Source organism: Haliscomenobacter sp. (genome assembly GCF_040403615.1).
GTDB lineage: Bacteria > Bacteroidota > Bacteroidia > Chitinophagales > Saprospiraceae > Haliscomenobacter.
On the sequence record NZ_JBBAKG010000045.1, the window covers coordinates 1 to 47,701 of the forward strand.

The following is a 47,701-nucleotide window of genomic DNA, read 5'->3' on the forward strand; positions in this document are numbered from 1 at the left end:
CCGTCTGAGTTTTACAAGTCGTAATGTTGACATTGTCCGCACAATTCAAGGTGATGCTTGGATTGACCGTGCGGATGATCGACTTGGTGCAGGTCTTGGTATCACAATCGCTTGTCACTGTATAGGTAAGGCTCACCGTGCCGCCTGTACAAGGGTTGGGTAAAACAACTGCTGAGAAACTAGGAACAGCATTGCAACCGCCGGTGAAGGAGAACTGCGCTTTGTAGTTGTCCAACAGGGTTTGAGCTGCCGCATTCGTAGTACAAGCCGGAATGGTCAAATTGTTTGCTGGGCAATTGATTACCACCGGTGGAGGGGTAACCGTATACGTTTCCGCACAAGTTCCAGCAATGAAAGGCTCACCCGTGTCAAAAATATTATTGTCAATTACATCATCGTACAGTACATAAGTATAGGTGCGGGTTAAACCGCCACCGCATAAGGAACCCCCATCGGTAGTGGTCACCTTGATTCTGGCTTCTGTACAAAAAGTCACCCCACTGAATACATCAGTTGGGTTGGTTTTGGCAGCCGGAATGCCACTGCGATCACAACCTGTCAATGGAGCGGGTACAGTCAATTTACAAACGCCTGCCAACATACAGCAGGTGGTGTTGATCACTTTTGACGCTGGATCACAACCCGTGTTTACACCCTGTTCCCGGAGGTAGATGGTGTAATTGCCACTATTGACGGGAAGAAAGATAATTGGATTGCCCAAGATCAGGTTAATCCAGGTACCAGCAGTACCATTTACCTGGTATTCATACCCAATAGGCGCAGTGGCACCACCCGTTATATTGGTCAAATTAACGACTACGTTGCCAGCTACTTGATTGCTACAATCTAAAGTAAGTGTGAAGTCCAAGGGATTGGTAACGGCGAGGATTTGTACCGATGGATCAGAAGAACAACCTTTATTGTCAGTTACAGTAATGTAGTAGGTTCCTTCTGCCAAGCCATTATAAGTCAGGCCTGTAGTGGTTAGATTGGTAATGATTGGCGTAATGACGGGGCCATTGGCGGCACCCTGACGGATCACAAACACATAAGGTCCAGTACCCCCACTGGCCACAGCGGTAATTTTGCCAGTAGGTGGATTCCGGCAAACGGGTTGCTCTGGTGTCAACACTACACTTGGCAATGGGTCAACAGTAAGTGTATATTCACAAGTAACCGGACATCCATTTTGCCTGGCAGTGAAAGTGATGGTATAAGGTCCCGCGGCTGTTTTGGCTACATTAAACCTCACTTTGTGCGTACCCTGACCAGACGCAATGCTGATTTGGGAGTTACTGGTAGACCAAACGATATTGGTATAACCGCTTACTGCATCGTACTCCACATTTTGAGTACCCGCGCAAACGGTTTTTGGCGCAATTACCGGACAAGTTGGTACGGTTACATTCACCGTTTTGGTACACTCGCCACTTTCACAAAGGGTAGTATTGTCAACGGAACTGATCTTTTTAGTAGTCAATTTCACCTCAAAACTTCCGCTAGCAGGTGCAGTAACTTCAATGCTAGAAGTACCCTGACCAGTGAAAGTTGCACCTACTACAGTCCATACATAATTTGTCATTCCAGCGGGGCCGCTAAAGCTGATTTTTGCATTAGGACATACGGTGCTATTACCTGTTATGGTGCAGGACAACTGGGCAGGTTCAACGATGATATTTCCTGTACAAGCCACTGAGCAACCTACATTACCAGTTTTGGTTGCGGTTACGGTATACGTTCCTGCACTGAGTCCGGTAAATATGCCCGTATTATTGCTTGCCGAAGCGGAACCAGAAAGTACATAGTCAAAAGTACTGACTACTGGATTGCCATCAGCATCTTTGCCACTTGCTGTAGCTGTGATGGTACCCTTGCCGCCAAAGCAGGCAATTTGAGTTACTACACAATTAATTGCAGGAGTGAAACCATCTTTTACGATGGTGGTACAACGCGCAATACAGTCGTTTTTGTCTTTGACTGTAATGACGTAAGTCCCTGTACCCACCGTAGCTTCATAAGGAATGGATTGCACGGACTCGGCAATGTCGTTGTTCCCGCCGGCAATTTGATCCACACTTACTTTATAAGGCCCACCCACATCGCTGGTCACACCCGTTACCCTGATTTTGCCCTCGGACAAACCTTTGCAGGAGGTGTTCACACTGGCACAGGTGATGGAAACGGGATTGGGTTGGGTGATCGTAACCATTTTTTGGGTTGAACAACCGTTAGCATCCGTCACCGTAATGGTGTAATCGCCAGGCGCTAAGTTATTATAGGTTACTGCAGCACCATTACTGGGTTTATTGGTCTGCCCCGTTACACTAATGGTATAATTGGCCGTTCCAGAAGTTGGATCGACCACAATGGTTCCATTGTTTGCTCCGTTACACACGACGTTGGTGGGCGTGACGGTAAAATCTACGCCGGGAGCAGCCACAACCGTACAAGTAGTCGTTTTGCTACATTTGCCGTTAGGGCCATAGGTTACCGTTACCGTATAATTACCAGGCAACAAATTGCTGAGTGTGGCATTGGTATTGCCACCGCCCCAGTTGTAAGTAACGGTACCGGGATTTCCTCCTACAGCTACCGTTACCGAACCATCGGCAGAACCACCAGGACAATCAGGATCGGATGAACAGCTGAGGGTAGCGGTAGCTGAAGCAATGGTGACACTTGCTTTGCAATATCCGCAAGTTGCATCATTACTAGGAATAACACTATTGGCGAGCGGCTTGTAGACCACTGCAACGGTATAACTTCCCGCTGGCAAGCCGCTGATGGTATTGGCACCACTTACTGCTGCTTGACTTACGGTCCATGCTCCGCCGTTGCCTACGCGAATTTCGTAGTCGCTGGCCACTGTTCCTGGTGCAGGGGTAAAATTCACAAAAACTTTTCCATCCGAACTCGTTTCGCAGGCTGCTTCGGTTCCGGTAACGTTCCAGTCAAAAGAACGGTAAGTAACGCAGGCTTTAAGTGAACCGGTTACACTGGTGATGGCTTGTAAGTTTCCGCTGCTAATGGTCAGTGATGTGAACCCATCCGCCAATCCTTCAAAACACACATTTCCGCTACAAGTAGCCGCAAATAAATCTGTGTAATTTCCTCCAAACTCCACAGTAGAAGTTTGAGGGACAAAAGTTCCACTTTGTTCTTGACCTGGAGCCAGAGAGATTAACCCTGTAAATACGTTAGGCGTAAGCGGGGTGAAAGCAATATTGTTCACCCAAGTTTTGATGCAACCTTCTAGCCTTACACGGGTATTTTGAGTGCCTGAACCGATATTTTTTACGGTCCAAGTGCCCTCAAGCCCCTGAGTCACTAAAATCTTATCAAAGCCAACGGCATTGCAAGCCGGTTTGGGAATACAGTAGTTTTTTTGATCCAGGAGCAGCCAGTTTGAGCTGCCAGTATTGTTGCATAAGGGACCATTGGTGAAATCGCACTCTTCAACGGTTCGAGCGCAATTGGTTGTCCAATCGGTCTTCTCTCTGATGTCAATTGGAGTGACCGTGCAACTTTGAGTTGATCCAATTTGAGGCATAGCTAGCGCAATAAGCAGCCAGATCCCCAATTGGAGGTAGGTGTAAAATTTTTTCATAAAGTGATTATGATGTGTTCAGTACTAGAAATAAAAAATTATAAATCAAGTATTATTCATAGATATACTTGAGGCAAACCTTCACTTTTAAATTTGAAGAAATCTTGGATTTGGCATCCTGGTAATTGACCAATCCATCTACAATCAAAGGAATAGCTACATTCCCCGACCCAACTAATGCATTCAGATTGGAAGTGATGATTTCATTAACCTGCTTGATTGCTTCAAATTTTTCTTGAAAACTACTTGCTTGTATAGAGGTCTCCCTAATTTTCTTGCGGTAATTTTTGCTGATGGTGCCGATCGTATGCGCTTGGCCGGGAAGTTGGCTGCGCAAATTGATGTTGAGTAGCAGTTGATATTCACTATCGGTTACTTCATTTTCCCCAACTTCACCCATCATGGTACAGTCAGTGGTCACCTCAACTTTGGTCAAAGTACCCAAGTTAGGATCGAATTTGGGAAGCTCCAGCTGAACGGTTTCATTGTTGACCTTAATCATTGTTTCATTACAAACTTCACTTGTTTGAAATGATGCAATTGATTGTCTACGTTGAGCTTTTGCAGGTAAATGATTAGTAGATAAGGTGTTGGGAGAGGTAGATGTAAGAAAGAAAATGGCAAAGATTGGAAGCAAATACTTCAACCCCTTGCTTGGATTTCTCTTTCGGCACATCACGGTTAGATTTAGGCAATAGTCTAACCATTCGCTTCCATGAAGGAGCGAGCCGTTGGTTGTTTTCATGAGAAAAGATTTGTTAGTTAACTGATTACCAAATTTTTACTTAAAAAATAACTACAATAGCTATTATGAAGGGCTGCCTTCATACAGTTATATCTTTTTACCCATAAAAAGCCATAGGCTTTAAAGAGAAATTGTCTTGTTGATTACAGCATTCCAAGTAGAAAACACAATACTTTGAAATAATAAACTATGCTAAAGAAGTTACAACACTTCAATAGAAAAAAAATATTGATAACACACCATGTAAATACTAGTGCATAAATCAATCAATGCCAATCAATGTTTTACAGTGTAGATTTAAATTGTAATCAAGGTGTTCATCAAGATAGATAGGGGGAAATTTGTACAAAGGGAGAAAAAAATATTAAACAATGTACTTCGTCTCAATATTCCACACAACAAAGGTAGAAACAATTTTTTAAAAATAAAGCACAAATATAAAAAAAAGTCAAGATTTAGAAATTGACTGCTATTAAAAATCCGTCCCTAACTCGGGTTAACTTGTAGAAATAGACAAAAGACAGAAAATTGTTGGTTCTCAATTGTTTTCCAAAAAATCCAAATCTTTCCCATAGGTCTCTTCCATGAACCAGGCTGCCCAAATGGCCAGTCCAAAAAGAATCGCTCCGGTGATCCAGGCTCCGGTCAGGTAATCGCCGGAGCTGGTGCGCAAGGATTTGAACAACCAAAGGATCAATGGAAGAGATCCTCTTACCATATTGGGTATACTGATGGCCGCCGAAGCCCGCAAATTGGTACCAAACTGCTCTACGCCCATGGTGATGTACACTACATTGAAACCAGCTCCAAAACCCATTCCTGCGCAAATCAGGTAAAAGGTGTTGGCTGTGCCGCCATTTTGTAAAAAATACAACACACAAAACACGATGGCGATGCTCACAAAGATGAAAAAGGTCTTTTTGCGGCTTTTCAGGTATTCGCTCAGCCATCCCACCGAAAAATCGCCAAAGGCCACAGCGGTGTATAGAAACAGAATGGCTTTGGCAGGATCGATGTCTTTGATGCCCATGGCCTGCCCAAATTGGTCGGAGAAAGTAACCAGAATCCCGATGATGTACCAAACGGGCAAGCCGATCAGTACGCATTGCAGGTATTTAAGGAAGCGCTGCCGATTGGTGAAAAACATCAGGAAGTTGCCCCGTTGGACGGAACTTTGCTTGATTTGGGCAAACAGATGGCTTTCGCTTACGCTTACCCGCATGATCAGTAAGCCAATGCCCAATACACCACCAATGAAATAGCATGTCCGCCAATCAAAAAAACGACTGAGTATAAAGGCAAACACTACACCGAAAATGCCAAATCCAGCGATGAATCCGGTGGCTACGCTGCGTTTTTCTTTGGGCAAAAGTTCGCTTACCAACGTCACTCCAGCGCCCAATTCACCCGCTAAACCAATGCCCGCTATGAAACGCAAAATCGCGTATTGATTGACATTCACCACCATACCATTGAGGATATTGGCGATGGAATACATCAAAATCGACCCGAACAACACGCTCAAACGGCCTCGTTTGTCGCCGATGATGCCGAATAAAATGCCTCCCAACAACAAACCAATCATTTGCACGCTGATCAGGTATTCGCCTTGAGATAGGATTTCGGCGGGGCTCAAGCCCAGGTCGGTCAAACTGGGTTTGCGGATAATGGCAAACAGTAACAAGTCGTATACATCTACAAAGAAGCCCAATGCGCTAACCACAACGGCAAGCTGGAAAAGGCTGGTGGAATTTTTGCTCATCTGACGAGGATAATGTATATTTTTAGGCAATCCATGAGATTAAGTGGTTGAATCACTTAACACACATCGCAAGCACAAATAAAAATAAAATTATGTTCATGTACCGTACCTACCTCCAGATGTTTTTCATTCTTTGTTGCAGTTTGACTTTTGGTCAGACCTCTTTTGCGCAAGGCAAGCCTGTCAAAACCGAAAATGGCCTAATTGCTGGTCTCCAAAAAGGAAGCGTGCGCTCCTTTCTGGGTGTTCCCTTTGCTGCACCACCCATTGGCGATCTGCGCTGGAAAGCACCGCAGCCTGTGCAAAATTGGCAAGGCATTAAAGCTTGCACTACCTTTCCGGCCAGTGCCATGCAGGCCGACCCAGTACCCTTCATGATGTGGACAGAGGAATTTATTGCGCCACCCAAGCCGCTTAGTGAAGATTGTTTATACCTCAATGTCTGGACTTCGGCCAAATCCAGCAAAGAAAAACGCCCGGTTTTCGTGTGGATTCACGGGGGCGGCTTTACTTCCGGGGCCAGCACCTGCGCGGTGTACGACGGAGATGCCATGGCGCAAAAAGGCCTGGTTTTCGTCAGCATCAATTACCGTTTGGGCGCTTTTGGATTTTTGGCACACCCCGAGTTGAGCAAAGAATCGGGACACAGTGCTTCTGGCAACTACGCTTTACAGGATCAAATTGCAGCATTGCAGTGGATCAAAAAGAACATCACCGCATTTGGTGGCGACCCCAACAACGTCACCATTGCTGGGCAATCGGCGGGGTCTTTTGCCGTCAATGCCCTGATTGCTTCGCCTTTGGCTAAAGGCTTGTTTCATCGGGCAATTCCCCAAAGTGGCGGCTTGTTCAATCCTGGACGGATCAAGAGTTTGCCCGACGCTGAAAAGACAGGGCAACTGTTTATGAAAAATGCAGGCGTGAGTAACCTGGCAGAGTTACGCCAAAAATCAGCAGAAGAGGTACTCAAAATTGCAGCTACCATTCCTTGGGGAAGTTTTGGTCCAGTGAGTGATGAATACGTGTTGCCTACCGATTTGTACAATTATTTCAAGCGGCAAAAACAAAACCAGATTCCCATCCTGACGGGTTGGGTAACCGGGGATGGAAATCTCGCAGCAGGGCAAAATACCACCGCGCAGCAATTCAAAGACAACAGCAAGAAAGTCTATGGCGACAAGCTGGATGCTTTTTTGGCCTTGTTTCCGGCCAATTCCGATGCAGAGGCTGGTAGGTCAGCACTCAAGCAAGGGCTGATTTCTTTTGCTGTACTTAGCTCGCACGTGATGGCCACAACCAACAGCATGCCCTCCTTTTTGTATCAGTTCAGCCATGTGCCAGTAGACAAGCCCGATTTCCCCAATTATGGAGCTTTCCATACTTCTGAAGTGCCTTTTGCACTGCATACGCTCCATTTGTGGAAACGTCCGTGGCGAAAAGCGGATTACGATATGGAAAAAATCATGACGCAATACTGGGTGAATTTTGCCAAAAACGGAGATCCAAACGGGCCAGGACTTCCGGTTTGGAAGGCGTATGAATCCAAGACCAGAACCATTATGGAACTGGGAGATCCAGTAGTTCCAAAACCAGGTTTGTTTCAGCAGGAAATCAATTTTATGGAAGCATTGGTGCATTGAATTTAAGTCATCAAGACATTTTTTTAATAAAAACCGGAACAAAGTGCGCTTTACAAACACCTGTATTTGTAAAGCGCACAGTTTTTTTATGCTGTGTCAAAAAACACCGCGGAATCCCGATGCCGTAAGTAAGTAGGGGTTTTAACTTTTGAATCCTATGAAAAGCCTGAAAGAAGCAAACTTTTGCTTGGTTGTCTTTGCCTCAATTCTGTTTAGCCTGAACAGCTGCCAAAAAACCGATGACGTAACTCCAGTTGCAAACGTGACTGGTAAAAGTTCAGCTCAGTTTAATCCAGAACTCACCTATGGAACCCTCACCGATCAGGATGGAAATGTATACAAGACCATCAAAATTGGTACCCAAACCTGGATGGCAGAAAACCTTCGTGCCGTACATTACCGCAATGGCGACCCTATTCCCAATGTCAAAGGTGACGCAGAATGGCTAAAAGTGACAACTGGTGCCTATTGTACCTACAAAAACTCCAATGACAAAGACAGTATCGCCACTTTTGGCCGGTTTTACAATTGGTACGTAGTTGGAGACAGCCGCAAAATATGTCCCTTGGGCTGGCACGTACCTACCCAAACTGAAGCGCAAACACTGATGACGTTTTTGGGTGGTAGCGAAGCCGGAAAGAAATTGAAAGAATCGGGCACTGGCCACTGGGCCAACAATACCGGAGGTAGCAACAGCAGTGGATTTACGGGCTTGCCTACTGGTTTGCGCAGTGGAGAAGACGCCAGCTATTTTAACCTGGGAGGCCTTACCGAATGGTGGCTGATCACGGAGAAGGATGCCAATAAAGCCTGGTACCGCGATTTGGGGAATTACGATTATTCCTTCGAGTTTTATGGAAGCAAGAATTTTGGTTTTTGTGTTCGCTGCATGCAAGATTAGAGCTTGTTCGGGATTCTGATCAGAATCCCGAACAAGCTCTTAACCATTTTCGAAGTCTATTTTTTTGTAAACGTCCTTAAGATTCAATTCAATCCCCATTGAACGGATGTTTACCATTTGATCCAGGCCAGAAACAGTCGTTTTTTGCCAGGTATTCAATGCAATACGATACCAAATTTCAGCATGAGCCTGATTTTGATCAATCAGCACATATTCTTTAAAGCTTTCTAAATTTTGATACAGTATAAACTTTTCTCCCCGGTCATATCGCAGAGTGCTTTTAGACAAAACCTCAACGATGACCATTGGATTTGTGATCAAGTCTTTTCGGTTTTTCCAATATTGTGGTTCATCAAATATGACCAAAGCATCTGGATAAACAGCTATGTTTTCTTGTTCAATGTATATCTTTTGATCACTGTTTAATACGTTGAAATTTAAGTTTTGGAGGTCAATCAATTGGTCAATCAAACTGATGACATTGGTTGCAATTTTATTGTGATTATAAGTACCCCCTGACATTAGGATTATTTTGCCATTAAAAAATTCGTGTTTCTGAACAGCCTGCAATTCTTTTTCAAGGTACTGTTCCAAACTATAGGTTCTTTTCCCCCCTTTGACGTTTTTGGGTTGGTCATCAATGGTGATCATCTGCAACAATTTTTCCAAAAATAAAGAATAATCAGGAGATTGTAAAGTCTAATGAACAGATAAGCAACGCAGAAAAATTAACTTTCCGATTTTGGGTTTTGAATAGGAAGTCGAACGGTTCATTTCAAGTGAGCTTCCTATTCAAAAGCCTCTAAAAAAATCGGGAAGTAATTTTTTGCGTCAGACTAAGTACCCATTTGCTATGGTCGCTCTGCTTTCAATACAAGCCAATATCTCGGACTCTTCATGGGCGATTTGCAGTAAAGTCCGCTCAGGCCCAGCCAATTGCGTAAAAAGGCGTTGCACCAACCCAATCTTTTCCTCATCCAAACCTTGAAACGGCTCATCCAGAATCAAGACAGGTGGATTGTGCGCCAATGCCCGCGCAATCATCACCAGTTTTTTCTCTCCCGCAGAAAGCTGCCCCAGATTCAATTCACGGAAAGGGCTAAGTCCCAATGCCAACAACAATGCCTCAATGTGCTCTTGCTCGGCGGGTTGGATGCGGCGCACCAAAACCTGCGTACCACTCAATCCAGAGCGAATCACCTCGATCACTTTAGCGCTTTGCGGCCAGAAGTTTTGAATTTCGGGCGAAACAAAACCGATCCGTGCCTTGATCTGCCAGATGCTTTCGCCAGAACCCCGTTTTTTGTCAAAAACCACCAAATCCTGCGCGTAGGCATTGGGGTTGTCGGCATACATCAGGCTGGTCAGGGTGGTTTTGCCAGAACCATTGGGGCCTTGCAGCAACCATTTTTCGCCTTTGCGTATGCACCAATTGACATCGCTCAAGAGGACTTTTTCTCCTGCGCGAATCTGGGCATTGCGGATGTCAAAAACGCGCTCGAAGTTGGCCACAGGCGCTGAAAAATCAGGGAGCGTTGCCCCAACTGTTGATCCGCTGCGCGAAGCAAACGGCTGCAAATCAATGCGCAGGACATCTTCTGCGGATTCAAAATGGGGCTTGACGGTCAGTACCACCAAACAACAGCCCCGGCTTGTATGAAAATGGCGCAAAAAATCGGATAACTCACTTGCTGATTGCGCATCCAGCCCCGTAAATGGATTGTCTAAGATGTAAACCAGGGCAGGTTTGAGCAGGGTTTTGGCAATCAGTACTTTTCGGGTTTCGCCACTCGATAGTTCGATCATTTCCTGATTCAAGAGTTTGGATGGCAAAATCCGTTGCGCAAAATCAGCAGTTTCTGGATCGGCTTGCTGCAGTTTCAAAAAATCGATGACTTTGATGGATTCTACCCTTGCCCCGCTTTGGTAGCGCTCTTGGTAATACGAACTGGCGTATTGAAAAACCGAGCCATCGGCAGTGAAATCGGTGTAGGAGATTTCGGTCAGGCTCAGGTTACGGGTTACATTGTCTTTGTTGAATACCTTTCCGCAGAGTACCCGAGCCAGGTAGGATTTGCCGCAGCCATTGGGGCCAGTGATTTCGTAAAGGTGCTGGGGGAGAAAGTCGAGGCTGAGGAAATTTTCCCCTACATTTAAGTTTTTCAGTGCAATGAGCGGCATTCGTTTGGTTTGTTTGAAAGCTTTCAGGGAAATAATCCTGCTTCAATCAAGTCTACTCGCTCTAAAATTCTATTGATTTCATTCAATTTGAGTATTTTGATTGTGGCCGTTGCAATTTCGGTTTTTGGATTGATTTCTCCTTGAATTGATACTTCAAAATGATCATCCCAGGTGTCTCTTCTGGGATTGAAAAAGCGAATCAGCTCATTTTCGTTCTCTAGAATCGTAGCAATATCACTGCCTTTTGCATTGTTACAGGTAGGGCAAGTATGTGCCAGATTCTCCAATTCTGTTTTTCCACCGTGTTTTCTACTAATGATGTGGTCTGACTGATAGCGAATAAAAGAATCCACTTCTGGCCTACGGCAGTATTCACATCGATAATTAGCCCTAATCGCAACCTGTCGTCTTAAAATGTCCGGAATCTTTTTACTCATGCGCTAGCTTTTGAAAGCAGCAGCCGAGCCCGTGATTTTGCCAAGCGTACAATGTGTTCATAAATGAGGTAATGATCCAATTCCGCTTGTTCTTCTTCCAAAAGCCCCTCATCGGCTTTTTTTTCGAGTAAATCTTCTACTCGATCCTGCAAATTGTCTGGAGCATGAAACGCAAGAACCTTCACAGGATCTAAGGCTGCCATGAAATCGGCTAAACTATCATAGGCACTGTTGACACTGATCATACTTAAAGTATTTGTACAAATATAATCTAAATGGCTTGAGTAATCAACACTAATTGTCTTTTCTTGATCAATTGCCAATGTTTTATTGGCTTGTCAAAATCATTAATCCTTGTAAAAGTGCCAAATTTATCTGAAAATTGGCGTATCATGTGTATTAAAACAACCCAGATTTGATTCTACCAAAGTCTATCCAGGAAGTAAACGACGCGGCGAAAATAGAAGAAGTAGTTGGCGATTTTGTGAACCTCAAGCGGCGCGGGGCAAACTATACCGGGCTATGCCCTTTTCACAACGAAAAATCGCCTTCGTTCAACGTCAATCCGGCACGCAATATCTTCAAGTGTTTTGGTTGCGGCAAAGCGGGTGATCCAATCACTTTTGTGATGGAGCACGAGCAGCTCTCGTACCCGGAAGCAGTGAAATACCTGGCCAGAAAGTACCGCATTGAACTGGAGGAAACGGAATCTTCAGACCAACAGCGCCAGGAACAACAGGCCATCGATAGCTTGTACCTGGTCAATCAATTTGCCCAGGAATTTTTTCAGACTCAACTTTTCGATACCGACAAAGGCCGCAATATCGGCCTTTCATACTTCAAACAGCGCGGATTTCGGGAAGAAACCATCCAAAAATTTGGATTGGGCTTTGCTCAAAACGATATGGACGCCCTCCTGCGGGCAGGCAAATTGCGCGGCTACAACGCTGAGTTACTGAAAAAACTGGGCCTGGTGACCCAATACGAGCGCGATTTTTTCCGCGATCGGGTCATGTTTTCCATCCACAACCTGACGGGTAAGACCATCGCGTTTGCCGGGCGGATTATGGCCAAAGACCCCAAGCAGCCCAAGTACATCAACTCGCCGGAAACGGAAATTTACTACAAGAGCAAAGTCTTGTACGGCATCTTTTTTGCCAAAAAAGCCATCCGCCAATTCGATGAATGTTTGTTAGTAGAAGGTTATACCGACGTAATTTCTTTGCACCAGGCCGGGATCGAAAACGTGGTTGCGTCTTCCGGCACATCCCTGACTCCTGATCAAATCCGGCTGATCAAACGCTTTACCAACAACATCAAAATCATTTACGATGGAGATGCAGCGGGCATCAAAGCGGCCTTGCGTGGATTGGATTTGGCCTTGGCCGAAGACATGAACGTGCGCCTGGTGCTGCTGCCCGATGGAGAAGACCCCGACTCGTACATCCAAAAGGTTGGTTCCGAAGCTTTCCTGGCTTACCTTAAAGACAAGGGCAAAGACATCGTACAGTTTGAAACCGAACTCTTGCTCAAGGAGGCTGGCGATGACCCTACGCGGCGGGCATCGGTATTGGGACAAATTGCGAATACCATTTCCAAAATCAAAAACCCCTTGCGCCGCGACGAATACGTCAAGGTTACGCGCCAGGTGCTGGGGGTGGATGAAGGGCGCATGATTTTTGAAGTCAACAAACTTTTGCGCCGAGATCTGGAAAAATACCAGGCTTTGGATGGTGTTTCCCTTCCTGAAAAAGATGCTTCGTACGCCAATGAAGAGCTGCGAAATACCGCAGCTCAGGTCATGCCGGAACCGGAACTTAGCGTTGGCGACGAATTCCAGGAAAAGGACATTGCCCGCATCCTCATCAGTGCGGGTGGAGCCTGGTTTGATCAAAAACACAATACTACCGTAGCCCAATACGTATGGATCAACATTGAGGATGTGATCGATTATTTTGACAGCAGCTTGTACAAAAGGGTAGTAGTGGATGTCATCCAGAGGGTCAACCTGGGGGAAGACATATCAGTGCCTTACTTCATCAACCACAGCGACCCTGAGGTGCGCCAATTGGCAGCCACAGTACTGACAAGCCCATACGAATTCAGCGAAAACTGGGAGAAAAAACACGAGGTATTCCTCAATCAGCGCAAACCAGAGGAGAATTTCAACAAAGACGCTGAGCTGGCCGTAAAGCGCTTGAAATTGCGCAAACTCGGCCGCATCATCGCTGAAAACCACGCCAAAATGAAGGCCATCGACCCTCAGGACACGGATCGCCTGTTTTCTTTGATCAAGTTGGATCAAAAATTGAAAGTAATGCGCAATCAATTGGCGGGGGAGTTGGGGACGGTGGTGGTGAAGTGACAACGGTTCATCACAAAGCCTGACCAAAAGTGAGCAAATTGTGATCAGGGTCAAGCAAGGAAAATTCCTTTTGTTGCCAAGGTTTGCTTTGCAGATGTCCGGCTGTGGGGATGCCAACATTTTTGTCCAACGCCAATTGGTACCACTCGTCGATGTTATCTGTACGGATGTATACTTGCCCATAGTTTTCCTTTGGGTCAAGTGCTTTAAACTCAAAAAAATGGATTTGAATGCTGTCTTTCTGTACCATCAGGTAACCATCGAAATCTGCACTACCGAATTCCTTGAAGCCGAGTTTGTTCAGGTAGAAGTCTCTGGTTATGGGCTTATTGCGCATAGGCAGCTTAGGGCTGATGTTGGTAAGCATGGTTGACTTATTTATTTTGTTTGATCAAGGCTAAAGATACTATTTTTTATTTTTATTTGCTTGTTTTTGTACAACCCTATGCTCAAATGTTTGACAAAAATGAACCTGCATTCAAAAATCTTTCTCTTCGTCATACTTTACCAAAAAGGTCAATACCTCCACTTCCTTGATCACTTCTTTGCCTTCAACCACAACCTGTGGGTACTGCAAGTGATTGGGGGTAAAAACGAGGTAAACAGCTTGTTTTAAGCCCAAACTTGTAGCATAATGCGCCAATTGTTCCTTTCCTTTCAAAAATTTATTGGGCGAATAATATTTTTTGGTTTCTATCAAAAATTCCTGATTGCGAATGTTCAGAATCAAATCACTTTTGCCTAATCCAGTATTCGCTTCGCGGTAACTTTTGCCTTCTGCTTCTGCCACAAAAGCGGCAATAAAGGTTTCGAAACTGTAAATCAGACCCGCTTCTTTGATGGAGGTGTATTGTCCAGATGCGTCTTTTTCTCGAAATACTCCAAAACCTCGACGTTTTGCATACTGCTTGTAGGCATCGATCAGTTTTTCGATATTCAAGCTGCCGTCAGCTGTAAAAAATTCGGGTGCGTACAGATTTCCGCTGATGCGTCCTTTTTCACCATTGGTATAAGGGTAAAGCGCGTTGTACAAGCGTTTTTTGTAATAGGGTACCCAAAACTCGACCAGGCCATCGGCACTATTGCGGATCAAACCGTTGGTATGCAAGACCTTGATGGCTTCCCGATCAATCTTGAATGGAATATCTTGTTCGGTAAACAATAAAGTCTCTAAAAAATCACGGTGTTCTTTAGCGTGCCGAAGGATGTTGGCAAAATTTTTATCAATTGCCTCGTTGAGGTACCAATTTTCTACTTCCAGGTAATCGGCATATGCAATGGTTGTTTTTTGGGGGAAGCGTTGTACCAATTGATAGGCAAATCCATTTACCAAACCAGGTTGATTGGCGGTAGTTTCGCTGATTTTTTCAACAACCTTGCGTTCAAAAAATTGCTGGGTTTCTGCTTCATGCTGAGCGAGCAATGCACAGGTTTCTTCATCTGTAAAATAAGGAATATTCAAGGTTTCAGCGATGTTGAATGGACTGGCATTGTCTTCGGCTAGCCCTACAATATTGCTTACTCCAACCAGAATGGTACTTTTCAGGGCATTTCGTTCGCGGAAGTGATACAGGTTGCGAATGGTATGTAAAAACTGCCCGAACAAAGCAGGGTTTAAGCCTTCTACTTCGTCACAGATCAGTACGATTTTACGTTCCTCAATGGAAGAAAAAAAATTGGAAAAACTGGCAAAGGTCTCCAATTCAGGCATTTGTATCCCAACCTGGGCAAACTCCTGTTGAAATCGCTTGAACAAATCATCGAGGGTGCAGTTCTGGAAATTCTCCAGATTGAGGTGCATTACCGTATACCCTTCAAGTTCCAACTGCGCCTTGAGGAGTAAAAAGTAGGTGCTTTTGCCAGTTTGACGAGGTGCCCAAATGGTGAAATACCGTTCGTCATGTACAAAATTCAAACCTTGTTGAATCAAACGCTCCCGCAACAAGGTATAGTGCTTGTTGGGATTGTTTGGCCCAGAGGTGTTGAATTGACGCATGATCGATGTAGTTTAGTAACGCAGAAAAATTAACTTCCCGATTTTGGGTTTTGAATAGGAAGTCGAACGGTTCATTTCAAGTGGGCTTCCTATTCAAAAGCCCTTCAAAAAAATCGGGAAATAATTTTTTGCGTCAAACTTGAATACAAAGATAGGAGATTCCTTTGACAGACCAGCATCCAATCTTTGCTATCCAGCCCATTGTTTTTACCTTCACCTAAAACTATAAACATGCAAACAAAAACACTATTGCTGCTGCTTTGGGTATGCCTTACCCAAAGCCTGCTGGCCCAAGTTGACGCCAGTGAATACCCTCCGCAAGTCACTTTTACTACCCAGCAGGATCATGACAACATGAAACAACAGCTGGGCATCACCAAACTTAGGCCCGGCTACAGTGGCAACGAAACGGATCCTAACCACGCCAATTATGATGAAGCATTGGCCGACCCCTGCCCCAAATTGCCTGATGCATTAACCACCCAAAATGGCAAAAAAGTAACGACAGCAGAACAATGGTGGAACCAGCGCAGGCCGGAACTCCTTGAAGCGTTTGAAAAGGAAGTGTATGGCCGCATTCCGAAAAATGTACCCAAAGTAACCTGGGTAGTTAAAGTCACCGATCGGGAATTCGTAGGCCGCACGCCAGTGATTGCCAAACAAATCATCGGTACAGCAGACAACACTGCCTATCCCCTGATCAGCGTGAACATCAACATGATCCTCGTAGTACCAACCAATGTCAAAGGCCCAGTACCTGTATTGATGATGTATGGACGCCCCGCTTTTCCTGCACCTGCTCAACCGTCGCCTGATGACATGGAAAAAATCAACACCACTTTCAAAGAAATGATGATCAATACGAACCCGGAGATGAAAGCCATTTTTGAAAAATACCCGGCCTATCAGCCCATTACCAGATTACCAGCTCCCAACTTTTTTGCGCCACCACCTGCGGGCGATCTGCCTTCCACCGAACAGTTGCTCGCCGCGGGTTGGGGCTATGTGACCATCGATCCGGCCAGCATTCAGGCCGACAATGGTGCCGGATTGACCAGAGGCATCATTGGATTGGTCAATAAAGGGCAGCCGCGCAAACCCGAAGACTGGGGTGCCTTGCGGGCCTGGGCCTGGGGGGCAGCTCGTGGACTCGATTATCTGGAAACCGACCCTTTGGTTGATGCCAAAAAGGTAGGCATTGAGGGCGTGTCTCGTTACGGAAAAGCTGCCTTGGTAGCTCAGGCTTTTGAAACGCGTTTTGCTTTGGGGTTGATTGGTTCTTCGGGCAAAGGGGGCGCGACCTTGCACCGCCGCTTTTTTGGGGAATCCGTTGAAAACCTGACTGGCAGCGGCGAATACCACTGGATGGCCGGAAATTACCTGAAGTACAGCGCGGAAGAATCTCCTTTTGGCAAAAAAACAGGCTGCGATTTGTCGGTTGATTCGCATGAGTTGATCGCGCTTTGTGCCCCGCGACTAACCTTTATCAGTTACGGTATCCCCGAAAAAGGAGACTCGCGCTGGCTTGATCAAAAAGGCAGTTACCTGGCTACCATTGCTGCTGGAGCTGTATTCAAACTCTTGGGTGCAAAAGATTTGGGCGTTTCAAATGACTACACCACTGAAAAAATGCCACCGATGTTGACCGATATGTTGAACGGGGAATTGGCCTGGCGGCAGCACGATGGTGGCCACACTGATGCCCCCAATTTTAAATACTTTATCCCCTGGGCGACGAAGTTTTTGAAATACGAGCGGAAGGATGGTCAATAGGGGCTGATACGTTTACAGCAATTGGCCTATAAACTGATTGCTGTAATTTTTTTTGCAATCATAGCCTGCCGTTTAGTTTTACTTGCCTGAAAATTGCAGATACATTAAAGCTACAGCAGCAACCGTCATTATGATCAATGCCAAAAACCCAAGAATATTAGTGGTTCTTCCGTTCACGTTTTTCCCCATTATTTTTTTGTTGTTTGAAATGTGCAGGATGATTGCAATCAGGACAGGAGCAGTTAGTCCATAAAGGATGGCGGTATAAATTAAAGACTGAATTGGAGTAATGCCTACATAATTTAATGATAACCCAAGTATCAATGAAATAGCAATGATGACATAAAATGCTTTTGCTTCATGAAATTTCTTGTCAAGCCCTTGTTCCCAGCCAAAAGTTTCGGTAATGATGTAAGAAATTGAACCACTCAACACTGGAATGGCAATCAGCCCTGTTCCGATCACTCCAATGGCAAAAAGGAGATAAGCCAGGTTTCCAGCCAATGGTTTTAAGGCCATAGCCGCTTGCTCAACGGTATCAATTTGATGAACACCTGCTTTAAATAAAACAGTGCCTGTGGTCAAAATGATGAAATACATCACAAAACCAGAAACGGTCATTCCAAAATCTACATCCTGATTTATTTCATGGATGATTTTTTTGTTTACGATCAAATGTTTCCTTTTGTTTTTCATTTCTTCCACCTCTACCGATGCTTGCCAAAAGAAAAGATACGGTGAAATGGTGGTACCCAGGATGCCTACTATGATGGCAATAAAGTTCTTATCGAATTTTAGGGTTGGAATAAATGTCGCTTTAAGAATTTCAGCAAGATCTTGTTTGTACAAAAAGGGGACAACAAAATAAACCAACATAACGATGCACAAATACTTTAAAACCGATGCAATTCTTTGATAGGGTAAATAAATGATTAGGCCCAACAAAATAATTGTAAAAATTACACTAAAATAATTCGCATCAATGGAAGGGAATAGCAGATTTCCTACCGCCCCCATGCCTGCAATGTCCGCACCAATATTCAATACAATGGCAGGAAAGCTAAACAACAGCATCAGGTACAAAATAGGTTTGGGATAGTGTTTTTTAAGGGTTCCTGTCAAACCTTGTGAGGTGACCAATCCAATTCTTGCGCACATCTGCTGAATTGAAGCCATCAGCGGAAAAGCGATGATGGCAGTCCATAAGGTTGCAAGTCCAAATGCAGCTCCTGCCTGAGAATAAGTTGCAATGCCAGATGGATCATCGTCACTTGCACCGGTTACAAGCCCTGGTCCCAGCTTTTTCCAGCTACTCAGCAGCTTAGACAATACTGTTTTCTTTTTTATCATTTTTTAAAGTTAGAACCTATTGGTTGTTTAAAACAAGCTACTCAATTGATTTTTTTATATACTTAATGATTTTGCTATACAATAATTTTTCATCTACCGGTTTGGATATGTAATCATCCATTCCAACGGCTCTACATTTTTCAACATCAACTGTGGTGACATCAGCGGTAAGGGCAATGATCGGGATTTGAGCATTCATGTTGCTGCGAATATGCTCTGTGGCTTCAAAGCCATTCAGTTCAGGCATTTGCAGATCCATCAGAATAATATCATAGTTGTTTTCTTGCAGCTTTTCGATGGCAATTTTTCCATTGTCTGCAATATCTACATAAAAGCCAAAATCATTTAAAATTATCTTTATTAAAAGTTGATTCAATGTCATGTCCTCTGCAACCAATATCCTGATGTTTTCAATTTTCTCATCTAATTCTACTCCTTTATCAGTTCCTGGTATTTCTGCAATGGCTTTCTTAAAATTCAAAATGAAGCCAAAAGTTGACCCTTTTCCTGGTTTGCTATTTACAAAGAGGGTTCCACCTTGCAGCTCTATTAATTGCTTAACGATAGACAACCCTAAGCCTGTTCCTCCATAAAATCTGGAGGTTTCGTTGGTTGCTTGTTGAAAGTCGCCAAAAATATGCTCTAGTTTATTTTCAGGAATTCCGATCCCTGTATCAGTTACAGAAAATTCTATGGTTACATTGTCTGCCTCTTCTTTGAGCATGCGAACACTTACGGTTATTTTTCCTTGATCGGTAAACTTTACGGCATTGCTCAATAGGTTTAAAATTATTTGACGCAAGCGTATCGAGTCGCCTAATAAAACTTCTGGAATAGCAGAATCATATTTTTCAATCAATTCTAGGTTTTTTTCCTGGATTTTGGGTTCAAATAAATGAAGTGCTGCAGAAATTGAAGTGGATAATGCAAATGGGGTTTGTTCAAAGGTCATTTTTCCTGCGTCCACTTTAGCAATATCAAGTATATCATTAATTAAAACGATCAAAGCATCTCCAGATACTTTAATGGCGTTTATATATTCTTTTTGTTTTATGCTTAAATCTGTTTTTAATACCACATTTGTAAATCCGATGATAGAATTCAAAGGTGTACGGATCTCATGGCTCATGGTTGACAAAAATTGCTGTTTTGCTTTTACTACCTCTTCTGCTGTTTTGGTTTTTTGTTCCGCAACGTCTTTTGCTTCTGTCAATTTATTTTTTGCTTTTACCTGAGCGGTTACATCATGCGCAATAGTAGTGACTCCCGAAATAGTTTCATCTGCTTCAAAATAAGGTTGGTAAACAATATTAAAATACCGATTTTTTACTTTGCCATTGTGATTTAACTTTGCCAGAATCTCATTTGCGTAAACAGGAATGCCTGTGGTATAAACTTTATCAAGCATAGCAGGGAATGGCTGAAATTCAAGTTCAGGTAAAAATTGCAATAAGGCTTTACCTTCCACATTCGTTCCTTTTCCCCAAAACTCTTTCATCAGATCGTTAGCAAGTGTAATCACCATATCTTTTCCCTTCATGATAGAAAAAGCAAATGGCGATTCCATGAGCATCATGTGAAAGCGTTTATTGCTTTCTTCTATTTTCCTCAATGCTTTTTGTTCTGCCGCGTGCTGCGCTTCTAATGCTTTTTTTACGCTCACCTTAGCGGTTACTTCGTAAGCAATAACTGTAACACCAGAAATGGTCTCATCTGCTTCCAGATAGGGTTGGTAAATAAAATTAAAATACACATCTTCCTGTTTTCCATTGCGCAAAACCGGAGCAAGAAGTTCATCTCCGTAAAAGGGAATGCCGGTGGTGTACACCTTTTCAAGCAAACCCGGAAATGCGGAATCTTTAAGTTCAGGTATCAACTCAAACAATGGCTTTCCTTCGACGTCCTGACCTTTGCCCCAAAATGTTTTAATGCTCTCATTGACAAGCGTAATCACCATGTTTTTACCTTTTAAAACGGCAAAACCAAAAGGCGATTTCATGAGGATCATGTTGTATCGCTTTTCGCTGTCTTCAATCTGCTTCAATGCCTTTTTCTCAAACTCAAGTTGGGTGATCAGTGCTTTATTTTCTGTGACATCCTCAATTCGTTGAATAATATACTTCACATTGTGCTGCTCATCCAGTAATGGCGAGTTAATCCCCTGCCAATATTTCACTTCAAACCCACCACCCTCCAATTCGGGTTTAGGAATATCGTATTTTACAACCGCTAATGTATCAGGTGTTTTATTTTTAAGCACCCGGTTAAAAGAATCGAGAACCTTACTTTTCCCGTTTGCGGTTTCATCATCAGGATTATCCGGAAATACCTCAAAAATGGCACACCCTACTATATTTTCTCTTACAGTCGATGTGGATTTTAAAAATGCGTCGGATGCAGCTACTATAGCAAAGTTGGTATCGATCACTACCAACAATTCTGAAGATTGCTCGAATATCTTTATATAGTAATTTGTATCCATGTGTTTTTAGATTTCAAACAAATGAAATTTTGATCTTGTCAAAAAGACTAAAATCCAACTTAGTTTTTATCCTTATCCACCGCCAAGATACTCTGCAATAGCACATTTGCACCATTGGCCATATCTTTTGGGGTTGAAAATTCTTTGGGTGAATGACTGATGCCACCAACGCTGGGAATAAAGATCATGGCTACTGGTGCAATTTTGGCTATTTCCTGCGAATCATGTCCGGCGCCACTCTGCATAAACTTGGTCGTAAAGCCCAGCTCTTTTGCAGAGGTGTTGATCGTTTGCTGCAAGGTTTTATTGGTCAATGCAGGCAGGGCAGCATTGGCCTGCCGCTCGAAACTGATTTTTGTTTTGGTTTCCCGAGCAATCGCTGCTGCTCGTTTCTCCATTTCCGTAAAGAGCATTTCAATTTTATCGCTGGATAAATCACGAATCTCTAGACCTAACTCTACTTTGCCAGGAATGACATTGTACGCACCCGGTTGTAGGGCCATTTTACCCACAGTGGCCACCTGATTTCCTTTTACACTGTTCGCCACTTCATTTACGGCAAGGATAAATTTGGACGCTGCCAACAGTGCATCCCGCCGCATGTTCATTGGGGTGGTGCCAGCATGGTTGGCAAAACCTTCTACGGTAACGATCCAGTGCACAATGCCCACAATACCTTCCACCACGCCAATTTGGATGGTTTCTTTTTCTAAAATTCCGCCTTGTTCGATGTGCAATTCAATCCAGGCACGGAGGTCTCCTTTTTTTCGGATGCAGGATTGAATATTGTCAGGGTTACCTCCAATGGCTCTGATGCCTTCGGCCATGGTTAACCCACTCTGGCTTTTTTGCTGTAGTCCTTCTGCCGTTAAATGTCCAGCCATGGCCATACTCCCTATCGTCCCGCCTTCTTCATTGGCAAAAATGATGACTTCCAAGGGGTGTTCTGTAATCACTTTTTGCTCATTGAATACCTCGATTACTTCCAATGCGCCGATGGAGCCCAAAGTACCATCGTAGTTTCCACCATCTGGAACCATGTCAATGTGCGAACCAAAGGCGATGGGTTTGAGTGCTGGGTTATTGCCTTTGCGTTTGCCAATGATGTTGCCTGCTGCATCAATAACTGGCTCAAGTCCGGCTTTTTTCATCTGTTCCATAAACCAGGCTCGCCCTTCGATATCCCCTTTGGTATAGGCCACCCTGTAACCACGCCCCTTATCGTCCACGCCAAATTTGGCCAATTCCATAATGCGATTGGCAATTCGTTGTTCGTTTACTTTTAGGTTGTTGCCGAAAAAAAAGCTTTTGCTATATGTGTCTGATCCTACCAAGGCACTCAAGCCCAAAGCAGTAAAAGAGGCGGTTCTTAAAAAGGTTCTTCTTTGCATGATTGAGCAGACATTGGTTAAATTATAAAGGCATTATTTTCGACAAGATTACCCCAACACCATCTTCACAAACTCCGACGTACTATCTGCCACCTTTGGATTGTGGGTCAGTGCCTTGATGTACGCACTCCCGATAATCGCCCCATTGGCATACTGGCAAGCCGTTGCAAAGGTTTCGTGGTTTGAAATCCCAAACCCGATCAGACACTTGTTTTTCAACTGCATGTCGTTGATGCGGTTGAAGTAGGCCAGTTGGGTATCGGTGATGTCGCTTTTGGCGCCCGTGATGGACGAACTCGACACTATGTAGATGAAACCATGCGTCAACTCATCGATTTTGCGAATGCGCTCAGGTTCGGTTTGGGGCGTGATCAAGAAGCTTACCGCCAGCCCCAGTGATTCCACGATGTCTTTGAAATACGTTTCGTACTCGAATAAGGGCAAATCCGGCAAAATCAATCCATCGACGCCCACTTCGGCTGCCTTCTCAAAAAAAGCGCGTTCGCCGTACTGCATCACCTGGTTGAAATAGCCCATCATGATCATGGGCATTTCGGTTTTTTTGCGCACTGCCGCCAGTTGTTCAAACAGCAGTGGCAAGGTCATGCCATTTTCCAGGGCAGCAGTGCCACTCTCCTGAATGGTGGGGCCGTCGGCGAGTGGGTCGGAGTAAGGCATGCCCACTTCCACCAAATCCACGCCGGCTTTTTCAAGGGAGAGAATGATTTCTTCAGTATCGTTCACTCCCGGGTAGCCCGCAGTGAAGTATATGTTGAGTACGTTTTTGTCCTTAGTTTGGAACAGTTTTTCTATGCGATTCATGGAAGCAAAATTTCTACCCAGCTTTCCAATACTCTACACCCATTTTCTCCATCTGGACTTACCTCCAAGTTGGACATTGGATATTGAGTATTGGATATTGGCTATTGAATGTTAAAGGTATTTCATGTAGGTAGATAGATCCTTATCTCCTCGGCCCGACAAACACAATACAATGACATCCGTTGGCTGGTACTTCATTACCCGAAGGGCCGAAATGGCGTGCGCCGTTTCCAACGCCGGAATAATGCCTTCCCGACGGGATAGGAAAAACGCCGCCTCCAACGATTCTTCATCGGTGATGCTGATGGCTTCTGCGCGGCCACTGCTGATCAGGTGCGCGTGCATCGGGCCAATGCCGGGATAATCTAATCCAGCGGAGATAGAGTGTGGCTCTACAATTTGTCCATCTGCCGTTTGCATCAAGAGCGTTCGGCTGCCGTGGATGACTCCTCTGGTGCCCAACACACTCGTCGCCGCACTTCTGCCACTGTAGATGCCTTCTCCAGCCGCTTCTACTGCGATCAGGCGCACCCGATCATCGTTGAGGAAGTGGTAAAACGCACCCGCAGCATTGCTGCCACCACCTACACAGGCAATCACGGCATCGGGATGGTCTTTGCCGGTATGTTCTTCCAACTGCCACTTGATTTCTTCGCTGATCACCGATTGGAAGCGGGCTACCATGTCGGGGTAGGGGTGTGGACCAACTACCGAGCCGATGATGTAATGCGTATCCACCGGGTTGTTGATCCAATCTCTGATGGCCTCGTTGGTAGCGTCCTTGAGGGTTTTACTACCACTGGTAGCTGGGCGTACTTCGGCACCCAGCATCTTCATGCGGGCTACGTTGGGAGCCTGGCGTTCGATGTCCACTTCGCCCATGTATACGATGCATGGAAGTCCCATGAGTGCACATACCGTGGCTGTGGCTACCCCGTGCTGTCCTGCTCCGGTTTCAGCAATGATGCGGGTTTTGCCCAGGCGTTTGGCCAGCAGGATTTGCCCGATGGTATTGTTGATTTTGTGTGCACCGGTGTGGCACAGGTCTTCGCGCTTGAGGTAGATGGTTACCCCGTAATGCTCCGAAAGGCGCTGCGCCAGGTAGAGTGGGGTAGGGCGTCCTACAAAATCGCGCAAGAGCGATTGAAACTCCCGCTGAAACTCGGGCTCTGAGGCGATACTCAGGTAGTTTTCGCGCAACTCCTGCACATTGGGCCAGAGCATCTCCGGGATGTACGCGCCACCAAATTCGCCATAATATCCTTTTTCGTCTACCGCTATCATGATGGTTATTGATTGAGTTCTTGAATAAATCGATGAATTGAAGCAATGTCTTTGATTCCGGGGGCGGTTTCAAACTTGCTGTTGATGTCTACGCCCGCCAGCTTCGGATGCTTGAGTTGTTTGATGGCTGTCGCCGAATCTTCGGAAATGCCACCGCTGAGCAAAAATGGAACATCGCCCTGGTATTTTTCCAGCAAACTCCAGTCAAACTGCTCGCCGTTGCCGCCAAAAGAAGCCCCTTTGGTATCAAACAAGAAATACTTGCAGTAAGGCTCGTAATCTTTTACGGTATCAAAGTTAAACTTGGCGTCTATGCTGAATGCCTTGATGATGGAAGCCCGTCGGATGCTGCTGAATTCCCACAAACTAAAGAGTTCTTTGCAATACTCATAACTTTCTGTGCCGTGCAACTGGATGTAGTCCAACTCGTAATCGTGAATGCGGTTGAGCAAATCTTCGAGCTCAGCGTTGACAAACACGCCCACGCGGGCAATGCTTTTCAAGGCAGCAGGCGATTCTTTGGCCAACCATTTCTCCAGTTTTTTATTGGCTGCCGCAAAACGAGGCGAAAGCGGATAAAATATGAAACCAATGAAGTCAATGGGTACTTGACTCAGGGCTTCAATGTTTTCCGGATCGCGCATGCCGCATACTTTGACTCTCATAAGGTTTGGGTTTCGAGCGTTTTTATTTGTTCCACAAATTCGGCGAAACGCAACTGCGGCTGCGCATCACTCATGAAATATTCTCCGATCAAAAATCCTTGAAAACCCACCTGTTTCAATTCATGAATGGTTTGCGGATTGTTGATTCCGCTTTCCGAAATTTTCAGAAATTCAGCAGGGATTTGGTCAAAAAGATCGATGGAGGTTTGTACACTCACGTGGAAATTCTTCAGGTTGCGGTTGTTAACCCCTACTACGTCTACTTCTGGACACAGTTTGGCCAATTGATCCCCGGAGTGAATTTCCATCAGCACTTCCAGCCCCAGCGATTTGGCGGTTTTGGCCAAACTGCGCAACTGATCTGCTTCCAGGCATTCGGCGATCAAAAGGATCACGTCGGCACCCATGGCCCGGGCTTCAAATACCTGATAGTCGTGCACCATAAAGTCTTTGCGCAACACTGGAATCTGGTTGGCGTCGCGTCCAGCCTTGAGATCAGCGCTACTGCCGCCAAAAAACTGCTCATCGGTTAGGATCGACAAGCCGGAAGCGCCAGCATCGGCGTACCCTTTGGTCACCGTAGCCACATTAGCGCTGGTATTGATGTCGCCTTTGGATGGCGAGCGGCGTTTGAATTCCGCGATGATTCCTGTTCGTGCGGGATTCAGCAAGGATTCGCGCAGGGAATAGGTCGGTCGCTCAAAATAGGGGCTTTGCTCCAGCACCTTGATGGGCGTGCGGGCACTGCGTTCTGCTATTTCGATGTGCTTCTGGGCAACTATTTTGTCGAGAATGTTCATTCTTTTCGGTTTTTACCGTAGAGATGCGATTAATCGCGTCTCTACGCCAACAATTTTTTCCAACCTGCAAGGGCTTTGCCGCTTTCAATACTTTCCCGCGCTTCTGCAACGCAGTCTTCCGCAGATTGTTCAGGTTTGATCACTTTAATGGCCATGCCTGCGTTGGCCATTACTGCTGCTTTTTGGGCTTCGGTAGCGGTATTTTCCAACACTGACCAAAAGATTCTGGAGGCATCTTCAGCCGTTTCTCCGCCATCCAGGTCGTGTTGTTGGAGCTTCTTTAAGCCCAATTCCACCGGAGACCAGATGCGTTCACTGTCGTTGCTGACCATTTTGAAATCGCTGGTAAGCGAAATTTCATCGTAGCCATCGAGTGCGTACACAATGGCAAAACGGCGACCAGACTGCTGCATGATGTACTGGTACATGCGCAACAACTCCATGCTAAAAGTACCAAATAGCTGGTATTGGGGCTGTATCGGATTGACCAATGGCCCCAGCATGTTGAAGAAGGTGCGCGTCCCCAATTGCCGCCGGATTGGACCAACTACTTTTAGCGCCGGGTGAAACAGCGGCGCATGCAAAAAACACATGCCCGCTTCATCCAGGTGCCTTCGCAGCGTATCTTGATCGCTGGTAAACTGGTAGCCCATTTGGATCAAAACATCCGAAGAACCCACCGAGGAGGACACGCCATAACTGCCGTGTTTGCTCACCGGATAGCCAGCACCCGCCACAACCACACAGGAAAGGGTGGAGATGTTGAAGGTGTTTTTTCCGTCTCCGCCAGTACCTACAATGTCGATGGTTTCGCGGCCTTCAAGATCTAGTGGGACACAAAGCTCGAGCAATGCGTCGCGAAAACCTTGCAATTCTGACAAGGTAATCGGCCGCATATTGAAGGCCGTGGCGAAAGCCGTAATTTGTATTTCGTTGTATTTTTCGGCTGCGATATTGTGTAAAATCTGCCGGGCTTCTTCCCGACTGAATTTATCGTGTTCGTACAGCCGATTCAATAGTTGTTTCATTCCAAGGACTTGTTCGTAATTCTACATGCATCCGCCTTCGGCGGAGCTTTATTTTAGCCACTTATGCCACAGCCGCTTTAGCTCCCGTTTTCTCCGCACAATAATCGATAAAATTGCGCAGCATTTTTTTGCCATCTGGCGTCATTACCGATTCCGGGTGAAATTGTACCCCGAATACGTTGTAATCGCGGTGGCGCATGGCCATTACCTCGTTTTGATGGTCTACCGCAGTGACGATCAACTCGTTGGGCAGGGTGTTTTTGGCCACTACCCAACTGTGGTAGCGCCCAGCTTCAAAGACCATAGGCACATCCTGGAAAAAATTGGCATCGTTGCCCAGTTGTTTCATCAGGGTGGCTACCCCGTGGTAAACCCTTGAAAGATTGTCGAGGGTAGCGCCAAAGGCTTCGCCAATGGCCTGATGCCCCAGACACACCCCCAGGATGCACTTGCTTGACGCGTATTTTTTGATCAACTCCGGCATGATGCCCGCTTCATTGGGTAGGCCAGGACCAGGCGAAAGCACAATCACATCGTAACGCGCTACGTCTTCGAGTGAAATGGCGTCGTTGCGGTACACATCCACGTTTTGCCCAAGAATTTCCTGGAAATACTGCACCAGATTGTATGTGAACGAATCGTAATTATCGAGAACCAGTAGTTTCATGTTGATTGGGTTTTATATTTTTTCGGCTTCGACCAATGCTCGGGTCAATGCACCAAGTTTGTTGTGTACTTCCTGCAATTCGCTTTCTTCCTTGCTGTCTACCACGATCCCGGCTCCGGCTTGGTAGTACAAGTTATTGTCTTGGCTGAGGAATGAACGGATCACGATAGCCTGGTTGATCGAGCCATCAAAACCAATCATGCCTAAGGCACCTCCGTAAAACGAACGATTTTGGTTTTCGTACTGATTGATCAGTTCGATGGCTTTGTACTTGGGTGCGCCAGAGAGGGTTCCTGCGGGGAAGGTATCTCCAAAAATCTGCACCGGATTGGCATGGGCGGGCAAATCCCCCGTCACCGTAGAAACGAGGTGAATCACGTGGCTGAAAAACTGGATTTCTTTCAATTTGCGCACTTGTACATTTTCAGCGTGACGCCCCAGGTCATTGCGTGCCAAATCCACCAGCATGATGTGTTCAGCGTTTTCTTTGGGGTCTTCGGCCAGGGCCAGGGCACGACGGGCATCTTCGATGTTGTCGCCCGAGCGGCGGTAAGTTCCGGCAATGGGGTTTAGGCGGGCTACCCCGTCACGAATCACCATCTGCGCTTCAGGGGAAGAACCAAAGATTTTGTAATTGCCGTAATCAAAGTAAAACAGGTAAGGAGAAGGGTTGATGGAGCGCAAAACGCGGTACACATTGAATTCATCGCCTTTGAACTCGCGGGAATATTGACGCGAAAACACAATCTGAAACACATCCCCAATCTGACAATGGCGCTTGCCAACCCGCACCAGTTCTTTGAATTCTTCGTCGCTGAGGTTGCTTTGTTCCGTGCCTTCCAGGTGAAACTCGTGGGTAGGGATTTTTTGGCTGCGCAAAAGTGCTTCCAACTTTTCCATTTCTGAAGCTTGACCGGGAAGTAAGTTCTCCAGCAGGTAAAGTTCGTTTTTGTAATGGTTGATCGCAATGATGAAGCGGTGCAACGTGAAACGTATATCGGGGATGTCGAATTTGCGTTTGGAGGAGTCAAATTTCAGGGTGTCGAAGTATTGCACCCCGTCGAAACTCACATGGCCAAAAAGTCCGTTGTATACCGGATAAGGCGTGTCCTGCTCGACGCTGAATTGCTGCGCAAAATGCTGCAACGCTTCTGGTACGGTAGTGACATCGGTTACAGGGGTTTGGCTGGTTTCGCCATCCGGTAAAAGGGTATAGATGACCCCCTCTTTGACCATGATTTCGGCAATGGACTGAAGGCCGATGTACGAAAAGCAGTCGACAGCACTGCTGAAATCGTTGCTTTCCAGCATCACAGGCTGGGTGTAGTGGTCGCGCACTTTCAAAAAAACCGAAACGGGCGTCACCATATCCGCCAGTTGTTTTTTGATGAGGGTGCGGAGTTGAATTTGTTGGGTCGTGCTGATCATATTGTCAATTGCGTGTTTCAGAGTTTGATAAAGGGGTATGGGCTAAAAACAAAAACGGCTTGCCGAGTGATCCGACAAGCCGTTTTTGCGCTGTATGTCCTAGAACATCATCAATGGCTATCTACTTCACCCGAGAACGGAATGATTCAGACGCCACCACCAAATGTTTTGAACTGCTACAGTCATTGATTGAAATTTTATCTATTTCGCTTGCAAAGATATTGGCTTTTGAGAAATATGCAAGGGGGAGGGGGATTTTTTTGAAATTATTCAAAAGTAATGATCAAAATAAATGCGATGAAAATATTTCAAACCACCTCAAAAAGGAACTGCCGATCCCCTTTTTCAAGGAATCGGCAGCCGGATATGCATCATGGAAAACGAAAAAAAACAGTTCAATGGGATTATATGAAAAACACTCACTATTCTGTTCGGGATCACCCACGTAGGGGTGATGCTACTACTGTTTGATGATGCGCTCAAAGAAGAACTGCTGACCTACTTTGATGCGCAAGAAGTACATCCCAGCCTGCAAATCATCCAATTCGATTAGGTTGGTATTGCGGAAGGATTTGATGCTGGTTTTGCCGTCCAGCCCCATTACTTCTACTTCGGTAACTGTACCTGCAGCAGTACTGATGTTGAGCTGACTGCCGGTCGGGTTGGGATAAACCGTCACGCCACTCAGCAAATCTTCAGGCCGTACTGCCCGCGGTGCATCCACAATGGTGAAGGCCGTCGTTTCGGTATTCAGCGGAAGAATTTCTCCATCCAGGCGATTCAAAATTGCATCATCGGTTTGCAATTTGGTTTCGGCACGGCCAACCAGGTCGATGATGATGCCCTTGATTTTGGCAACTGTGCCATAACCAGATACTTCATTCTGATCGATGCGGGTGATGGCAATGTCGATTCTACCTTCTTTTGGATATACCTTATAGATTGATTCCAGGTTGACTTTGGATTGTCCCATCCAGGAGATTGGGAACTCAACGGTCAACCCGTTTGGATCGATCAGTTTAGGATCAAATTTGACACTGAATGCAACACCGTAGATGTTTTTGATCACTTGCTTTTCACTGCCCAAAATGATCGGAATGTCGAAGTGGGTACTGTCGGCCAGTTCTCCTTTTTTCGGCAATTCCACCAAGATCTTTGGATCCAGGTCGGTAGCGGGTAGTGCTTTGGGTCTGATGTAAGCGCCATGCGACAAGCCAAAGTTGAACAACAGTGCGTCAATGTCTTTGCGGTTCACTTCGCCATCGCCGTTTATGTCAGCGTGTTTGTAATTGATGCCGTCGAAGAAAATTTCAGACCAGTCTACTGCAGGCGTGGCTTTCCAATCCCAGGCATTGGGCAATGACCGAGTTAGTCCTTTGCTGCCAAAAGCCTGGCCAATGTGCAGCAAGTCGAAGTGGTTGGCGCTGTTGTCTTGATTCACATCTCCAGGCCAAACATCGGTGATGCGCATGTTGCGGCATTTCACTGGCCCAAAGATAATGCTGCGCTTGCAAGTCGTATCCTTCAGGTTGAGCAGTTCAACTTTGTACAAAGTGACGCCATCACCAAGCAATGAATTAATGGTGAAGCTGGTTTTTCCAGTCTCCAGGGTATCCAGAATCTTGCCATTGATGGAAATGCGCAATGGCCCAGGTGTTGGGTTTTTGAAGATCAACTCAGCACCAAAAGCACCGCCAGCGTTGCAAGGCTTCTGCTTCACATCTACAATCAAATCCGGACAGGGGCGTACACAAGGCAATTTGACTTCGAGTGTTTCGCAGCATCCTTTCTGGTCATTGATGCAAACCCCAACTTTGAATACTTCCTGCTCAGTGGCCATTTTGAAATTGGCCTCCAAAGGCAAACGAATCAATGGGAAGGTACCGATGATTTTTCCGTCCACTATTAAATCAAAGTAGCGGTTGGTCGCGCCTTCGTATTTGAAGTTGATGTTCAATCGGCGCGAACCGTCAGGATTACAGCCCAGGCCACGGATGACCAGGTTCGAAATTTTACATGGAATAGGATCGGCGCATTTGGGCGCTTCTAGTTTGGTTGCCGCATAGCAGGTCGGATTGGTTACGTCTACTGCCAGGAATTCAATGGTGCCATTGATTGAAGTCGGGAATGGCCCAATCTTTTGTGCTCCGCCATTGTAGTTGAAAGGGCCAAACAGCATGCCGTTGGCATAAATGATGTAGCCTTTCAGCAGGGTGGAAGTTGGGCGAGACACCACCGTAGTTTTGGCGTAGTAGAGGCCTTTTTCACAAGGCAACAATTCTACTTTGATGCCGTCGATGGGGCAGTTGGTTTCGCATTTTTTCAATTCCAAACGACCAGCTTGGGTACAGCCTTTCTCTTTGTCTTCAATTTTTATTTCCAGTACAGCTGGGTCGGAGCCTGCGCCCTGTGGCAAACGCAAGGGCAGCAAGGTATACGCATAGGTGCCGTACAATTTGCCATTGGAGTAAAGATTGAAATAGATGCCATTGTTGGCATGTTCAAAATTGAGGCTCACATAATATCCTCCGGTAGGCAGGCATACTTGCTCCAGTTTCAAGGGGCCGAATTTGCATGTTGTTTGCTCACAAGGCACTTCGTATTGCCATTTGATGCAGCAATCTGTAGTAGTGTTTTTGTCGCAAACCACTATCCAATCCAGGCGGCCTGATTTGGGCAATGGCACTTTATCGATGCGCACCGCAGCTCCTTTGAACTTGAATTTTGTTTCAAATCCATTAGAGGTTTGCAGCCACAAAATAGAATCTGCATTGGTAGCCTTGAGCTTGATCAACATGCTGTAAGTGCCGTCGTTGTTGCACTTAATCTCTGAAACGCTGATGTCGCTTAAGGAGCAAGTTGGTTTGCATTCAAACGGTTTGATGTAACCTTTGCTGCTGCAAGCCCGGTTGTTGCTGTCGTATACTTCCAGACGGGTGGTATCCTTTTGTGGGGAAGGAAGAATCAGTCGAATCGGCAATTCTGCATATTTGTACTTGACCTCTTTGCCATTTTGTACCAAAACGAAGAAATCGGAATTGGTGTTGGCGCGTTTGAAATCGAGGTAAGCATATACTTCCCCCTTGTCGTTGCAAGGGGCAGTTTTGATGATCAACTCGCCCAATTCGCATTGTGGGCATACAAATCTTGGCAGCTTAACGCTGATGCAGCATTTGCCGCTATTGCCATCCTCACACGCCTTGACCTCAAATTCTTTCACATTTGGGTCAATGATCACACCCTCAATAACCTGTGGAGTGCTGGCCAATTTGAATGGGCCGTATTTTTTATCGCCGATGTAGACGAAATAAGGAATTGCTGCATTGTTTGTTCCCGGCGTGTACACCGGCGTAATCAGCAGGTTATAGCCACCCTGAGGGGTGCAGTTTCGCAAAGTTACCTTGAGGTCTTTTAAGTGGCAAATGGTATCTGCTGCACAAACAATTGATGTCAGCACTACTGTATCCGCACAAAGCTTTTCCACATCCGCAGCATAAAACGTCTGCTTTGGACTTGTAGTTGCACGGGTGAATGGGCCGATCACCGTAGATTTTTGATCGTAAGTGAATGGACCGTATTTTTTACCATCTGGCCCGACTACAACATAACCAGCCTTGCTGCCATTGCTGCTTGCAACTTTGATGGAAGCGTAATATTTGGAGTCGTTGCATTCAACAGGAGTGACGGTCATGTCCAACTTACAATTGCAATCAGTGGTATTGACAATTGGCGTAATTTCCTGACAGCAAGTATCCAAAATGCTTTCGGTACAAACTTGCACTTTGGGAGATACTGTGCCAGAGATTACAAAACCGATGGGATCTAATTTAATTGGGAAATTACTGGGCTTGTAAGGACCATAGGTCTTACCAGCAACTTTAACAAATACTTTGTCAGTAGTCAGCAGTTGCTCATCAAAAGCAGCGTTGACTTCAAGAGAAAACCTGCCAGTGTTGCTACATCCAGTTGCAACTGCCTTGATTTCTTTGATCGGGCAAAAGGAGATTGGATTGGCGCAGGATTTGATCCGAATAATTTTGGCCAGTCCATCAATGCAACAGGTTTTTACACTGGGTAGACAAACCTGAACCTTTAGAACATCAGCAATTAAACCTGGAATGGCTTTTGAAATACTGATGCGCAAAGGCATTTTTTTCAAAGAAAAATTTCCAATGTTGACGCCATTGATGGCCAAATTAAAGACAGTGTCTACTGTGGGGCCGGAAAGAAGGTTGAGAATGAAAATATCCTGCTTTTCCTGCTCACAAATGATGTAAGCAGCGCTGAGGTCGCGGATGGTGCAGGGCTGACAGAAAAACTTTTTGATATCCACCGTGTCAACACAAGCAAGGTTTTCTACATCAGCCATTACCACGCGATAGAAGCCATCGGCATTTGGTTTGATGGGGCCAACTGTGCCTCCATTGATTGCGTAACGGAATGGGCCAAAACGTTGGCTGTTGACGTAAATGTAATAACCGGATAAGCTTTTATTGTCGCCACTGAATTTGTAGGCCATTTTGAAAGTACCATCGTTGTTGCAATCCAGAGGGGTAGCAACAAACTCTTTGATGCCACAGTAAGCGCTATCCCTCGAACAAGATTTGTCCATGGTGATCTTGGGGGTAGCCGTCAAACAACAACGGCCCTGAGGCGTTGATACGCAAGCCTGTAAAACCAATCCAGAAGCCGTACTCAGCAAAATCAGGCGCTTGGGCACTTTCAGCGAAAATGGCAATTCTTTAGCAGCAAATTCACCCAGGACTACGCCATTGATGGTCAAGATGACTTTTGCATCAGCGGGGGAAACTTTACTCAATTTTACCTTCAGGATGGCAAAAGTATCAGTAGGGCAGTAGGAAACCTCCGCCTCCAATTCTTTGAGTTCGCAGGCACTGGTGGTGTTGCAATTGAATTCAAAATCTTCGGTTTTGTAGCAGGAAGTGTCTTTGCTGTCGCGAATGGTTAAAAAGTATTTACCGGAAGCATTGGTTTGAACTGGCCCAATGGCGGGGAAAACATTTTTGTATTTGAATGGACCGAATTTCTGTTTGTCTACCTGAACATAATAAGTGGCAGCAGTATCGGTTTTGGGATCGGTTTTGAAAGTAGCTGCCAAATAGAAAATTCCGTTGGGCGTACATGGGCGGGGTAAAATGGTCAAATCACGGATACAAGCAATGGGATCAGCGTCTTTTTCATATTCGACACAGACGTTGTCGATCCCAAATTCCTGACCACCGAATGAAATGGATTCAATGTCTCCTTCAAAACAGATGGTGCCTTGGAGTAAATCGGAGTTTTCCTTGATGGATACCGCTACTTTTACTCCTTTGGCCACTTCTTTTTCATTCAATGATCCCCAATCGCTGAGGATTTTTACGGCTTCTCCGTTAATGGAAAAGTTTTCAGATCCACCACCATCGATGAAGTTTAGGCAAACCCGTTTGGCTTTGCCTTTGGGCAAGTTGCTGAAAATCCATTTGAGGTTAATGTTGGAAACAAACAGAACTTTTCCTTCAGCTTCTTCGAATTGACCGTTGAAAAGCGACTGCTTTTCTTCTATGGTAATGAAACCAAACTCTTTGGTGGAATTGGACGGATAAAACTCCTGCAGGGAACCTACGATGCCATCTTTTTTGAAGATGGGTGTTCCCGGTTTTTGGTTGGCATCGATGCCAAACTTCGTTTTATCTGCCAGGTCGTTGAAGTTAAAACAGACCTCTTGTTTTTGGGATTGGGCCTCCAACTGCGTTGAAAATAAGCTAAAACTAAACAGCAGTAGATAAACCCAATGTGTAGAATAGTTCATGGTGCGTTTGTTTTTGGTACTACACTTTGCTCTTGGTACAAATGTGCTGCTTTTTTTAGACGTTAAAATTGACATAATCGTTGGAATTTTGGAAAAAAAACCAGAGTTTTAGGTCGAAAAAATGATGTAAAAATTTGTCAATCAATATTTTGTTGACAAATTTTTTATGTCAAAAATTGATTTTTGTGAAGAGTAACAAGCTGATTCGTAACCTCGAAAAATTATCTCGAAAAGAACTGACTCGTTTTAAGGAGTTTGTTTTTTCGCCTTACCTCAATAAGCATGAGGAAGTTAGGCTGCTAGTAGCCTATATTTCCGAGATTTATCCCCGTTTAGACGAAAAAAAGTGCACAAAGGAACTGATTTTTAAATCGATTTTTGTCAAGGGTAAATATAATGAAAAACTCCTTGCCCCAGTACTAACTTATACCCAAAGATTACTCGAACAATTTTGGGCTTTTGAGGAGTTCAGGGGAGATCAATATTTTCAGCGTTATCTCTATCTCAGGCACTTGCGTTCAGTACAAGCATTTGTACCCTATGAACGACTTTTTCAGGATTTGGAGGAAAACCCAATGCATTCCGCAACTTTAGGCGCCGACAAAGCATTGATGCGTTACCTGTTGGCGGGGGAAGGGGAGCGTTATTGGTCACAATACAACAAAACTGAATTTGAAGGATATTTTCAGCGCAAACAAGAAGAGTTGGACGTTTTTTACCTCAATGAAAAACTCAAAGACGCTTGCGAGGCATTGTCCCGGCAAGAAGTCAAAAGAGACGAGCGTGCGCCCCGCTTGGCTGAAGCAGTTATTTATGAAATTGAACAAAACCTGGACAGTTACCGCCAAATTCCGCCCATCATTACCTATTACATGGTGTACCGCATGCTTTCCAGCAATAATCCTTCCTTTTTTGGGGAAGCTCTAGAGGTATTTCAGCGTTGGGAAAACACCTTTTCAGGAGGCGAAGTCAGTGCAATTTTCAATCAATTCAAAAACTATTGCCTAATTCGCATCAATCAAGGAGATCAAGAATTTTTGGGCAAATTATTTGAATTGTACCAATATCAGCTGGAGCAAGGACTGCTGCTGGAAGAAGGTATGCTTTCGGAATGGAATTACAAAAACATCGTCGCAGCTGGATTGCGCTTGCACCAATACGATTGGGTCTATCAATTTATTGAGAAATACAAAGACAGCCTTGCTCCAGAATTCAAAGATAACGCTTATCGCTTCAATCTAGCCAGCTATCACCTGGCTTTGGGGCAACACCACGAAGCAATGGTACTCCTGCGTGAAGTGGAATACAGTGACCAACGCTACAACCTGGGCGCAAAAACGATGCTGTTGCAGTCGTATTATGAACTAAAGGAATACGACCCTTTGTTCTCCCTGACGGAGTCTTTCCGCCAATTGTTGATGCGGGACAAAAACATGTCCGAAAACTTTCGCAAAGGCTATTACAACCTCTTTCGCCTCACCCGCAAAGCAGCTTACTTGCGCTCCCGACTGGAGTACCTGACTTCCGATAAAGCCGAACTGGAACTGGAGAGGCTAAAAATGACTTTGGCCAAAACGGGGGAGGTATTCAGTCGAGCCTGGTTTGAAGCGAAATTGCTGGGACTGGAGGAGGAGATTTAATCAAGAGAGGGGACAAATTCAAAATCATACATGTTGGATTCATCGGGAATTTTTGACAAACGTTTCCATCCGTTTTTTTCCAAAAAAGCAATGGCCTTAAGGTTTTCGGCATCTACAAAGGCTTTCCAGGATTGACCTACTTTTAGTGGATGCATTTGCATCAATTCTGATAGGACAACTGAGCCGATGCCTTGATTCCTGAGTTTGGGATGAACGGCCAAATTGGTGATATAAAAGGATGGGTTATCTGAATTGGGCAAAAGAATCCCTACTTCAGCCACCATTTTTTGATCGATGAAAACGCTGTATTCGCAACCCTCAGGGTTGTTGTTCAACACATGTTCAAGCCAGGAATCCTCGATTTCCATTGGCCCTAGATGTTTATTGAGTTCGGGATCGGCAAACCAGCTTTGGTATTCCTCAAAGTCTTCTCGCTTGAATGGTGTTATTTTCAATGGATGCATGTAGGTTGATTTTTGCATAAATTACCCAATCGATCGCATTATCCCCAATCCATGTACCGGATCAAAAAGCTTTTCATTTTCTCCTTCAATCATGTATTTCCGAATTTGAGGATGAACACTCAGGTATCGTTTGTTTTCCGCAAGGCATTGATTATTCTTTGTTTTCAAAAACCTTCTTCGCCACTCGGAAGGCCGTATTGCTCACGGGCACTCCGGCATAGACTCCGATGTGCAAAAAGGTTTCTTTGATGTCTTCCAGCGTTGTACCCGTATTGAGCGTTGCCCGGAGGTGCATGGCCAATTCTTCTTCTTGTCCCAAAGTGGCCAAAACGGCAATGGTGAGCATGCTCCGTTCGCGTTTGCTCAAACCCGGCCGCGACCAGATGGCACCCCAGGCGTTGTTGGTAATGTATTCCTGAAAAACCCGGTCGAACTCGGTTTTGTTGGCTTCGGCCCGGTCTACATGGGCGTTCCCGAGTACAGCACGGCGCGTGATCATGCCTTTTTGGTACAGCGATTTTGTATCCGCATACACCACGAAATCCAGGATTTCATGCACGACGTAATCGGGTGCTTCTACACAGGGGATATGCCCTACGTCATCAATCAACACAAATTGAGCATCGGGAATGGCCTGCGCCATACTTTCAACCAGGGGCGGTGGGGTAGAACCATCCACTGAGCCACCGATGCACAGGCAAGGCAATTGGATTTTTGAGATTTCGCTGCTCAAATCGATATCACGAATGGCTGCACAAGCCATCAGGTAACCTTCCAGGGGGGAGTTGACCAGCATATTGTGGTAACCCAGTAACTCTGCCTGCCGTTCCTGATGGAATTGCGCTGAAAACCAGACTTTCATCACCGTATCGGCAATGCTCGTAATGCCTTCGGAGCGTACTTTTTCGATGCGGGTATTCCAGGTTTCGGTGGTGCCGATTTTGGGTGCGGTGTTGCTCAAAATCAATTTTTCGATCCGCTCAGGATGGTAAACGCCCAAATACTGCCCAATTACCCCACCGATGGACAAACCAACTATGACGGCCTTGCCAATATTCAGGTTGTCCATCAACTCCAGGGTCAGCGCGGCGTAGTCCTTGATTTGAAAGGGGGTATCGGGCAATCCCGAAAGGCCGTGTCCGGGTTTGTCAAAACGCAGGATATTGCCGTGGTCTTTTAATTTTTCAACCACTGCATCCCAAATGCGAAAATCGGTGCCTAGCGAATTGATGAATACAAAAGTGCGCGGATTTTGGCGGCCGAGGTACGCATAATGGATGTTAATGCCTCGTAAGATGGTCCAACTCATGATCAAATGTTTTTTTGTTTTCAGCAATTGTGGTGACTTGCGCCAATTCCATCCTCCAATACCCAAGCGAATGCTTAGCTTTACAATTCAGAATGTCAAATTTATCAATAATCTTTTTGAAACGACCATATTGGATGAGCAATAAGGAACGATATTAAAATTGTCCGAGGAGATAGCCACCTGTGAATCATGTAAGATTACCCTTAAATTGTGTAATGCTTCTGCTTTTGATCCTGTTGAACTTTGTTCCTTAACCAGCACAACGAAACAAAATGAAAATCCAGTTCAACACCGACCACAACATTGACGGAACAGAAGAATTTAGGGCGCCATTGATTGCCATGATTTCGGAGAGATTAAGTAGATTTAGCAGCTACATCAGCAGGATCGAAGCTCACCTTTCGGATGAGAACAGCGACCAAAAAGAAGGGGCAAACGACATGCGCTGCATGCTCGAAGCAAGACTTGAACATAGCCAGCCAGTTGCCGTTACCAATACTGCAAATACGGTTGAACAAGCCGTCGAAGGCGCGATTGATCAATTGAAACATTTGCTGTCCTCAAAATTGACGCCTTCGAGTGATTACTGATGCCTGGATGTAATGCAGGAGAAACACCAACAAACAACAAAAAACCAAACCAACCATGAAAGTAGCGGTCTATAGCTTCCACCAATTTGAAAAACCTTATTTTGAAGAAGTACCCGACAGTGATCATCAATTGCATTTTCTCAACGTGGAACTTACCCTCGAAACAGCCCCTTTGAGCGCAGGTTTTGAGGCGGTCAGTTTGTTTGTAAACGATGACGCTTCTGCGCCCGTGCTTGAAATACTGCACAAAAATGGCGTACGTTTCATTGCCTTGCGCTCGGCTGGTTACAACAATGTTGACCTGGACAAAGCGAAAGAATACGGCATCCGCGTGGCGAGAGTGCCTGCCTATTCGCCTTTTTCTGTAGCAGAGCACGGGGTTGCCCTCATCCTGGCGCTGAACCGGAAGTTGATCCGTGCGCATTCTCGGATCATGGAACAAAACTTTTCCCTGAATGGATTGACTGGTTTTGACATGAATGGGAAAACCGTGGGCATCATGGGTACCGGAAAAATCGGGGTGGTGATGGCCAGGATTCTGTATGGTTTTGGTTGTCACCTGCTGGCCTATGACAAATTTGAAAACGAAGAGATCAAGCAAAAATACGGGGTGGAATACACCGATTGTGCATCGCTGTACCAGCGCTCAGACATCATCAGCCTCCACCTGCCCCTCAATGAAGAAACCCGGTACATCATCGCTGAATCCAGCATCCAACAGATGAAAAAGGGCGTGATGCTAATCAATACCAGCCGTGGCGCTTTGGTGAACACCAATGATGTGGTGCAAGCCTTAAAAACCGGGCAGATTGGTTATTTTGGGATGGATGTTTATGAAGAGGAAGACGGATTGTTTTTTGGAGACCACTCGGATGAGATTTTGCAGGATGATACCATTGCTCGCCTCATGGTCTTCCAAAACGTATTGATTACCAGCCACCAAGGATTTCTCACTGAAACATCCTTGAGCAATATTGCTAAAACAACCATGTACAACTTGGATTGCTTTGCAAAAACCGTGGTTTCTGAAAATGAGATAAAGTTGTAAGGCAATGGAGAAAACGGCATACCACCAAAGCGGCAAAAGGTATTTGCGGCGATTTTGGGGTGTGTTCGATTAAGTTCGTGCCAAAAAGTGTAGGTTCTTACATTTGTTCGTACGAAAAAGTGTGGTCTGGTACACTTGTTCGTACGAAAAAGTGTAATTGATTACATTTTTTAACTGTCAGATCAAGTCGAGACTATTACAATTTACCTTTCATTTACAATCTTTTACACGATTTTCAAACTATAAAACCAAGAATAAAGTAGTTTTAATGCGTTATCACCAAGGATCTATTCCATTATCCTGCACCACAAAATCCATAGCATGAAAAACGCTCTATTTTTTTTGATTACCCTCCTTTACAGCACTGCTCTTTTTTCGCAAACGAATTATCCACCCGAGACCCTCGCAAAAATAAAAGAAGTTGAAACCAACATTACGGGAAATCTCCTCCTGAATGACGAAAGACCCAACACCATTGCCGAGCGCATGGCCAAATACAAGGTAAAAGGCATGAGCATTGCCGTTATCCACGATCACAAAATTGCCTGGGCCAAAGGTTACGGTTGGGCCGATGAAGCGGAGAAACAACTAGTCACCACCGAAACACTTTTTGAACCAGGATCGATCAGTAAAACCTTGAACGCCGTGGGTATCCTAAAGTTGGCCCAGGAAAAAAAGGTAGACCTCTACACGGACGTCAACACTTATTTGACTTCTTGGAAATTCCCTTACGATTCATTGTCAAAAGGCAAAAAAATAACCCTGGCGAACTTATTGAGTCATACTGCTGGCTTGTCCGTACATGGTTTTCCTGGACACGACATCAAAGGCCCTATTCCTACCATATTTCAGGTGTTGGACGGGAAATCTCCAGCGGTTACGCCAGCGGTGCGCAGCGAGTTTGAACCGGGTTTGAAATATCAATATTCGGGTGGAGGCACCAGCATTTCACAAGTATTGCTGACGGACATTACCAAGCAAGCTTACGATGTATGGATGTACGAAAATGTACTAAAACCCATCGGCATGGTAAACAGCACCTATGCGCAACCACCCGCCAAAGACAAACAAAAATTGTGCGCTTCTGCCTACAACAGCAATGGTAAACCAATTGCCAACAAATTCCACGTTTACCCTGAACAGGCCGCAGCCGGTTTGTGGATGACGCCCAGCGACCTGTGCAACTACATCATTGACCTACAACTGGCTTACCAGGGCAAAGCATCCAAAGTATTGAATCCTGAAATGGTGAAATTGCATTTAACGCCTTACAACAACGAAAATGCAGCCATGGGTACGTTTATCGAAGACCATGATGGCGTAAAATATTTTCAGCACTCGGCGGGTAATGATGGTTTTTGCGGCATATTTTATGGCAGCATGGAAGGTGGTGATGGCGTAGTTGTCTTTTTGAATAGCGAAGCGGGCAGGCTCTTGTCAGAAGTGATCAATAGCGTTGCCAAAGCTTACAACTGGAAAAATTTTTACCGCGAACCGCAAAGAAAAAAAAACATAGCGGTAGACGAAAAAACAATCAAAACTTACGAGGGCATTTATGTATATGATAATTCCTGGTCGGGTATTGGGAAAAAGGACAATGAATACCATTTTTATAATAGCGGGACCTTTGCAAAAATGTATTTTACGACTCCCACCAGTTTTTTTAATGAAGAATTCGCGGCGGTAAAGGAGTTTATTAAAAATGACCAGGGCAAAATACTGGGCTATACCCGCATGGTAGACGGTAAGGAATTTCCAAAAGCTACCAAAATTGAGAACATTGACACCCTCAAACTGGCTAACCAAAAACTAACGGAGATTGGCTGGTATTTGTTTGAGGTTAAAAAATACCCGGAGGCGCTGGCCTATTTCAAGCGGGGGACACAATTGTATCCTGAAGACCTCGGGATGTTGAGCAACTTGGCGCATTTGTATTTGTTCAACAACGATTACAAAAGTGCCATGGCTATCTACAAAGCGCACCAAAAAGACATGATTAGACCCGACTACAGTTGGGAAAAAATGATGCAGGACGACCTCCTCTACTTCAAAGAGCACCACAACGATGTAAAGCTTTTTGATAAAGTTTTTGCGGAGCTAAAGATCCCAAAGCCAAAAGAATGATAAATCAGGGCGTCATGTGAGTTGGGAAACGGGTGTAATTCAAATTGCCTTGCGACAATTTGAATTACACCCTAATCAGAAAGCTGCAACCTAGTAAGACTGTGGTTAGACAAATTAGTTGTCTAAAAAAAGGTTGTTTCTCAAAGAGTTTGGAATTTCTAATGACTCAAAGTCGCTGTTATTTTATGCTGTCTTCAGAGTCGTTTGAGAAAAAAATCATCAATACACTTCTATACCTCACTGCGTAAGAAAAAGTGCAAATGAAATTCATGAACGCTGTATCCTTTCGACGTTCTCAATTCAAATGCACGTTTTCTCATGCAGTGAGGTATAAATAAAACTTTTTGCCATGAAAAAATTCGCTTTTTATTATTTTGTTATTTTAACCTTGGCTTTCAGTTGTTCGAAGCCTGAGGAATGTGATGAGCGTAGCTGGACAGATTTTCCTCGATTAGATCAAGGTTTTTACATGAAAGGAAAGATGAATGGAAAGTCATGGGAAGCAGCATCTGGTTTCTCAGGTACTGGTGTAGACGTAAACACCATAATTTCGGAATTAGATACTACTTATGTTTTGAGTGGTGTAGTGCGTAATAACTGTGGTGATTTAATCAATTATGTTCAATTTACATCAGAAGTTATCCCACAGCTAAATGTAAAGTACATTAACCCAAATTTTACATTCCAGTCCACTTACAGTCCTTCTTATGAACCGTCATTCTCTTCTAAATATGATTCCATTTTAGTGACGAAAGATTTTGAAAACTATCTCCAATTTACTTCTTTTTCAAAAGACACTTCAATTGTTGAAGGTGTTTTTCAAGTTCAATTGACAAGAAAAATCACTGAACCTAATGAACCCAAAGTTGTTAGATTCAGCAATGTCAAATTCAGAATGAAGAATGTGTTTTGACTTGATCTAAGGGACGTGATTACAATAACTGTCGTGTTTGATAAACAGTAAGCGTTTTGAACAATCAACCTGAATATTGAATCACGACAGTTATTTAAATTATCTCCCTAAGGAACTTCAAGCGACAAGTTGATCTCGATCGATTTTCTAAAGTGCCAAAGTAGAAATATGTAGTGGGGCAAAAATGAACACTTATTTTTTTGTCGCCCCTAAGTGACGCTTTAGGCATTATTTTTTCTTCTTGGCCTTAACCATTTTGCCTTTAGTTGTCAGCGCCTTTATCGCCTCTTCATGCACTAGTTTTCGTGCCTTGTAAGCATTAAAGCGCTCGATCCATTTTCCTCGTTCCGCAGCATTGAGTTTTTCCAGTCGGGCGGTGGTCAAGTCAATTCTTTCCTTCAAGCCTGGAGGCGCCAGGTCGATGAATTTTTTGCGCCCATTTCCCGTTTTGATCAATTTAAATTTGTCATACAACTCACCAAGAGTCGTGTAGGCTTCATAAGTAAGGGTGTCCTTATTGACCTGCACCAATTGATACAATTGTGTTTCCACTGCCGCCCGATCAATCCAAGGCAAAAGGTTGGACAAATACATTTTGGGTCCACTCACGGATACTGCATATACTGGTCCGGTTGAATCAATTACAGTAGCACCAATGGGCAGGTTGTTGCCTCCACGTGCATAGGTATGGTCATGCCCTTGGAGTACTACATCGACATTGTATTTGTCAAACAAAGTTTTCAAACCATTTCGGAGGGAAGGGTTATCGCGGTCGCCAGCAGGCGAATATACGGGGTGGTGCATGGTCACAACTGTCCATTTATTGGGGTTGTTTTGCAATACTTTATCCAACCACAACATTTGACTGATGCTGTCCTGATCAAAAGAAAGATAAGCGGTAGTGTTGAGTGAAATTACCCTAGTACCTTGATAATCGAGGTAATACACACTTTCTTCCAAGCCAGTTGGGCCATTTTCAGGTAAGGTAAAGGAAGGTCGCCAGTGTTTACTCAATATGGTTTTGTTGTTCACTCTAGCATATTCATGGTTTCCGGGAGTGGGCACACTTGGGATGTTTTGGTAAATCCAGCCTCCGGCATAAAACCATTCTCCCCATTCATGATCGCGCTGGGCAACGTTGATCAGGTCTCCGGCGTGGAGCATGAAGTCGGCTTTGGGCAAATCGCTGTAGGCCTGCCGGATGGTACGCGACCATTTTGATTTGATGTCGTTTTGGGCGTCACCAAAATAAATGAAAGAAAAAGGGGCTTCTTTGGCCTCAGCGGTATGGAAATGAATCCATTCACTCCAGGTGTTTTGTCCGTCGCCAACCCGATAAACATACGTGGTATTCGGTTTTAAACCGGTGAAATTGAGCGAATGGTAGTACGCTGCACTCAAGTCACTTACCAACATTTCACTAATGGCTTCAGTCACCATGATGCTGTCAAAATCAGGACTTGCACTGGCCACTGCAATTTGGCCAATCCCTTTAGTTACAGTTACTGCCGTCCGCCAGTTGACCGCAAAGGAAGTACTAGGATCAGTTTTCCAACTGGTGATGATGCGATCTGGCATCGGGCCAGGTGGATAGTAGTCTACTAAGGCGGCAGAGGTTTGGGCATTTAAGAACCAAACGCTGCTAAAAAAAAGGAGGCTGAACAGATTTTTCATACAAGGACAAATTAGTGCAAAAAACAAAGCACAAAGAAGTGCAATTTTCCTGTGCTTTGTTTTTAAGTGTATGCTATTTTATCGTTAATTCTTTTTGTCCAGATTTGGCAACAAAAATGCATTCGACTGACTGGGTTGGTCCATCTTGCTGTAGGTTGTAGTTGAAATAAGGCATCCTGATACTTGATGTAAGATAGGGGATTATTTTGATTTGTGGAAAAAGGGGAATCCATCAAACTTGAGGCGTTGATTTTTACATCTATGGCACCGTCGACAAGCCTGCACTAGCGTTTCAGCTCGAAAGCAAGCTCGTAATAAGATTTGTTTCTACTTTTTGATTTGGTGATATCCCGGTCAAAAACGCGGTTGAGGTTATTGCCAGCCAGGTCTTCCAGGCGGGCATCGATCTGCAAGCGGTAACGCTGGGCTTTCCAGGGTTCTGTGGGAACAAAAAGCAATTGCTGATCTTTTTTATCCAGTCTTATTTTTCCTTTTACCAGGCTGTTGTTTTGATCGACAATGCCGATGGATTCAAGCAACAAATAATGATCCAGGGTTTCCCAGGGTTTGATCTCGAGAGGGGCAGTCGTGCCCACTTTAGGGAGCTTCAATTGCCATTGTTTGAGATCCGGTGCCTGATCATCGCGCTTTACTGCTACAAAGGTTTTGCGGTAGGTTTGGGCCAATTTTAGCCCACTCTGGTCCTTCCATGTTGCTGAAATCACCAGATGATAGGTTTCATTCATTTTTAGTGGATTGCCCAGGGCTCGGTTTAAGGTCAGGCCCCGTTTGATTCGGCCAGGGTCGAGCCAGAGGGTGAGTACGGTGCCAGTGGTATCCCACAGTTCGGGCTGTAGGTTCAAAAAAACATTGCGGAGCGTATCCTGGTTTTTATCCAATAAATGAATGAATTGTAAAGACTCACCGCTGCGCATGGGTTTGGAAAAGCGGACATAAAGCTTAAGTAAATTTTCTGGTAAAGTATCCAGCAAAGGATAAATCGCCACCAATTCGGGTGCTTTTCGTTTGGATTGAAAGGAACAAATACTTGCCCAATGAGCCGGTTGTTTTCCAGGATATGGTAGATAAGCCCGGGGGTTAGTGGGATCAAGGGTTCAAACAAAAGCGCGGAATTATCGGCAGAGAACTTGCCCAAAATGGCCCGCTTGTTGCCATTTGCCAGGACTACTTTGATGGAAGGATCGGTGGCAGCAGACGAAAAATTTTGGATGAGCTGCTTAGGGATGGATATACCAGTTGCCCGCTGCTTGTTCCATACCAGTTCTATGCTCTCTTCCTGCTTTTGACAGGCACTTAGGGCAAGAAGGGAAAAAAAGGCCAGGCTACAGATCAGCTGCAGCCCGGCTTTTTTTATGCTAATTGTTTGTTTAGATGTTTTTGCCATCGGAAGTCCAAAGATCAATGTCGCCATTGGTTTTCTTTTGAATGACTACTGCTCTGTTGTCATCCAATTTAGCCAATTGCAGCACTTTTTCATGCGGCAAAATGATAAAATTGGTGCCAGCAGTTCCTTCTACTTTTTCGGTCAAAGTGCCCTGGAATTTTGCAATCTCCTCGTGGCTTACCTTAACGGCTGGGCGGTTGTCGTTGGCCATAACCAGGAAGTTTTGATTGCCATCTTTCAGCCAAATCATGTCGGTTGGCGTATTGCGATTGCCCATTTCAGCAATGGTTCTGCCTTTGACGTGTGCACCTGGCTTCAGCTCATCCATGGGGAAAAGCACCAACGGGGTACAGGTATAACTGGCAACCACGTATTTTTTGCCTTCAATGGTCGTGGTGGAGAAAGTGCGTACGGGTGAAGTGGTTTCAAAGCGACCGTGGTTGGCATGGTACAATTCCAGGGTTGCTTCTTCGTCTGCCTTACCGGTAAAAGGAAAGCTGATGCTGCGGAAAGAAGAGCTGAATTCCTTGTTGCACAAGCCGCTGATCAACAGCTTACCTTCCTCAAAACCCATGTCTGAAATGGACATCAGGCTCAATGGTTTGCCCTGACGGTCTTTTTTGGTTTCGTCGGGAGGGTTGTTGACGGCGGTGGAAGAGAAGTTTACATCCGTAAGGGAAACGGCTTTGAGTTCGTTGTTGGCGCCGAGGCTGAGCAACACCGGAGTGCCGTCTGCACTTTTTACCGCGATGTACAGTTTTTTGGAAACCGGGTTGATGGCCATATCAATGATGGAAACATTCTCTTTGGTAGTTCCCAGCGCTTCGGCAATTTTCACATCGATGTTCTTGACGTCGTACTGTGTGCTTGCTGCTTTTTTGGTGTCTTTGGTTTCCACCGCAAACACGGTTGAGCTCTTCGAATCACCAATGAACAACACACCTTCTGGGCCAAAAGCCAAAGCGGCAATTGACTTTACTACAGGTGTGCCCTTGCTGAAATTGTATTTGTTATCGGTTTTTTTGTACGTACTGGAGATAAAGAGCATTCCCAGTACGCCTACGGCAACAAGAAGCGTAATTTTTTTCATTTCTGATGCGATTAAAAAGTTAGGTATTGGATGGAAGTTGGTGTCGACAGTTTTAAAACTGACTACCTAAGGTAACATCAATATTTGGACCATAAATCAGGATTCTACAAGTAAGGGTGTTTGGGCTGTGGCTGATGGGGAATAATCGATGCTTGGGGACGGCCACAGGATGGCCTTTTTTGAAAAAATCGGTGTTTCAATTTGATACGGGCATGGCTTTTTTTGAAAAATGTTGGTATATTTGATTCCAACGAAGGGGCGATAAAAAAATAAGTGATCATTTTGCCAGAGGATTAGATAAGTAAACG

The 47,701-nt window shown here is 45.0% G+C and carries 35 protein-coding genes; 10 read left to right on the plus strand and 25 right to left on the minus strand.

Annotation, left to right across the window (positions count from 1 at the left end):
• The 3 genes from ABW391_RS15480 to ABW391_RS15490 form a co-directional block, all read right to left on the minus strand.
• On the minus strand, positions 1 to 3,607 hold a 3,607-nt coding region (locus ABW391_RS15480; RefSeq protein WP_353482796.1), incomplete at its 3' end, for a hypothetical protein.
• Between the two features lie 52 nt (positions 3,608 to 3,659).
• Entirely contained in the window at positions 3,660 to 4,352 is a 693-nt protein-coding gene (locus ABW391_RS15485; RefSeq protein WP_353482797.1) for a choice-of-anchor E domain-containing protein, read from the minus strand.
• 538 nt (positions 4,353 to 4,890) lie between these two features.
• Positions 4,891 to 6,114: an MFS transporter gene (locus tag ABW391_RS15490; protein WP_353482798.1), complete on the minus strand. Its 1,224-nt coding sequence runs from the start codon at positions 6,112 to 6,114 to the stop codon at positions 4,891 to 4,893.
• Positions 6,115 to 6,212: 98 nt separating this feature from the next.
• Here ABW391_RS15490 and ABW391_RS15495 point away from each other — a divergent pair, with 98 nt between their 5' ends.
• Together ABW391_RS15495 and ABW391_RS15500 are read left to right on the plus strand one after the other, a co-directional pair.
• The gene (locus ABW391_RS15495) at positions 6,213 to 7,754 is read left to right on the plus strand and encodes a carboxylesterase/lipase family protein (RefSeq protein ID WP_353482799.1); all 1,542 of its coding nucleotides are present in this window, start codon (positions 6,213 to 6,215) and stop codon (positions 7,752 to 7,754) included.
• A 157-nt stretch (positions 7,755 to 7,911) separates the two neighbouring features.
• On the plus strand, positions 7,912 to 8,655 hold the full coding sequence (locus ABW391_RS15500) for a fibrobacter succinogenes major paralogous domain-containing protein (protein WP_353482800.1): 744 nt from the start codon (positions 7,912 to 7,914) through the stop codon (positions 8,653 to 8,655).
• 39 nt (positions 8,656 to 8,694) lie between these two features.
• Here the strand turns inward: ABW391_RS15500 and ABW391_RS15505 are convergent, their stop codons facing one another.
• The 4 genes from ABW391_RS15505 to ABW391_RS15520 form a co-directional block, all read right to left on the minus strand.
• A complete protein-coding gene (locus ABW391_RS15505) occupies positions 8,695 to 9,306 on the minus strand; it encodes a Uma2 family endonuclease (protein WP_353482801.1) in 612 nt (203 codons plus the stop codon).
• Positions 9,307 to 9,486: 180 nt separating this feature from the next.
• Positions 9,487 to 10,836 (minus strand): ATP-binding cassette domain-containing protein, encoded by a 1,350-nt coding sequence (locus ABW391_RS15510; RefSeq protein WP_353482802.1) that lies wholly within the window; start codon positions 10,834 to 10,836, stop codon positions 9,487 to 9,489.
• Positions 10,837 to 10,859: 23 nt separating this feature from the next.
• Positions 10,860 to 11,273, minus strand: a complete 414-nt coding sequence (locus ABW391_RS15515) for an HNH endonuclease (RefSeq protein ID WP_353482803.1) — start codon at positions 11,271 to 11,273, stop codon at positions 10,860 to 10,862.
• Positions 11,270 to 11,596 (minus strand): hypothetical protein, encoded by a 327-nt coding sequence (locus ABW391_RS15520; protein WP_353482804.1) that lies wholly within the window; start codon positions 11,594 to 11,596, stop codon positions 11,270 to 11,272. The genes ABW391_RS15515 and ABW391_RS15520 overlap by 4 nt, the downstream gene beginning before the upstream one ends.
• 92 nt (positions 11,597 to 11,688) lie before the next feature.
• Between ABW391_RS15520 and dnaG the strand changes: the two genes are divergently transcribed.
• Complete coding sequence (gene dnaG / locus ABW391_RS15525; protein ID WP_353482805.1) at positions 11,689 to 13,638, plus strand: DNA primase; 1,950 nt, start codon at positions 11,689 to 11,691, stop codon at positions 13,636 to 13,638.
• Between the two features lie 10 nt (positions 13,639 to 13,648).
• Here the strand turns inward: dnaG and ABW391_RS15530 are convergent, their stop codons facing one another.
• Together ABW391_RS15530 and ABW391_RS15535 are read right to left on the minus strand one after the other, a co-directional pair.
• Complete coding sequence (locus tag ABW391_RS15530) at positions 13,649 to 14,005, minus strand: bleomycin resistance protein (RefSeq protein WP_353482806.1); 357 nt, start codon at positions 14,003 to 14,005, stop codon at positions 13,649 to 13,651.
• A 111-nt stretch (positions 14,006 to 14,116) separates the two neighbouring features.
• On the minus strand, positions 14,117 to 15,634 hold the full coding sequence (locus tag ABW391_RS15535; protein ID WP_353482807.1) for an AAA family ATPase: 1,518 nt from the start codon (positions 15,632 to 15,634) through the stop codon (positions 14,117 to 14,119).
• Between the two features lie 231 nt (positions 15,635 to 15,865).
• Here ABW391_RS15535 and ABW391_RS15540 point away from each other — a divergent pair, with 231 nt between their 5' ends.
• Complete coding sequence (locus ABW391_RS15540) at positions 15,866 to 17,407, plus strand: glucuronyl esterase domain-containing protein (RefSeq protein WP_353482808.1); 1,542 nt, start codon at positions 15,866 to 15,868, stop codon at positions 17,405 to 17,407.
• A 78-nt stretch (positions 17,408 to 17,485) separates the two neighbouring features.
• On the opposite strand, the gene ABW391_RS15545 is transcribed toward ABW391_RS15540, so the two are convergent.
• From ABW391_RS15545 to ABW391_RS15590, 10 genes are all read right to left on the minus strand, one after another.
• Positions 17,486 to 18,757: an NRAMP family divalent metal transporter gene (locus tag ABW391_RS15545; RefSeq protein ID WP_353482809.1), complete on the minus strand. Its 1,272-nt coding sequence runs from the start codon at positions 18,755 to 18,757 to the stop codon at positions 17,486 to 17,488.
• Positions 18,758 to 18,794: 37 nt separating this feature from the next.
• Positions 18,795 to 21,239 carry an ATP-binding protein gene (locus ABW391_RS15550; protein ID WP_353482810.1) on the minus strand — a complete coding sequence of 815 codons (2,445 nt, stop codon included), beginning with the start codon at positions 21,237 to 21,239 and terminating at the stop codon, positions 18,795 to 18,797.
• 59 nt (positions 21,240 to 21,298) lie between these two features.
• A complete protein-coding gene (locus ABW391_RS15555; protein ID WP_353482811.1) occupies positions 21,299 to 22,630 on the minus strand; it encodes a Zn-dependent hydrolase in 1,332 nt (443 codons plus the stop codon).
• 48 nt (positions 22,631 to 22,678) lie between these two features.
• On the minus strand, positions 22,679 to 23,452 hold the full coding sequence (gene trpA / locus ABW391_RS15560) for a tryptophan synthase subunit alpha (RefSeq protein WP_353482812.1): 774 nt from the start codon (positions 23,450 to 23,452) through the stop codon (positions 22,679 to 22,681).
• Between the two features lie 111 nt (positions 23,453 to 23,563).
• Positions 23,564 to 24,736, minus strand: a complete 1,173-nt coding sequence (gene trpB, locus ABW391_RS15565) for a tryptophan synthase subunit beta (RefSeq protein WP_502916331.1) — start codon at positions 24,734 to 24,736, stop codon at positions 23,564 to 23,566.
• A gap of 5 nt (positions 24,737 to 24,741) precedes the next feature.
• Positions 24,742 to 25,401, minus strand: coding sequence for a phosphoribosylanthranilate isomerase (locus ABW391_RS15570; RefSeq protein ID WP_353482813.1), 660 nt, complete (start codon positions 25,399 to 25,401; stop codon positions 24,742 to 24,744).
• The gene (gene trpC, locus ABW391_RS15575) at positions 25,398 to 26,201 is read right to left on the minus strand and encodes an indole-3-glycerol phosphate synthase TrpC (RefSeq protein ID WP_353482814.1); all 804 of its coding nucleotides are present in this window, start codon (positions 26,199 to 26,201) and stop codon (positions 25,398 to 25,400) included. The genes ABW391_RS15570 and trpC overlap by 4 nt, the downstream gene beginning before the upstream one ends.
• 41 nt (positions 26,202 to 26,242) lie before the next feature.
• Positions 26,243 to 27,229 carry an anthranilate phosphoribosyltransferase gene (gene trpD / locus ABW391_RS15580; protein WP_353482815.1) on the minus strand — a complete coding sequence of 329 codons (987 nt, stop codon included), beginning with the start codon at positions 27,227 to 27,229 and terminating at the stop codon, positions 26,243 to 26,245.
• A 61-nt stretch (positions 27,230 to 27,290) separates the two neighbouring features.
• Complete coding sequence (locus ABW391_RS15585; protein ID WP_353482816.1) at positions 27,291 to 27,896, minus strand: anthranilate synthase component II; 606 nt, start codon at positions 27,894 to 27,896, stop codon at positions 27,291 to 27,293.
• Positions 27,897 to 27,908: 12 nt separating this feature from the next.
• Entirely contained in the window at positions 27,909 to 29,324 is a 1,416-nt protein-coding gene (locus ABW391_RS15590) for an anthranilate synthase component I family protein (protein ID WP_353482817.1), read from the minus strand.
• Positions 29,325 to 29,332: 8 nt separating this feature from the next.
• Here ABW391_RS15590 and ABW391_RS15595 point away from each other — a divergent pair, with 8 nt between their 5' ends.
• A complete protein-coding gene (locus tag ABW391_RS15595; RefSeq protein WP_353482818.1) occupies positions 29,333 to 29,773 on the plus strand; it encodes a hypothetical protein in 441 nt (146 codons plus the stop codon).
• A gap of 11 nt (positions 29,774 to 29,784) precedes the next feature.
• Here ABW391_RS15595 and ABW391_RS15600 read toward each other — a convergent pair whose 3' ends face one another.
• The gene (locus ABW391_RS15600; protein ID WP_353482819.1) at positions 29,785 to 35,136 is read right to left on the minus strand and encodes a T9SS type A sorting domain-containing protein; all 5,352 of its coding nucleotides are present in this window, start codon (positions 35,134 to 35,136) and stop codon (positions 29,785 to 29,787) included.
• Positions 35,137 to 35,321: 185 nt separating this feature from the next.
• Here ABW391_RS15600 and ABW391_RS15605 point away from each other — a divergent pair, with 185 nt between their 5' ends.
• Complete coding sequence (locus ABW391_RS15605) at positions 35,322 to 36,776, plus strand: hypothetical protein (protein WP_353482820.1); 1,455 nt, start codon at positions 35,322 to 35,324, stop codon at positions 36,774 to 36,776.
• On the opposite strand, the gene ABW391_RS15610 is transcribed toward ABW391_RS15605, so the two are convergent.
• Both ABW391_RS15610 and pcaDC read right to left on the minus strand, forming a co-directional pair.
• On the minus strand, positions 36,773 to 37,240 hold the full coding sequence (locus tag ABW391_RS15610) for a GNAT family N-acetyltransferase (RefSeq protein ID WP_353482821.1): 468 nt from the start codon (positions 37,238 to 37,240) through the stop codon (positions 36,773 to 36,775). The two genes, ABW391_RS15605 and ABW391_RS15610, sit on opposite strands and share 4 nt — an antisense overlap.
• Positions 37,241 to 37,391: 151 nt before the next feature.
• On the minus strand, positions 37,392 to 38,549 hold the full coding sequence (gene pcaDC, locus ABW391_RS15615) for a bifunctional 3-oxoadipate enol-lactonase/4-carboxymuconolactone decarboxylase PcaDC (RefSeq protein WP_353482822.1): 1,158 nt from the start codon (positions 38,547 to 38,549) through the stop codon (positions 37,392 to 37,394).
• A gap of 272 nt (positions 38,550 to 38,821) precedes the next feature.
• Between pcaDC and ABW391_RS15620 the strand changes: the two genes are divergently transcribed.
• From ABW391_RS15620 to ABW391_RS15635, 4 genes are all read left to right on the plus strand, one after another.
• A complete protein-coding gene (locus tag ABW391_RS15620; RefSeq protein ID WP_353482823.1) occupies positions 38,822 to 39,139 on the plus strand; it encodes an HPF/RaiA family ribosome-associated protein in 318 nt (105 codons plus the stop codon).
• A 55-nt stretch (positions 39,140 to 39,194) separates the two neighbouring features.
• Positions 39,195 to 40,187, plus strand: a complete 993-nt coding sequence (locus tag ABW391_RS15625; RefSeq protein ID WP_353482824.1) for a 2-hydroxyacid dehydrogenase — start codon at positions 39,195 to 39,197, stop codon at positions 40,185 to 40,187.
• A 321-nt stretch (positions 40,188 to 40,508) separates the two neighbouring features.
• On the plus strand, positions 40,509 to 42,311 hold the full coding sequence (locus ABW391_RS15630; protein ID WP_353482825.1) for a serine hydrolase: 1,803 nt from the start codon (positions 40,509 to 40,511) through the stop codon (positions 42,309 to 42,311).
• Positions 42,312 to 42,660: 349 nt separating this feature from the next.
• Positions 42,661 to 43,224, plus strand: a complete 564-nt coding sequence (locus ABW391_RS15635) for a hypothetical protein (RefSeq protein ID WP_353482826.1) — start codon at positions 42,661 to 42,663, stop codon at positions 43,222 to 43,224.
• 228 nt (positions 43,225 to 43,452) lie between these two features.
• Here the strand turns inward: ABW391_RS15635 and ABW391_RS15640 are convergent, their stop codons facing one another.
• The 3 genes from ABW391_RS15640 to ABW391_RS15650 all read right to left on the minus strand — a co-directional run bounded on the left by ABW391_RS15640 (position 43,453) and on the right by ABW391_RS15650 (position 47,393).
• The gene (locus ABW391_RS15640) at positions 43,453 to 44,898 is read right to left on the minus strand and encodes a purple acid phosphatase family protein (protein ID WP_353482827.1); all 1,446 of its coding nucleotides are present in this window, start codon (positions 44,896 to 44,898) and stop codon (positions 43,453 to 43,455) included.
• Between the two features lie 284 nt (positions 44,899 to 45,182).
• Positions 45,183 to 45,833 (minus strand): hypothetical protein, encoded by a 651-nt coding sequence (locus tag ABW391_RS15645; RefSeq protein WP_353482828.1) that lies wholly within the window; start codon positions 45,831 to 45,833, stop codon positions 45,183 to 45,185.
• Between the two features lie 453 nt (positions 45,834 to 46,286).
• Complete coding sequence (locus ABW391_RS15650; protein ID WP_353482829.1) at positions 46,287 to 47,393, minus strand: hypothetical protein; 1,107 nt, start codon at positions 47,391 to 47,393, stop codon at positions 46,287 to 46,289.
• Between the last annotated feature and the right edge of the window lie 308 nt (positions 47,394 to 47,701).

Excerpts from the sequence above, each read along its gene's own strand:
- ABW391_RS15485 (WP_353482797.1), bottom strand. The coding sequence starts at position 4,352 with ATGAAAACAACCAACGGCTCGCTCCTTCATGGAAGCGAATGGTTAGAC.
- ABW391_RS15490 (WP_353482798.1), bottom strand. The coding sequence starts at position 6,114 with ATGAGCAAAAATTCCACCAGCCTTTTCCAGCTTGCCGTTGTGGTTAGC.
- ABW391_RS15495 (WP_353482799.1), top strand. The coding sequence starts at position 6,213 with ATGTACCGTACCTACCTCCAGATGTTTTTCATTCTTTGTTGCAGTTTG.
- ABW391_RS15500 (WP_353482800.1), top strand. The coding sequence starts at position 7,912 with ATGAAAAGCCTGAAAGAAGCAAACTTTTGCTTGGTTGTCTTTGCCTCA.
- ABW391_RS15505 (WP_353482801.1), bottom strand. The coding sequence starts at position 9,306 with ATGATCACCATTGATGACCAACCCAAAAACGTCAAAGGGGGGAAAAGA.
- ABW391_RS15510 (WP_353482802.1), bottom strand. The coding sequence starts at position 10,836 with ATGCCGCTCATTGCACTGAAAAACTTAAATGTAGGGGAAAATTTCCTC.
- ABW391_RS15515 (WP_353482803.1), bottom strand. The coding sequence starts at position 11,273 with ATGAGTAAAAAGATTCCGGACATTTTAAGACGACAGGTTGCGATTAGG.
- ABW391_RS15530 (WP_353482806.1), bottom strand. The coding sequence starts at position 14,005 with ATGCTTACCAACATCAGCCCTAAGCTGCCTATGCGCAATAAGCCCATA.
- ABW391_RS15535 (WP_353482807.1), bottom strand. The coding sequence starts at position 15,634 with ATGCGTCAATTCAACACCTCTGGGCCAAACAATCCCAACAAGCACTAT.
- ABW391_RS15540 (WP_353482808.1), top strand. The coding sequence starts at position 15,866 with ATGCAAACAAAAACACTATTGCTGCTGCTTTGGGTATGCCTTACCCAA.
- ABW391_RS15545 (WP_353482809.1), bottom strand. The coding sequence starts at position 18,757 with ATGATAAAAAAGAAAACAGTATTGTCTAAGCTGCTGAGTAGCTGGAAA.
- ABW391_RS15550 (WP_353482810.1), bottom strand. The coding sequence starts at position 21,239 with ATGGATACAAATTACTATATAAAGATATTCGAGCAATCTTCAGAATTG.
- ABW391_RS15555 (WP_353482811.1), bottom strand. The coding sequence starts at position 22,630 with ATGCAAAGAAGAACCTTTTTAAGAACCGCCTCTTTTACTGCTTTGGGC.
- trpA (WP_353482812.1), bottom strand. The coding sequence starts at position 23,452 with ATGAATCGCATAGAAAAACTGTTCCAAACTAAGGACAAAAACGTACTC.
- trpB (WP_502916331.1), bottom strand. The coding sequence starts at position 24,736 with ATGATAGCGGTAGACGAAAAAGGATATTATGGCGAATTTGGTGGCGCG.
- ABW391_RS15570 (WP_353482813.1), bottom strand. The coding sequence starts at position 25,401 with ATGAGAGTCAAAGTATGCGGCATGCGCGATCCGGAAAACATTGAAGCC.
- trpC (WP_353482814.1), bottom strand. The coding sequence starts at position 26,201 with ATGAACATTCTCGACAAAATAGTTGCCCAGAAGCACATCGAAATAGCA.
- trpD (WP_353482815.1), bottom strand. The coding sequence starts at position 27,229 with ATGAAACAACTATTGAATCGGCTGTACGAACACGATAAATTCAGTCGG.
- ABW391_RS15585 (WP_353482816.1), bottom strand. The coding sequence starts at position 27,896 with ATGAAACTACTGGTTCTCGATAATTACGATTCGTTCACATACAATCTG.
- ABW391_RS15590 (WP_353482817.1), bottom strand. The coding sequence starts at position 29,324 with ATGATCAGCACGACCCAACAAATTCAACTCCGCACCCTCATCAAAAAA.
- ABW391_RS15600 (WP_353482819.1), bottom strand. The coding sequence starts at position 35,136 with ATGAACTATTCTACACATTGGGTTTATCTACTGCTGTTTAGTTTTAGC.
- ABW391_RS15610 (WP_353482821.1), bottom strand. The coding sequence starts at position 37,240 with ATGCATCCATTGAAAATAACACCATTCAAGCGAGAAGACTTTGAGGAA.
- pcaDC (WP_353482822.1), bottom strand. The coding sequence starts at position 38,549 with ATGAGTTGGACCATCTTACGAGGCATTAACATCCATTATGCGTACCTC.
- ABW391_RS15620 (WP_353482823.1), top strand. The coding sequence starts at position 38,822 with ATGAAAATCCAGTTCAACACCGACCACAACATTGACGGAACAGAAGAA.
- ABW391_RS15625 (WP_353482824.1), top strand. The coding sequence starts at position 39,195 with ATGAAAGTAGCGGTCTATAGCTTCCACCAATTTGAAAAACCTTATTTT.
- ABW391_RS15630 (WP_353482825.1), top strand. The coding sequence starts at position 40,509 with ATGAAAAACGCTCTATTTTTTTTGATTACCCTCCTTTACAGCACTGCT.
- ABW391_RS15635 (WP_353482826.1), top strand. The coding sequence starts at position 42,661 with ATGAAAAAATTCGCTTTTTATTATTTTGTTATTTTAACCTTGGCTTTC.
- ABW391_RS15640 (WP_353482827.1), bottom strand. The coding sequence starts at position 44,898 with ATGAAAAATCTGTTCAGCCTCCTTTTTTTTAGCAGCGTTTGGTTCTTA.
- ABW391_RS15645 (WP_353482828.1), bottom strand. The coding sequence starts at position 45,833 with ATGCGCAGCGGTGAGTCTTTACAATTCATTCATTTATTGGATAAAAAC.
- ABW391_RS15650 (WP_353482829.1), bottom strand. The coding sequence starts at position 47,393 with ATGAAAAAAATTACGCTTCTTGTTGCCGTAGGCGTACTGGGAATGCTC.